Origin of the sequence: Pseudobutyrivibrio sp. AR14 (genome assembly GCF_900101325.1) — a bacterium.
GTDB lineage: Bacteria > Bacillota > Clostridia > Lachnospirales > Lachnospiraceae > Pseudobutyrivibrio.
This window is the reverse complement of the sequence record NZ_FMUY01000009.1, coordinates 1-57,671: the sequence shown is the minus strand read 5'-3', so window position 1 is coordinate 57,671 and position 57,671 is coordinate 1. Positions and strand designations below refer to the sequence as shown.

General features: G+C 37.0%; 54 protein-coding genes (1 of these 54 running past the window's edge). 52 read left to right on the top strand and 2 right to left on the bottom strand.

The genetic code is table 11. From position 1 onward, the window contains the following. The 43 genes from BLP50_RS09500 to BLP50_RS09290 all read left to right on the top strand — a co-directional run. Positions 1-1,147: the 3' portion of a CDP-glycerol glycerophosphotransferase family protein gene (locus BLP50_RS09500; protein ID WP_090154072.1), read on the top strand. Its footprint begins 107 nt before the window's first position; 1,147 of the gene's 1,254 nt are visible here — the last part of the coding sequence; its start codon lies beyond the left edge, outside the window; its stop codon occupies positions 1,145-1,147. A 71-nt stretch (positions 1,148-1,218) separates the two neighbouring features. Next, on the top strand, positions 1,219-1,479 hold the full coding sequence (locus BLP50_RS09495) for a type II toxin-antitoxin system Phd/YefM family antitoxin (protein WP_090154069.1): 261 nt from the start codon (positions 1,219-1,221) through the stop codon (positions 1,477-1,479). Then, a complete protein-coding gene (locus BLP50_RS09490; RefSeq protein WP_090154067.1) occupies positions 1,469-1,783 on the top strand; it encodes a type II toxin-antitoxin system RelE/ParE family toxin in 315 nt (104 codons plus the stop codon). Before BLP50_RS09495 ends, BLP50_RS09490 begins: the two co-directional genes overlap by 11 nt. A 264-nt stretch (positions 1,784-2,047) precedes the next feature. After that, positions 2,048-2,995 carry a glycosyltransferase gene (locus tag BLP50_RS09485; RefSeq protein WP_090154064.1) on the top strand — a complete coding sequence of 316 codons (948 nt, stop codon included), beginning with the start codon at positions 2,048-2,050 and terminating at the stop codon, positions 2,993-2,995. A 10-nt stretch (positions 2,996-3,005) separates the two neighbouring features. Continuing rightward, entirely contained in the window at positions 3,006-4,175 is a 1,170-nt protein-coding gene (locus BLP50_RS09480; RefSeq protein WP_090154062.1) for a radical SAM protein, read from the top strand. Positions 4,176-4,198: 23 nt separating this feature from the next. After that, the gene (locus BLP50_RS09475; RefSeq protein ID WP_090154060.1) at positions 4,199-5,368 is read left to right on the top strand and encodes a glycosyltransferase family 2 protein; all 1,170 of its coding nucleotides are present in this window, start codon (positions 4,199-4,201) and stop codon (positions 5,366-5,368) included. A 12-nt stretch (positions 5,369-5,380) separates the two neighbouring features. Continuing rightward, a complete protein-coding gene (locus tag BLP50_RS09470; RefSeq protein ID WP_090154059.1) occupies positions 5,381-6,334 on the top strand; it encodes a DUF1796 family putative cysteine peptidase in 954 nt (317 codons plus the stop codon). Positions 6,335-6,355: 21 nt separating this feature from the next. Continuing rightward, positions 6,356-7,594, top strand: coding sequence for a glycosyltransferase family 4 protein (locus BLP50_RS09465; RefSeq protein WP_090154057.1), 1,239 nt, complete (start codon positions 6,356-6,358; stop codon positions 7,592-7,594). A 16-nt stretch (positions 7,595-7,610) separates the two neighbouring features. Further along, on the top strand, positions 7,611-8,603 hold the full coding sequence (locus BLP50_RS09460; protein ID WP_090154055.1) for a glycosyltransferase: 993 nt from the start codon (positions 7,611-7,613) through the stop codon (positions 8,601-8,603). 37 nt (positions 8,604-8,640) lie between these two features. Continuing rightward, positions 8,641-11,148 carry a hypothetical protein gene (locus tag BLP50_RS14320; protein ID WP_176753743.1) on the top strand — a complete coding sequence of 836 codons (2,508 nt, stop codon included), beginning with the start codon at positions 8,641-8,643 and terminating at the stop codon, positions 11,146-11,148. A 153-nt stretch (positions 11,149-11,301) separates the two neighbouring features. Further along, a complete protein-coding gene (locus tag BLP50_RS09450; RefSeq protein ID WP_143001137.1) occupies positions 11,302-12,609 on the top strand; it encodes a hypothetical protein in 1,308 nt (435 codons plus the stop codon). Between the two features lie 15 nt (positions 12,610-12,624). Continuing rightward, a complete protein-coding gene (gene pseC / locus BLP50_RS09445) occupies positions 12,625-13,821 on the top strand; it encodes a UDP-4-amino-4,6-dideoxy-N-acetyl-beta-L-altrosamine transaminase (protein WP_090154051.1) in 1,197 nt (398 codons plus the stop codon). Then, positions 13,821-14,705 (top strand): aldo/keto reductase, encoded by an 885-nt coding sequence (locus BLP50_RS09440; RefSeq protein ID WP_090154049.1) that lies wholly within the window; start codon positions 13,821-13,823, stop codon positions 14,703-14,705. The genes pseC and BLP50_RS09440 overlap by 1 nt, the downstream gene beginning before the upstream one ends. Positions 14,706-14,709: 4 nt before the next feature. After that, the gene (locus tag BLP50_RS09435) at positions 14,710-15,483 is read left to right on the top strand and encodes a cytidylyltransferase domain-containing protein (RefSeq protein ID WP_176753742.1); all 774 of its coding nucleotides are present in this window, start codon (positions 14,710-14,712) and stop codon (positions 15,481-15,483) included. Between the two features lie 2 nt (positions 15,484-15,485). Then, positions 15,486-16,799, top strand: a complete 1,314-nt coding sequence (locus tag BLP50_RS09430) for an aminotransferase class III-fold pyridoxal phosphate-dependent enzyme (RefSeq protein ID WP_090154044.1) — start codon at positions 15,486-15,488, stop codon at positions 16,797-16,799. A gap of 14 nt (positions 16,800-16,813) precedes the next feature. Beyond that, positions 16,814-17,353, top strand: coding sequence for a GNAT family N-acetyltransferase (locus BLP50_RS09425; RefSeq protein ID WP_090154042.1), 540 nt, complete (start codon positions 16,814-16,816; stop codon positions 17,351-17,353). Positions 17,354-17,371: 18 nt separating this feature from the next. Then, on the top strand, positions 17,372-18,394 hold the full coding sequence (locus tag BLP50_RS09420; protein WP_176753741.1) for an adenine nucleotide alpha hydrolase family protein: 1,023 nt from the start codon (positions 17,372-17,374) through the stop codon (positions 18,392-18,394). Between the two features lie 23 nt (positions 18,395-18,417). Continuing rightward, complete coding sequence (pseI, locus tag BLP50_RS09415; RefSeq protein WP_090154040.1) at positions 18,418-19,446, top strand: pseudaminic acid synthase; 1,029 nt, start codon at positions 18,418-18,420, stop codon at positions 19,444-19,446. A gap of 2 nt (positions 19,447-19,448) precedes the next feature. Further along, a complete protein-coding gene (locus BLP50_RS09410) occupies positions 19,449-19,925 on the top strand; it encodes a GNAT family N-acetyltransferase (RefSeq protein ID WP_090154039.1) in 477 nt (158 codons plus the stop codon). Continuing rightward, complete coding sequence (locus BLP50_RS09405) at positions 19,873-20,553, top strand: formyl transferase (protein ID WP_090154037.1); 681 nt, start codon at positions 19,873-19,875, stop codon at positions 20,551-20,553. Before BLP50_RS09410 ends, BLP50_RS09405 begins: the two co-directional genes overlap by 53 nt. Positions 20,554-20,555: 2 nt before the next feature. Beyond that, complete coding sequence (locus BLP50_RS09400) at positions 20,556-21,236, top strand: PIG-L deacetylase family protein (RefSeq protein WP_090154034.1); 681 nt, start codon at positions 20,556-20,558, stop codon at positions 21,234-21,236. 321 nt (positions 21,237-21,557) lie between these two features. After that, on the top strand, positions 21,558-22,370 hold the full coding sequence (locus tag BLP50_RS09395) for an Rpn family recombination-promoting nuclease/putative transposase (RefSeq protein ID WP_090154032.1): 813 nt from the start codon (positions 21,558-21,560) through the stop codon (positions 22,368-22,370). 62 nt (positions 22,371-22,432) lie between these two features. Then, complete coding sequence (gene pseG / locus BLP50_RS09390) at positions 22,433-23,401, top strand: UDP-2,4-diacetamido-2,4,6-trideoxy-beta-L-altropyranose hydrolase (protein WP_176753740.1); 969 nt, start codon at positions 22,433-22,435, stop codon at positions 23,399-23,401. Positions 23,402-23,568: 167 nt separating this feature from the next. Next, positions 23,569-23,781, top strand: a complete 213-nt coding sequence (locus tag BLP50_RS09385) for a helix-turn-helix domain-containing protein (RefSeq protein ID WP_090154028.1) — start codon at positions 23,569-23,571, stop codon at positions 23,779-23,781. Between the two features lie 3 nt (positions 23,782-23,784). Beyond that, positions 23,785-25,062 carry a HipA domain-containing protein gene (locus BLP50_RS09380; protein ID WP_090154025.1) on the top strand — a complete coding sequence of 426 codons (1,278 nt, stop codon included), beginning with the start codon at positions 23,785-23,787 and terminating at the stop codon, positions 25,060-25,062. A 135-nt stretch (positions 25,063-25,197) separates the two neighbouring features. After that, positions 25,198-26,781: a glucose-6-phosphate isomerase gene (locus tag BLP50_RS09375; RefSeq protein ID WP_090154023.1), complete on the top strand. Its 1,584-nt coding sequence runs from the start codon at positions 25,198-25,200 to the stop codon at positions 26,779-26,781. 92 nt (positions 26,782-26,873) lie between these two features. Beyond that, positions 26,874-27,482: a hypothetical protein gene (locus tag BLP50_RS09370; RefSeq protein ID WP_090154021.1), complete on the top strand. Its 609-nt coding sequence runs from the start codon at positions 26,874-26,876 to the stop codon at positions 27,480-27,482. Positions 27,483-27,500: 18 nt separating this feature from the next. Beyond that, complete coding sequence (locus BLP50_RS09365; protein ID WP_163927196.1) at positions 27,501-28,139, top strand: YesL family protein; 639 nt, start codon at positions 27,501-27,503, stop codon at positions 28,137-28,139. A gap of 72 nt (positions 28,140-28,211) precedes the next feature. Next, a complete protein-coding gene (locus tag BLP50_RS09360; protein WP_090154017.1) occupies positions 28,212-28,598 on the top strand; it encodes a GntR family transcriptional regulator in 387 nt (128 codons plus the stop codon). After that, complete coding sequence (locus tag BLP50_RS09355) at positions 28,582-29,481, top strand: ABC transporter ATP-binding protein (RefSeq protein ID WP_090154015.1); 900 nt, start codon at positions 28,582-28,584, stop codon at positions 29,479-29,481. Before BLP50_RS09360 ends, BLP50_RS09355 begins: the two co-directional genes overlap by 17 nt. Next, positions 29,456-31,465, top strand: a complete 2,010-nt coding sequence (locus BLP50_RS09350; RefSeq protein WP_090154013.1) for a hypothetical protein — start codon at positions 29,456-29,458, stop codon at positions 31,463-31,465. The genes BLP50_RS09355 and BLP50_RS09350 overlap by 26 nt, the downstream gene beginning before the upstream one ends. Before the next feature lie 158 nt (positions 31,466-31,623). After that, positions 31,624-31,902 (top strand): flagellar biosynthesis anti-sigma factor FlgM, encoded by a 279-nt coding sequence (flgM, locus tag BLP50_RS09345; RefSeq protein WP_090154011.1) that lies wholly within the window; start codon positions 31,624-31,626, stop codon positions 31,900-31,902. 94 nt (positions 31,903-31,996) lie between these two features. Beyond that, a complete protein-coding gene (locus BLP50_RS09340) occupies positions 31,997-32,497 on the top strand; it encodes a flagellar protein FlgN (RefSeq protein WP_278335206.1) in 501 nt (166 codons plus the stop codon). A 69-nt stretch (positions 32,498-32,566) separates the two neighbouring features. After that, complete coding sequence (gene flgK / locus BLP50_RS09335; protein WP_090154006.1) at positions 32,567-34,384, top strand: flagellar hook-associated protein FlgK; 1,818 nt, start codon at positions 32,567-32,569, stop codon at positions 34,382-34,384. A gap of 24 nt (positions 34,385-34,408) precedes the next feature. Next, positions 34,409-36,322, top strand: coding sequence for a flagellar hook-associated protein FlgK (gene flgK, locus BLP50_RS09330; protein ID WP_090154003.1), 1,914 nt, complete (start codon positions 34,409-34,411; stop codon positions 36,320-36,322). A 61-nt stretch (positions 36,323-36,383) separates the two neighbouring features. Next, the gene (gene flgL, locus BLP50_RS09325; RefSeq protein WP_090154001.1) at positions 36,384-37,946 is read left to right on the top strand and encodes a flagellar hook-associated protein FlgL; all 1,563 of its coding nucleotides are present in this window, start codon (positions 36,384-36,386) and stop codon (positions 37,944-37,946) included. Between the two features lie 21 nt (positions 37,947-37,967). Beyond that, a complete protein-coding gene (fliW, locus tag BLP50_RS09320) occupies positions 37,968-38,420 on the top strand; it encodes a flagellar assembly protein FliW (protein ID WP_090153999.1) in 453 nt (150 codons plus the stop codon). A 2-nt stretch (positions 38,421-38,422) separates the two neighbouring features. Further along, a complete protein-coding gene (csrA, locus tag BLP50_RS09315; RefSeq protein ID WP_090153997.1) occupies positions 38,423-38,656 on the top strand; it encodes a carbon storage regulator CsrA in 234 nt (77 codons plus the stop codon). Positions 38,657-38,807: 151 nt separating this feature from the next. Next, positions 38,808-40,796, top strand: a complete 1,989-nt coding sequence (gene uvrB / locus BLP50_RS09310; RefSeq protein ID WP_090153994.1) for an excinuclease ABC subunit UvrB — start codon at positions 38,808-38,810, stop codon at positions 40,794-40,796. A 62-nt stretch (positions 40,797-40,858) separates the two neighbouring features. Continuing rightward, complete coding sequence (uvrA, locus tag BLP50_RS09305) at positions 40,859-43,684, top strand: excinuclease ABC subunit UvrA (RefSeq protein ID WP_090153992.1); 2,826 nt, start codon at positions 40,859-40,861, stop codon at positions 43,682-43,684. A 549-nt stretch (positions 43,685-44,233) separates the two neighbouring features. Continuing rightward, a complete protein-coding gene (locus tag BLP50_RS09300) occupies positions 44,234-44,749 on the top strand; it encodes a zinc ribbon domain-containing protein (RefSeq protein ID WP_090153990.1) in 516 nt (171 codons plus the stop codon). 39 nt (positions 44,750-44,788) lie between these two features. Next, a complete protein-coding gene (locus BLP50_RS09295; protein ID WP_090153987.1) occupies positions 44,789-45,367 on the top strand; it encodes a zinc ribbon domain-containing protein in 579 nt (192 codons plus the stop codon). A gap of 119 nt (positions 45,368-45,486) precedes the next feature. Then, positions 45,487-46,017 carry a zinc ribbon domain-containing protein gene (locus BLP50_RS09290; protein ID WP_090153985.1) on the top strand — a complete coding sequence of 177 codons (531 nt, stop codon included), beginning with the start codon at positions 45,487-45,489 and terminating at the stop codon, positions 46,015-46,017. A gap of 72 nt (positions 46,018-46,089) precedes the next feature. Here the strand turns inward: BLP50_RS09290 and BLP50_RS09285 are convergent, their stop codons facing one another. Next, the gene (locus tag BLP50_RS09285; RefSeq protein ID WP_090153983.1) at positions 46,090-47,754 is read right to left on the bottom strand and encodes an alpha-amylase family protein; all 1,665 of its coding nucleotides are present in this window, start codon (positions 47,752-47,754) and stop codon (positions 46,090-46,092) included. Positions 47,755-47,769: 15 nt separating this feature from the next. Beyond that, entirely contained in the window at positions 47,770-48,744 is a 975-nt protein-coding gene (locus BLP50_RS09280) for an adenylyl-sulfate kinase (RefSeq protein WP_242869251.1), read from the bottom strand. Between the two features lie 133 nt (positions 48,745-48,877). Here BLP50_RS09280 and BLP50_RS09275 point away from each other — a divergent pair, with 133 nt between their 5' ends. From BLP50_RS09275 to BLP50_RS09235, 9 genes are all read left to right on the top strand, one after another. Continuing rightward, positions 48,878-49,915: a LacI family DNA-binding transcriptional regulator gene (locus BLP50_RS09275; protein WP_090153981.1), complete on the top strand. Its 1,038-nt coding sequence runs from the start codon at positions 48,878-48,880 to the stop codon at positions 49,913-49,915. Between the two features lie 183 nt (positions 49,916-50,098). After that, positions 50,099-51,385, top strand: a complete 1,287-nt coding sequence (locus BLP50_RS09270) for an ABC transporter substrate-binding protein (RefSeq protein WP_090153979.1) — start codon at positions 50,099-50,101, stop codon at positions 51,383-51,385. A 114-nt stretch (positions 51,386-51,499) separates the two neighbouring features. After that, complete coding sequence (locus BLP50_RS09265) at positions 51,500-52,555, top strand: carbohydrate ABC transporter permease (protein ID WP_090153977.1); 1,056 nt, start codon at positions 51,500-51,502, stop codon at positions 52,553-52,555. Continuing rightward, the gene (locus tag BLP50_RS09260; RefSeq protein WP_090153975.1) at positions 52,555-53,424 is read left to right on the top strand and encodes a carbohydrate ABC transporter permease; all 870 of its coding nucleotides are present in this window, start codon (positions 52,555-52,557) and stop codon (positions 53,422-53,424) included. Before BLP50_RS09265 ends, BLP50_RS09260 begins: the two co-directional genes overlap by 1 nt. A 322-nt stretch (positions 53,425-53,746) precedes the next feature. Further along, entirely contained in the window at positions 53,747-54,730 is a 984-nt protein-coding gene (locus BLP50_RS09255) for a rod shape-determining protein (protein ID WP_090153973.1), read from the top strand. A 155-nt stretch (positions 54,731-54,885) separates the two neighbouring features. Next, positions 54,886-55,689: a flagellar hook-basal body protein gene (locus BLP50_RS09250; RefSeq protein WP_090153971.1), complete on the top strand. Its 804-nt coding sequence runs from the start codon at positions 54,886-54,888 to the stop codon at positions 55,687-55,689. 163 nt (positions 55,690-55,852) lie between these two features. Then, positions 55,853-56,668, top strand: a complete 816-nt coding sequence (locus BLP50_RS09245; RefSeq protein WP_090154191.1) for a flagellar hook-basal body protein — start codon at positions 55,853-55,855, stop codon at positions 56,666-56,668. A 71-nt stretch (positions 56,669-56,739) separates the two neighbouring features. Further along, positions 56,740-57,192: a hypothetical protein gene (locus BLP50_RS09240; protein WP_090153969.1), complete on the top strand. Its 453-nt coding sequence runs from the start codon at positions 56,740-56,742 to the stop codon at positions 57,190-57,192. A 204-nt stretch (positions 57,193-57,396) separates the two neighbouring features. Continuing rightward, the coding region (locus tag BLP50_RS09235) for a T7SS effector LXG polymorphic toxin (protein ID WP_143001136.1) at positions 57,397-57,671 on the top strand (275 nt) is incomplete at its 3' end.

Genomic DNA, 57,671 nt, shown 5'->3' with positions numbered 1-57,671 from the left:
CGTATGTACTTTTGAGGGAAAAGGCGGATTTGGATGCAATCCTAAGTATGTTGTTGAAAAACTTCACAAAATGGATGGATCTCTTAAATTTGTTTGGTTTGTAAATAAAAATGCTTGGGAAAAAGAATTCCCTGATTATATAAAAAAGGTTCCAAACACTCTGTGGTCTAGAGCATACTATCTGACTCGTTCAAAAGTGTGGATTGATAATTACAGAAAACCTTATGGAACAGTAAAGAGAAAAGGTCAGTACTACGTAAATACGAATCACTATACACTCGGTATCAAGACTGTTGGATTATGGCGCGGAGCAGGCTTTTCAAAAATGGCATATCTGGTTAGTAAAAATGATTCGGATATGATAGATGATTTGATAATTGATTCGAAATTCTGTGAGCTGGCTAGTCCAAAGGGGCTTATTTACGATGGCCATTATCTTAAGACAGGTGCACCTAGATGCGATGTGCTATATGGTGATAGAAGCGTCATTAAGCAGAAATATAGGATAAAAAATGGTCTGCCAGAAGATGCAAAGATTCTGTTGTTTGCTCCTACTTTTAGAGAGGGTGCCAAAGATGGAAAACGTTTTGTATATTCGCAGCTTTGGAGTGTAGATTTTAAACATTTGATTGACTGTCTTGAGGAGAAATTTGGAGGCAAATGGTACATCTGCTTTAGAGTACATCCGCAGCTTGCAGCAGGATTCTCTGATTATGAAAATGATGAAATCGCTGATAGAATCCTCAACGAAAGCCAGGCAGACGATTTGTATGAAATCATGGCAGCTATGGATGCCTACATGACAGATTACTCTAGTGCATGTTTTGAGGCAGCATTTGCAAAAATGCCAGTATTTATCTATGCAGACGATATAGAAAAATATGAAAGGGATAGAGGGTCACTATACTGGAACATGACCACTGACTCCCTTGACAAGGTCACAGCAAATCAGGAAATGTTCCCAGGAGAGGACTGGGTATTCCCATTCTCAATCGCCACCAATAATGATGACCTAGAGCACGATGTATTGCATTTTGACCAGCAGAAATATGAGGCTAGGCTGGACGAGTTCTTTGGAAAAATCGGATTGGTTTTTGACGGTAATGCAAGTGAGAAGGTGGCCCAGGAGATTTTGAGGAGGATATAATTGGAAGAACGAATCTTGAGAGAGTGGTATAATTATGGTATAATTAGACCATGAGAAAGGGGATGATTTCTATGCCACAAATTTTGCCAATTAAAGATTTGAAAAATACTTCAAATATATCTGAAATGTGCCATAAGGCAGATGAACCTATTTATATAACAAAAAATGGGTATGGCGATATGGTGCTTATGAGCATTGAGTTATTTGAAAAAACGCAGAAGAAATGGAATATGTATAGCGATATAGAACAATCGGAACAGCAGATTAAAGAAGGAAGAATAAAAGACGCTAGAAAATCGTTGTCTGCTGTGAAGGAGAAATATGGCTTATAATTTGATTGTTACCGATAGAGCGGAAGAGCTAATTGATTCTAGTGTATATTATATAATAAATAAATTGGAAAACCCTAAGGCAGCGAGACGGTTGTTAGATGAAATTCTTGCTATTTATGACAGACTTGAAGATAATCCATATCAATTTGCTGATTCAAAAGATGATTATCTTAGAGGAAAAGGCTATAAAGAGGCATTGTTTTTGAGTATGCAGTATAAATTAATATTTCGCATAGAAGGTGATGATGTCTTTATCGTTGGATTATTTCATAATCTTGAGGATTATCCGTCAAAAGTAATATAAGTTGAAAGCTAATTATTAATCAAAAAGTTCACGAAAAGTTCATAGTTTGTAGAAAGTTTCAAGGGAAATAGCCGATAAATATGTTAGAATATTGCTATGGGAAATATAAGCAATACCACATAGCGGAAGCCTTTGATGCAGTGTGATTATATGGTAGTGTTTTTGTCAGCTGGGTCGTTAGGCCCAGCTGTTTTTGTTATTAGCTATATTAAAGTTTTCATGGGGAGTTTTTGGTGTTGCAAGAGTAAGGGACAGCGTTGATATATGAAAAAGAAATTATCGGTAATTATACCAGTTTATAACCAACTGGAATATTTTAAAAAGTGCTTAGATAGTGTTGTTAATCAGACATATTCTAATCTTGAAATAATATGTGTCGATGATGGCTCAACAGATGGAGCACAGGATTATTTGGATGAAGTAGCATCAAAAGATAGTAGAGTGATTGCTATTCATCAAAAGAATAGTGGAGAAAGCCATGCTCGCAATGTAGGATTAATGCAAGCTAATGGAGACTATATCACTTTTGTAGATTGCGATGATTGGATTGAAGAGGATATGTACGACAGCATGATGAGGGTGGCGGAAGAAGAGGATTTAGATTTAGTTGCATGTTCATGGTACAAAGTGAAAGAAGAGAAACCAGTGAAGGTGGAAAATGAACTTAATGTATCCTCTAATTTAATAGACAATGAAGAATTACTAGATTATGTTTATAAACGCGATTTATATAGGAACTTTGCATATATTTGGAACAAAATATACAAACGAGAGATATTAGAAGATGAAGGTACATTGAGGAGATTTGATGAGGATATTTATTTAGGAGCGGATGTCACATATCTAGCTAGAGCTATTTTAAAAGCCAACAGAGCGAAGTATATGGACAGACCTTTTTATCATTATACATTTAGAGTAGGTTCTGGTAGCCACTCAAATGATATTTCGAAAGCAAGAGATTTGACAGAATCATATAAAGAAACTGTTGAATTGCTTAAAAATGCGAAAGTAAAAGAAGAGACAGTTAACTATGCAATTAGAATTCTTGTATATCACGCCATAGAAGGCATTGAGATAGCAATCGAAAAAGAGGATTCAACAGCGAAGAAGTATTTTAGAGAAATAATGCTGTCGTATGAAAGCGTTTATTTGGAGCTTAACAAGAATTATCCGGATAGAGTTGAGTTATATAAAAGACTTATAAATAATTAGGAGAACATACATGAAATGGATTAATAAGGGGCATGAGTATGATGCTGTGTATTCAAAAATAATAGAAAAAGAAAGTTTCTATTTATTTGGTGCAGGAGATTTTGGAAATCTCTTTTATGAAATTACAAATAATAAAGTGCCTTTTATCGCATATATAGACAATGATGTAAAGAAACAGGGAACTATTATAAACGGATTAAAATGTATCTCGCTTAATGAAGCTAAAGTCGATAGTAAGCACGCGATTATTTTAACTATGTCCCAGTTTGCAAGAGTAGCGACTATTGAACAGTTAAAAGCAAAAGGATTAAAAAGAAACGATGACTTTTTTATCATCGAAGAATTCCTTTCCGTATATTTTTCATACAAGTACCAGAAAGTATATATGACAGCAATATCATTCCTTCCAAGTACTATTTGTAATTTAAATTGTAAAAACTGCTTGAATTTCAATCCATTTGCAAAAGAGTTTTTTGTAAGAGAATTGGATGATTTGAAGCATGATGTAGATTTGTTTTTTGACTGCGTGGATAAGATTATGCTTTTTCATGTGAGTGGTGGAGAACCAATGCTCTATAAACACATAGCGGAATTAATCCAGTACATTGATGAAAATTATGGAGATAGAATTGGAGTCTTGAGAACGGTTACAAATGGCACCGTTGTTCCAAAGGATGAAATTCTTGAAGTATTAGCTAAATGTAATGTAGAAGTGACGGTAGATGATTATAGAGAAGCCGTGCCTAGATTTAATGATAGATTTGATAAGCTCATTTCAAAATTTGATGAGTACGGGATTAAGTACTATATAAATAAAGCTGAGTCGTGGATTGATTTGGCTCCAGATAGAACGGATTATTCGGATAAATCAGAAGAGTGGTTAATAAATCACAGGGATTCTTGTGGACAATCATGGGAAGAATTACGTGATGGAAAGCTTTATAGTTGTAATTACGCGGCGTATGCAACTGTGGCTGGAATAGCTGGAGAACAGGATACAGAAGAATCATATGATTTGAATTTGTTTACAACTGAGACTAGAAATGAATTGATTGAGTTTAGATTAGGCTATACAAACAAGGGGTATACGAATTTTTGCAAGAAATGTAGGGGATTTACTCCTGAAAATGATGTGGCTGAAAAGCCAGCAGTACAAACAGAAGTGACTATGGGGAAATAATTGTTAGGAGTATTAGAAAGCAGATGGCAGAGAATAACGAAATACTATTTTCTATTATAACAGCAGTATATAACAACGAAGTATTAGTGAAATCTGCAATTCAAAGTGTCCTAAATCAGAGTTATAAAAACTTTGAATACATAATTGTAGATGATGGATCAACGGACAGAACTCCAGAAATATTAGATGACATAGCTAAATCAGATGAAAGAATAAAGGTTATTCACCAAAAGAATCAATGGATTTTTGCAAGTTTTAATACAGGGATATTAAATTCCAAAGGTGAGTATGTTTTTATTGTAAATTCAGATGATACTATGACTCCAGGAACTTTGGAAAGAGTTGCCAAAGTGGCAAAAAAGTATAACCCGGACATTATTTTTTCTCAAATAACTCAGCATTTGTGTGATGAAGAACAAAATATCATAAAAGAGGATCTTAATGGTTATTCAAAAATGGTATTGAAAGAGGAATTTTTAAGTAACCAAGATGAGTTCCATAATAAATGGATTGACTTAATAAAGAAAAGATATGTATCAAATAATATTAATTTCTATAAGAGGTCATTAGCGGAGAGACATCTATATCGAAATGATAATTACATGGGGGATAGATTCTTCAATAATGAAATAGCTAGATATGCTAAGACTGCATATATATTAGGTGATTTTATTTGCTACAACCATTTCGTATATGAGAGTGAGCGCAATGCTTCTAGAAAATATTATGATTATTCACACATAATAGGAAACGAAATATACGAAGACTTCAAATCTATGCTTGAGGAGTGGAACATTGACTCTGAAGAGAATATTAGAAGTGTATGTGAAAAAAGAATAGAAGATTTAACATATGAATATAGGTTACTTAAAGCAGCAAATTGCCCATTAGGTGAAAATGAGAAAATTGCATATATGATTTCAGGGAGTCTGGATGATACAGTCATGGAATGTGTTGAGCGTACAGGTGATTTTGAAAACCTTCAAGCAAGAATTCTTAGCGGAATTAGAGAAATGCTTTTGATAGAAGAATTAAAAAAAGAAGATTCTATGTATTTTGTTCAAAAAATGCTTGAATCGTTACTTAGATATGAAAAGGACGAGGATGATTATTTGTATATAAAAAATGGTGTTTATAACGAAAAGAATCCTTATAAAATAGGTGAAGTATTTTATAAAAAACTTGTTAATTGAAAGAGACGAAGCATGGAAATATATGATGTATATATGTCTATAGGTTGGGCATGTAGACCTGCACATCAATTGAGAATAAATGGTTTAAGGGATGAGGCTTTTCCGTTGGATTGGCAAAAAGATTATTCACTTGACACGGTAATACATTTATTTGAAACGAATTTTGAAGATTTCTTTAAAAATATAAAAGAAGAAGGAGTAGGGGATGATAATAGCCGAAGAGTAATAGATGTAAACAATCATATTATTTCATTGCATCATTTTCCCAAAGAATTATCTTTGCTTGATGGACAAGATAGATTCCTTGAGAGTATGACTAAACGTTATCAAAATCAAAGGGATAGAATTATAAATGCTAATAAACTATTTCTTCTATCAAATAGGTTGGTTAGCCTAGATGAGATGGGAAAATTTCTAAAAGATTTTTCGACGATTTTCCCAAATAAAGAGATTAAGTTAGTTAATATAAGGAATGACAATAACTTAAATAGTGAAGAGATTATTGTTAATTCAAAAGAAATAAACGATTTATTATCAATTATTGATTATACGATAAATGATACTTATGACGATTCCGGTAATGAATATGATTGGAAAGGAAATAGCAAAGCCTGGAAGAATATACTAGACGAATATGGTAATCATCACACATATGAAATTGTACAGAAATATAAGAACGATAAAAATCCTTTGATAATATATGGTGCTGGACAGATGTGTAGAGCATTAATCAATATTTTTAATAAATACAAATGCAAGCCAGATGGAATAGCTGTGACTAATATAGAGGGGAATCCAAAAGAAGTAGAAGGGATAATAGTAGATAACATAGATAACTATCCAAAGAATAGTAACATAATTATATCAGTCAAGAATATTAATATGGCAGAAGAGATTAATAGATATTTAAAAAATAAGGGGTATAAGAATATATCTAACGTGGATAAATCAGTATTGATGGAATAAAGAGGTTAAGAACAATAATTTATGAGAGTATTATGGCTATGTAATATTATTCTTCCAGAACTAGCGACAACATTTGGATTAAATAAACCGAATGGTGGTGGTTGGATTTCAAGAGCGTGGGCTGAGATGCAGATGGAAAAAGGATTGGAGTTAGGATTGTGTGTACCTATTAAGAATCCTAAATATTTACGCGATGGCATTTTTAATAATTATAAGTATTATTCTTTTTTAATGATATCCAATGAATCAAACACAAATATAAACAGTCAAAAGACAAGGTTTAAAGAGATTGTAAATGATTTTAATCCTGATATTATCCATATCTGGGGAACAGAAAACGAGCATACATTTTCAATGGTCGATATGTGCAGAGAAAATGGACTAATTGAAAGAGTAGTTATAAACATTCAAGGATTAGCAGCTTATATAGGTGATATATATACTTATGGGCTTAATGAAGAAACAATAGCTAAAGAGATTGGTGGTAAACCCTCAATATATAAAGAGGCACTTGAATATAAACACAAGGGAGCTTTTGAATTACGTTCATTAGAAATCGCACAAAATGTAATAGGTAGAACTGAGTGGGATAGAGCATGTACTGGGATGATTAATCCCAAAAGAAACTATTACTTTTGCCGTCCGATGCTACGGAAAGTATTTTATGAATCAAATAAATGGAATATGGCTAATTGTAATAAATATCAAATTATGATAAGCCAAGCATTTTACCCTATAAAAGGACTTCATTTAATAATTCCAGAGATTGCAAAAATAAAAGGATTATATTCTTCTGTAAAAGTTAGAATATGTGGAGCAGATCCAACAAAAGCATCAAGTTCTTATGGGGAAGTAATCAAGAAAGAACTTATCAAGTATGGGGTATATGACATTGTGGAGTTTATTGGAAGAAAAAATGAACTGGAGATGGTTGAAGAATATTTAAACGCAAATGTATTTCTTTCTCCTTCGCTCATAGAAAATGAATCGAATTCTATCTGTGAGGCTATGTTACTTGGCGTTCCAGTAGTTAGTAGTTATGTTGGTGGTGTTTGTTCTGTAGTCGACCATTGTATCGATGGTTATTTGTATCCGCTAAATGAGTCATACATGATGAGTTATTTTATAAGAAAAGTGTTTGACGATAAAGATGCGACAAATGAAATATCAAAGAAGGCAATTGCTAAAGCAGAGGAGTTTGTTGATGTAGAAATTGCCAAACGAGAGTTATTAAATACTTATGAGCAAATAAATAGTTAATTGGAGCTAAAATAAAGTGGATGATATTAGATTTTCTATAATAACAGCGGTTTATAACAATAAGAAATACTTAGAAAATGCTGTTGTTAGTGTTATGCAGCAGAATTACGCCAATTTAGAATATATAGTTGTAGATGATGGTAGTACGGACGGAACTGGCGAGCTAGCAGATGAGTTGTCGAAGCAATATAAGAATTTAAGAGTAATTCATCAAGAAAATAAGTGGATATATGCTAGCTTTAACGAAGGCATTAAGAACGCAGTAGGTGAGTATATTTATATACTGAATTCTGATGACAAGCTAAAAGAAGATGCTTTAGAAATATTAGATAGAAGCATCGATATGTACAATCACCCAGATGTTATTTGGACTAAAGTATTACTCTGCGAATGTGATGATAACCAGAATGTAATAAATAGAATAGATATAGATGAAAATATAACGGAAGATTTGTTTTGGAAGGATGAAGCGGATTTAGATGTTTGGCATGATTTATTACGAAGTAATTTGATGGTGAATCAGGCGAATCTATATAAGAGAAGTACAATAAAAAAATATGAATTTAGAAATGATGTATATGGGGCAGATTATCTGTTTAATTTAGAAATTGCTAAGTATATTGACTCATATTTGATTATTAGTAAGCCTATATATTTGTTTCATAAATACAGAAATGGAAGTAACGCTTCTATTGGGAAATATTATGGTTATGAACATGAAATGTATAATGATTTTTATAAGGCGGGCTTAGAACTACTAAATAGGAGAAGTATTGATAGTATACAGAATAAAGAATTAATAAGAAAAATACGGAGAGCTAATTTTACAGCTGAATTGAATGCAATTATCCTATTCGATAAAAGTCCAATTAACGAAAAGATTAATTATTTAAAAGAAAATGTTAAAGATGAAGTAATTGATTCTGTATTTGATGATAAAAGCGAAATAGAACGTCGAATAGAAAAGGCTATAATTAGAATTGAAAGTGAAAATACGGAGAGTAAATAACTAGTTTTAATTGGCGTATTAATTGGAGGACTACATATTGAGAAAAAAACAGTTAGCAGTGATTCGAGAGATGTCAGAATTGTTGAAGAAGGCACATGAAAGTATACGCAAAGTAATAGCAGAAAAAAATATTAATGAAAATAATTTAAACGCTGTCTTTAATTTGTTGAGTCAGTGTCAAAGTGCTGCAATAAATATGGGAAATCGAATAGAAGAATCTGAAGGTGAGGGGTTCATTACAGTAAAATATCTAGAAGATTATTGTGAACTAGTATACTCAATCAATGAAGAATTACAAGAAAATGCTGGAACTGACAATCCAGATAAAGTTTGTAAGAAACTTACTAAGATGCTTCAAAAAATAGATAACAGCATTGCGCATGATATACCGCTTAAGAGAGAAGCGGTTTTTTTGCCATACAAAGCTAGTATGTGGGATTCACTTGAGAGCGTATGGGAGGCAGCTGATGCCGACCCAGATTGTGATGCATATGTAATTCCAATACCTTATTTCGACAAAAATCCAGATGGAAGTGTAAGAGAAGAACATTATGAAGGTGATTTATTTCCAGAGAATGTACCTGTAACACACTATTCGGAGTTTGATTTCGGAAAGCATCACCCAGATATGATTTTTATTCATAATCCATATGATTATGGCAATTTGGTTACTACAATTCATCCATTTTTCTATGCGGAAAATATGAAGAAAGTTACAGATTGCTTAGTTTATATACCTTATTTTGCGACAAGTGGCGCTATGGGAGCAGAAAAAGCTTGGTGTCCAGTATATGAATATGCAGATTATATTGTGATACAGTCAGAAAGCTATAGGCAGTACTATAGTAAGGATATTCCTGATGAGAAATTTCTTGCATTTGGTTCTCCTAAGTTTGATAAAGTTATAAGAAAATGCCAGAACCCGCCTATACCAGCCAAAGAATGGAACGATAGAGCTAAAGGGAAAAAAGTGCTTTTTTATAATACTAGTTTGAGTTGCATGCTTCAAAGCACACCTAGATATTTGAAAAAAATGAAGTATGTATTTGATACATTTAGAAATCATAAGGAATATTGTTTACTATGGAGGCCACATCCTCTGTTCGAATCAACATTAAAAGCAATGAGACCTGAATGCTTAGAAGTATATAGAGCTTTACGGGCAGAGTTTATGAAAGAGGATGGATGGATATTAGATGAAACACCGTGTGTAGAAGATACGATAGCGTTCTGCGATGGTTATGTAGGAGATATATCGTCTAGTATAGTTGCATTATTTGGAGTGTCAGGTAAACCAATATTTCTTTTAGCAGATGATATTGTATACAATGATAATAAAAAGGTGGGGAGTGCTTTAAAAAGAGGAAATAATCATTTAGATAAATATAGTACAAATAAATATATAATCACAGATGATAATCTTTTATATTGGTCGCCTAATGAAAATTATACGTATGAAAGATTTGTTGATTTTTCTAATAGTGCCGCGGGCGAATCATATATGGAAGTATATGATTATGACAATACGTTGATCCTTGCTCCGAAATTGGCTCAAAATGTCTGTTTCATAGACAAAAATAGTAGAAAAGTTGAATATATTCAACTTCAAGAAAATAAATTTGGGTGGCAATTTCAGAGTTCATATATTTTAGAAGACAAATTAATACTTATTCCGCATGATTATTTTTCTATTGTATTAATTAAGCTGGATACTCGCGAAGTGAGTTATATAAATGGAGTGTCTGATTTTATTAAATATAATGACAATGGAGTAGTAAAATACGGCGCATCATGGGCGGTTAATGATAGTATTTTTGTTATGTCACCTGATGCTAATCAGTATATAAGGATAAATGTTAATAGTTTAGAATATACTATTATTAACATAAATCTTGGGATAGAAGTTGGAGATATTTGTAGTTTTAAGGAAAATAATAGTATTTGGATACTCCATAAAAAGGGGCCTTATGTAACTTGGTTGAACATTGAAAGTAATGAACATAAAACATACGATTTATCAATAGATGGATTGATAGCAAAGGACTGGAATAATGGACAACAAATAGAAGGAGATTATTTTGAAAACTGTTATTTAGATAGTGGTTATTTAATTGTTGCACCGTTTCGTGCTAATAAAATAATTAAATTAGATTTATCTAATGGAGAAGTTGAAGAATATTATTTAGGTGTAGAGAAAACTAGTGATTATGTGGGGAGGATTGGATACTTTATTGGATCGACGAATGTGTTTTACAGTTATATCAATCAAGAATGTTACATAGTAAGTAGTGATGAGGCTAAAGAATGTAATTTAACTTTTAACAAAGAAGATATATTAGAAGATGCATTGAATTTTAAAAAATACTTCTCAATGTCAAAATATGCAAATATCGAAAGTTATAATAACAAATTAGATGATTATTTAAGGAATTTTGACAAATATAAATTTGACATAAAAGAACAGTTGGCTGCTTATCGAGAAGTTAATGCTGCAATGGAAGGAAATTGCGGGATTCAAGTGTATAACAAATTGGTAAATGAATAATTGGGGTGGATGGTGTATACATATAAATGGAAATATGAAGAGAAAGACTTATTTATAGATAAAAAACAAAGGATTTATCCGATACTAGATTTGATACTATATCGTGTATGCTCCACTGATTATAACGATTTATATAGTTATGATGGTATGGTTATGCCTAGAAGTAATTATAAGCGAAATATCAGGAAAAAGTATCGAGGCGTAATAAAATATTATTATAATTATTTGATTAATCATAAAAAGATATTAAAGAGAGATGAAAATAAAAATAATATTTTATTTTCAGACTCAATTATTTTATCAAAAAGATTGACCTGTCTTTTAGAGGAACTTTCTCTCAAGTGTAATATCATAAGTTGGTATAGATTTGAAGACGAAAGAAGTTTGCATGGCGATGAAGAAATATTTAAGTTAAGGCAGAAAAAAAAGGACCAAGGAAAACTTTATGTTGGAAGTTCAGTACAAGGGGACAAAATAAAAACTATTGTAAAGGATATTTATAATGCTTACACAGAAATAATTGTAAATAATTCTAAAATAGAAAAGAACAAATTGGAAGTATTATATAAAAAACTAAATATAGCCGTAGATAAACGTATTAAATTTTTGAAAAAATGCCTGCTAAAAGAAGGGGTAGAGATGTTTGTTACATATAATCAATGTCGTATAGCAGATTTGTTAATAATTATGGCTTGTAACGAATTGAATATATGGACTAAAGAAATAATACATTTTCTGTATTTTTCGAGAGCATATGAGCATGGTTATGGAACCTGGAATGTAAGAGAGTATTCATATAGAAATTTAGCTATGTATGTAGATGAGTCATGTCAATGGTGCGAAGCTGCAGCTAAAGCCATTATTCCAGTAAATAAGTTGGGAAATAATTGTGTGGTATCGATTTGCGGGTGTCCAGAGATAACAAAAAAGAAATTATTGTGTGATTATAATAGCGTGATAAAGAAAAATGAAATTTTATTTTTGGTTCCAGAGGATTATGAATTAGAATACGAAATGTCATTAGAAAATATTAATATGTCATTTGATGAATACAGACAATACATTTATGGTGAAATCAAAAAATGTGCTAAAAATAATAATGTTGGAATAGTAGTACGATGTCATCCGGGAACAGATGAAAAAAGAATAAAAGAGTTAGAGGATAATAATTTTATAATTAGCGATTGTAATAGTAATATAAATAATATTATTGCTGAATATAAATACTGTATAGGGGGATATACATCTGCTTTATATTTAGCAAAAATATATGGAGCTTCATGTTATAAGTTTATTCATAATATGGATGAGGAAGGTTATGCTGAGCTTGGGGTGAAATCCATAAGAATTGATGAAATAGAAAACTTGAAACTACAGTACGAAGAAGCAAGAATTAATGATTTGTGGTGCAGTGAAAAATGTATAGATGTTAATAAAGTTATAGAAATTCCGAATAAGTAAAGAAGGATGGGAAAAATGGGGGAATTAGCTATTAATGGCGGTGAGCCAGTACGAAAAGAAAAAATATACTATGGATGTCAGTGGATTGATGCCCAGGATGTCGAGGCAGTAGTTCATACATTGGTAGGGGATTTAATTACATGTGGACCAAAGGTTAAGGAATTAGATAGGTTGCTTGAAAAAATGTGTGAAACAAAACATGCCGTGGCGGTATCCAATGGTACAGCTGCTCTTCACTGTGCATGTATTGCTGCAGGGATAGGTCCAGGAGATGAGGTGATTACTACACCACTTACTTTTGCAGCTTCGGCGAACTGTGCATTATATTGCGGGGCCAAACCAGTTTTTGCTGATGTTGAACCAGATACATATAATATTGATCCTAAAAGTATAGAGAGATTAATAACGGATAGAACAAAGGCTATTGTGGCAGTGGACTATACTGGTCAGGCAGTTAGAATTAGAGAAATAAGAGAAATATGTGATAAATATAATCTTATTCTCATTGAGGATGCCGCTCATTCAATTGGTACGAAATATGATGGTAAACCAATTGGAGGATTGGCAGATATTACGACATTTTCTTTTCATCCAGTAAAAACAGTAACAGCAGGTGAAGGTGGTGCAATTCTTACAAATGACGATGAGTTATATCACAAGATAATGCTTGCCTGCAATCATGGAATAGAGCGTGACGAGGAATTTATGGAAGAAGCTCCACATGAGGGTATGTGGTATTACGAGCAGGTTAGTCTCGGATATAATTATCGCATTACCGATTTCCAAGCTGCGCTTTTAATTAGCCAATTAGGAAAGCTTGAGAAGTTTAAGAAACGAAGAGCAGAAATAGTTGAAGCATATAATGAGGCGTTTGCAAACATTCCAGAGATAATTGTTCAAAAGGAAATTCCAGAGTCGGATACATGTAGACATTTATATATTATTCAGTTGGATTTGGATAAGCTAAATTGTACTAGACGAGAGTTCTTTGATGCAATGTCAGCTGAGGGGATACAACCACAGATTCATTATGTTCCAGTATATTGGTTCCCATATTATAAGAGACTGGGCTACACGAAGGGATTATGTCCGAACGCTGAACAAATATATGCAGGAATGATGAGTATTCCACTATATCCAAAGATGACGGATGAGGATGTACAAGATACCATTGCAGCAGTGACTAAGATAGTGGAGGCCTATAGGAAATAATGGAATTATGTCTTGGAACAGTCCAATTTGGAATGGACTATGGGGTTTTTGAGCAAAAAAGAAAAGAAAAAGAATATTGTATTTCGTGCATGGATTATGCAACTCAAAATGGAATAGCAGCTATTGATACAGCCACTGCTTATGGTGAGGCAGAGGAAATAGTTGGCGATTTTTTGCAAAGAAAAACTATTCAAAGAGAAAAGTTATTTTTGAGTACAAAGCTATTACCTAATTGTTTGGATGAAGTAAATGTAGGCGATTATAAAAAGGTAATAACAGATAAAATAAAGGAGTCACTACGAGTATTAGGGACTGATTATGTAGATGCTTATTTTTTACATAGCTCTCGTTATGCCATGCGTGAAGATATATTAGAGGCACTACAATCTGTAAGAAAACAAGGACTTGCAAAAGATGTGGGTGTCTCTATTTATTATGAAGAAGAAGCAAGAGCATGTATGGACAATCCCTTTGTTCAATATGTTCAAGCACCATATAGTGTATTTGATCATAGAATGAAGGAAGTAGGATTGTTTGATAATAGAAGCTGTAAGGTTGATACGAGAACAACTTTTATAAAAGGTTTGATTAGATTAAAACGAGAAGAGGTACCGAAGTATTTAGAAAAGGCGATTCCTATTTTAAATAAACTCGATGATATATGTTCTGAAACGGGGTATACAAGAATAGAATTAGCAATCGGTTATGTTAAAAGAGAACAAGGGATTAACCATTTAGTATTTGGCATACGGGATATGGAACAGCTAAAGGAGGATATTATGGCATTTAGAAAAGAAATCCCTGATGAAATATTTGTTAAAATGGATGATATTTTTAGTGATATTGAGACAGATATAGTTGTTCCTAGCTTATGGAAGAGGTAGTAAATTGAAATATTTAGTATTGATACAGGCTAGGGTTGGCTCAAGTAGACTGCCTAATAAGGTTTTAAAAGATATTTGTGGGAAACCAGATCTACAATGGGTTGTTGAAAGGGTTAAACGTAGTAAAAAGATAGATGAAGTAATGGTAATTACTTCAATTGAAAAAGAGAATTTACCGCTCATACAGTTATGTACTCAGCTTGGTATAAGAGTGTTTGTAGGTTCGGAAGATGATGTGTTAGATAGGTATTATCAAGCAGCAAAACTTATTAAACCAGAGTATGTTATCAGGGTTACAGCAGATTGTCCTTTGTTTGATTGGAACTATTTAGATATGGCAATAGAACAATTAGACGAAGATACCGATTACATGGGACAATTCGAAGATACTTTTCCGGATGGATTAGATATAGAAATATTTAAATATGAATCATTAGTTAAATCTTGGAAAGAAGCGGAGCTTGCTTCTGAACGAGAGCATGTCACACAATATATAAGGAAACATCCGGAGATATTTAAATTGAAAAATTTAGAATGTCCTATAAAAAATATTGGTAATAAACGATGGACATTGGATGAAGACGAGGATTATCAATTTATAAATAACGTATATACGTATTTTATAAAAGAGAAACATACTGAAGAATTTAGCACAAAGGATATTTTGGAATATTTATTAGATAATCCGGAAATAGAAAAGATAAATAGTAAATTTGCAAGGAATGAAGGTTTAACAAAATCTTTAGATAAAGATTATAAAGTAGAATTGGGAGATTAAAGATGGGAAGGGGACAGGAATTATATAATAGGGCAAAAGAAATAATCCCAGGGGGAACACAGCTACTTAGTAAAAGACCAGAAATGTGGCTTCCAGAAAAATGGCCTGCATATTATAGCAAAGCAAAAGGCTGTGAGGTATGGGATTTAGATGGGAATCATTATTATGATTTCAGCATAATGGGGGTAGGCGCAAATGTATTAGGATATGCATTTGACGAAGTGGATAATGCGGCAAAAGACGCAATTAATTGTGGGGGAATGTGTACTTTAAATGCTCCCGAAGAGGTAGAATTAGCGGAGAAGCTACTGAAATTACACCCGTGGGCAGGAATGGTAAGATATGCTAAAGCTGGTGGTGAAGCTATGTCTATGGCTGCAAGAATTGCTAGAGCCCAAACTGGAAAGGATATAGTTTTGGTATGTGGATATCATGGATGGCATGATTGGTACTTAGCAGCGAATTTAGTTAAAGGTGATCCACTTGCAGATGTACATTTAAAAGGGCTTGAACCAGCTGGTGTTCCTAGGGGGCTAGCGGGTTCAAATCTTATTTTTCATTATGACAATTTAGATGAATTTGAATCTCTTATTAATGCTAATAAGGGTGAAATTGCAGCAGTTATAATGGAGCCTATTAGAAATGAATATCCATCGAAGGGATATTTGGAGCGAATAAGAGAAATAACAAAAAGAGAAGGTATTGTTCTAGTTTTTGACGAAATAACAGCGGGATTTAGATTGTGTCCTGGAGGAAGTCATTTGATATTAGGCGTTGAGCCCGATATAGCAGTTTTTGCAAAAGCAATGACTAATGGATATCCAGTAGCGGCAGTGGTCGGAAGAAAAAATGTTATGCAAGCTGCGCAAGATACTTTTATTAGTTCGACATTCTGGACAGAGAGAATTGCCTTAGCTGCTGCCGTAAAATCAATTGAATGTTATCAGAAATATGAAGTACACAAATATCAAAAACATGTTGGCGAAATGATTTCAGAAGGATGGAAGCAGGTGGCAGAAAAAGCCAGTGTAGATATTACGGTGAGTGGAATTTTACCGCTGATTCATTTCTCGTTCAACTATGATAATCAGCTAGCATATAAGACATATTTTACACAGGAGATGCTGAAGGAAGGCTACCTAGCTGGTCCAAGTGTTTATGCTTCGTATGCCCATAAAGATTCAATGATTGTAGACTACATTGCAGCATGTGAACGGGTATTTGAGAAAGTAGGAAAGATAATTTTAAAAGGCGAAGAAATTACAAATTACCTAGACGGTCCTATATGTCATGCAGGATTTGAGCGATTGAATTAGGGGTGAGAGTTGAAATGATAATACAAAATAAATTAATTACAAAAAAGGGGTTTATCATTCGTTCTATTTCACTCGATGATTGCAATGAAAAATATGTCAATTGGTTGAATGATAAAGAGGTTAATCAATATCTTGAAACCCGCTGGTGTGAACAAAATATTGAAAGCATAAAAGACTTTGTGAGAAAACAAATTGCGAGTGAAGATAGTTATCTATTTGCTATTTGTAAACAAGATGGAACGCATATTGGGAACATTAAAATAGGACCGATTAATAATCGATATAAACATGCTGATATTTCATATTTTATTGGTGATAAGAATATGTGGAATAAAGGTGTGGCCACGGATGTAATAGAACGAATATGTAAGTTCGGGTTTGAAGAGTTAGATTTACATAAAATTGCAGCTGGAGCATATAAAGAAGCGGTAGGATCAATAAAAGCCCTTGAAAATAATAGATTTCTCAGAGAAGCTATTTTTAAAGACGAAGTGAGGATAGATGACAAATTTACAGATGTTTATAGATTTGCATTATTAAACGGAAATTATTAAATAAATGGGGGTATAGAAATGGAGATAAAGAAATGTAGTAAATGCGGAATGATACTTGGTACAAGACCAAATACGATTGATGATGGGAGTGGAGTTTGCTTTGCATGTCAAAACGCAGAAAAGAAAAAGACAATAAACTTTAAAGAAAGACAAAAATGGCTTACAGAATACATAAAAGAGAATAAGACGCATCCAGTGTATGACTGTTTGGTCGGAGTATCTGGAGGAAAAGACAGTCATATGATTGTAAAAAGGCTTGTAGAAGAGCATGGATGCAAGAATATACTTCTTGTAAATATGACAGATGAATTTACAAAAACTCAAGCTGGGTTACATAATATTAATAATTTAGCTGACCGATACAACTGCGACTTAATTACCTATAGATTTAATCCAAAAACTTTTAAAGAAAAGGCAAGAGAGGGACTAGAACAAGATTTATTTCCGCTAAAGTGGTTTGAAGATAGATTATATAAAACACCTTTTGAAATAGCAAAAAAATTTGGTATAAAGCTTGTTTTTTATGGTGAAAATTCTGAATTTGAATACGGGTCTGCCAAGACACTTGAAATTTTTCATCCTCTTTCTGATGATGATACAAAATTAATATATTTAGGAGCAATTTGGCCTTATTCAATAAGTGATTCATTAGAGTGTGCCAGAGAAGCAGGATTTGTGGATTTGGATTATTATAATGAATGGCAGAGACAGGGACAATTGGAGAATTTTTCACAGATAGATAGCATAGGATATATAGTTGCTGTATGGTGCAAATTCCCGAAGTTTGGTTTTCAGAGAGTAACGGACATTGCTTGTAGATTTGTTAGAGATGGAATATTGACCAAGGAGCAAGCTGAGTTATATATAGCAGAACAAGATTGGATATTAGATCCGGCTGCTAAACGAGATTTATGTAGGACGATAGATATAACAGAAGAATTTTTTGACCAGTGTGTCGATAAGCATGCTAATAGAGACTTATTAGAGAAAGATATTAATGGAAATTGGCGCCGTAAAGATTATTTCCCAAAAACATTTTAGGGAGAAATAATAAATAAGGAAAAATGTTTAAGTTGAAAAAAAGTATAGTAAATAATGGTGTTTATATTATCGCAGAAATGAGTGCCAATCACGGAGGCTCTTTAGAAAATGCACTTGAGATAGTCAGGCAAGTAGCTAAGACGGGAGCGGACTGTCTTAAAATTCAAACATATACAGCAGATTCTATGACAATCGATTGTGATAATGATTACTTCAGAATAAAAGGTGGATTGTGGGATGGATATAAGTTATATGACTTATATACAGAAGCAAGTACACCCTATGAATGGCAGGCAAAGATAAAAGAAGAGTGTGAAAAGAATGGATTAGATTTTTTGTCTACACCATTTGATAAGGATGCGGTAGATTTTCTAGAATCAATTGGGATAGAAGCTTATAAGATAGCTAGTTTTGAATTGGTTGACATTCCATTAATAGAATATGTTGCATCTAAGGGGAAACCTATGATTATTTCAACAGGCATGGGTTCATTGGAGGAGATTCAAGATGCAATAGACGCATGCCACCGGATGGGAAACGAACAAATCGTATTATTGAAATGCTGTAGCGAGTATCCAGCACCATGGGCGGATATGCATTTAGGAAATATTCCAGATATGGCAAAGCGATTTGGTGTTCCGATTGGATTATCAGATCATAGTGAAGGTAGCTTGGGGGCTGTGGTAGGAGTAACTCTGGGTGCATGTGTAATTGAAAAGCACGTAATGCTTGAAGGAGTTGAAAGCGCTGATAGTAGATTTAGTATGACTATGGATGAGTTCGCTAAGATGGTTAGAGATGTTAAAAATGCTAAACTTATAGCTAGTGGTCCTGATTACAATTTAACGGAGGGGGAAAAGAATTCTACAGTATTTAGACGGAGCGTTTTTGCAATAAAAGATATCAAGTGTGGAGAGGAATTTTCCATTTCTAATACAGCGGTGATTAGACCTAGCGATGGTATAAAACCTAAGTATTATGAGCAATTAATTGGTAAGAAAGCTAATAGAAATATAGAAGCTGGGACACCTATTCTTATGGAGGATTTATAAGATTGCAAAAAGGAAAGAGTGATTTCTACTTACGGCGTGCGAATATTGATGATATGATGCTGTTTTTTGATTGGGTAAATGAGAAGACGGTTAGACAGAATTCTTTTTCTACTAATATAATAAACATAGACAATCATAAAGCATGGTTTGAAAAATCGCTTAAAAACAAGGATAGATATATTTATGTACTAATGAAAGATGATTTGCCTCTGGGTCAGATAAGATTTGATGTGAGTAATGAAGAGGCGGAAATTGATTATAGTATTGATAGGTCCTATAGAAATAAAGGGCTAGGTAATTTAATCATTTCATTAGGAATAGAGCAAATTTCAAAAGATTGTAATCGTGTAAAAAAAATAGTAGCAAGAGTAAAAGAAACAAATGTATATTCGCAAAAATGTTTTTTAAAAAATGGATTTGAGGAATATGGAAAGATATCTGATAGCGACTACGAAATCGTGGAATATAGAAAAAGCTAAAAAGTTAAAAGAACAAAGTGAGGATAGAATATTCATAATCAATGATAAGGAACAATTGAATTTAGAATATTTAAATAAAATACAACCCAAATACATTTTTTTTCCGCACTGGTCCTGGATAATTCCTAAAGATGTTTACGAAAACTATGAGTGCATAGTTTTTCATATGACAGATTTACCATTTGGTAGAGGTGGAAGTCCTCTTCAAAACTTATTAGTTCGAGGTATTTACAAGACTAAAGTTTCTGCGTTGAGAGTTTGCAAAGGGATTGATGAAGGAGATATATATTTAAAAAAGCCAATTGATATTTCAGAAGGAAGTGCAGAGGAAATATTTACTCGAATATCTAGCGTTATTTTTGATGAAATGATTCCTGAAATTGTTTCCAAAGAAATAAAACCCGTTCCACAGGAAGGCGACGTAGTTACTTTTTCTAGACGCAAACCAGAACAAAGCTTGATACCTGATGGATTAAATCAAAGACAATTATACGATTATATTAGGATGTTGGACGGAGAAGGATATCCCAAAGCATTTACTATGGTTGGTAATGGTCGAATGGAATATAGTAATGCAAGAATAATAAATGATAAATTAGTTGCTTATGTTGAGTATATAGAGGATTAATTATGAAAAAGATTTTGGTTTTTGCTGCCCATCCTGATGATGAATTATTGGGATTAGGTGGTACTATTAGACGGCTCGTTAACGAAGGTGTTGAGGCTAGAGCAGTAATTATGGCCGAGGGTATTACTTCTAGAGCTTCAACTAGAGAAGAAGCAGATAAGGACGAATTAGAAAAACTGAAGGAAGATGCTAAACAAGCTTCTGAGATAATAGGGTACAGTGGTATAGATTTCTGCGGATTACCAGATAATAGAATGGACGGATTGGATTTGTTATCTGTAATAAAATTAGTCTTTAATTATGTTGAAAAATATAAACCGGACACAATATTCACTCATCACCATGGAGATTTGAATATTGATCATCGAATAACATGTGAGGCTGTCTTAACGGCGTGTAGGCCAGTTGGAAACTATGGCGTTAAAAGGATATATGCATTTGAGACTCCTAGCAGTACAGAATGGAATTACAATTATACGGAATCTTTTAATCCGAATGTATATTTTGATATTTCTGATACTTTAGAAGCCAAAATAAAAGGTATGGGTTGTTATAAAAGTGAAAGTGCAAAATATCCTCATCCTAGAAGTCCAGAATCTTTAAGCGCATTGGCCCAACATAGAGGAAGTAATGTAGGCATGAAGTATGCCGAAGCTTTTATGTTATTGAGAGAGGTATTATAAATATTAAGATTCTTTACACATGACCCAACTGATGCTATACTCATCCATGCAATTCAAATAAGCATTAAGGCATCGCGACCAATTCGGTCAAAATACCCACCAGTTTTGATGACAGAGTGCAATTTAGGGATGAGTTATGAGCTATATTATACAGTCAGCAGTAGTTCTTTAGACTTTTTTTATTAGAGTATCTATATTTATCTTTCCTTTTTGTTTATTTGAAAAGCAAGAAGGAGGGATGAGTTTGAGAAAAGCGGATAGTACATAGGTTTTCTCCTTGATGAATAAGATTTCAGATTTTATAATTAAGGAGAGAAGACATTGTATCAAAAGAAATATGAAGAATTAAAATTTACAGATGATTTTATGTTCTGCAAGATACTAATGGGGAACAAAGATATCTGTAAAGAGATTATTGAATTGCTCCTGGGAGTTAAAGTTAAGAATATAGTATACCTAGAGGAGCAAAAGCCAATTGAAATAACATCTGATGGTAAAGGAATTAGGCTAGATGTATACCTGGAGGATGGAAATACAGTATATGATTTGGAAATGCAGACCACGATAAGTAAGGACATTGCTAAGCGTTCTAGATATTACCAAGGAATGATTGATTTGAATTTAATCAGCAGAGGTGCTGCTTATTCTGAACTGAAAGAATCATACATTGTATTTATATGCTTAGAAGATTTATTCAAAAAGAATAGGAGCCTTTACATTTTTAGAAATATATGTGTGGAGGATAGAGAGCTAATTCTGGGGGATGGAGCAACAAGAGTTTTTGTTAATGCTAGTGGTAGTAGAGATGGACTTACAGCTGCTCAGACGGCTTTCTTAGATTATGTAGCAGGCAAAGAACCAACTGATGATTTAACTACTAAGCTCAGTGAGGAGGTTCAACGAGCTCGCGACAAAGAAGAATGGAGGAATGAATATATGACATTACTTCAAAGAGATAGAGAAAAATATGAGGAAGGCAAGGTAGAAGGAAGGGCTGAGGGAAAAGCTGAAGGAAAGGCTGAAGCTTTAATAGCGCTAGTAACCGATGGACTTCTTGATATTGATATAGCAGCTAAGAGACTTAATAAATCTCCAGAGGAATTATTAGAAATAATTAACAATAATAGAAAGTAAAAGAATTATAGCTTCTCATGTATGCAAGCATGCATGAGGGGCATTTTCTATATGAGGAAGTTATGATTATTTTTAGAGCAGATGGAAATAATAAAATAGGCGCAGGGCATGTGATGCGGTGCTTGAATATGGCAGAGCAATATATCGATGAAGGAATTGAGGTATTGTTTTTGACGGCAGATGATAGTTTTAGCCAACGTATAGTCGAAGCAGGCTGCAATCATATAATACTTAATTCTGACTACAATAATATGATAGAAGAAATAGAGCAAATTGAAAGTATAGTGGATGAATATAATCCTACCATGTTTATTTTAGATTCATATCATGCGACAGAGGAATATATGCGCCGAGTAAAACGCGCATGCAACAATAAAGGGTGTAAGCTCACATATATAGATGATGTTTTGGCTTTTGCTTATCCTTGCGACATATTGATAAACTACAATATATATGGGCCAGATTGTAAATCAGAATACAAAAAAATATATTCAGGTGCTAATGTAGTACTTCCAGAATTAAAACTTGGATTAGAGTATTTGCCATTAAGAAAAGAATATAGAAATATACCGCCAAGAAAGGAAAAAGGAGAAATCAAAGATGTCTTTATTTCTACTGGAGGAGCTGATACAGAGCATATAGGTCTTGCTTTATTGAAATATATAAAAAGAAATTCCGTCTTAGATAAATATAATTTTCATTTTGTTATTGGTGCAGTAAATACAGATAAAGAAAAGATAGAAAAAATTGCAAAAGATCAAAGCAATATTATCACATATTTTGATTTAATAAGCCTTAAGGATTTAATGCTTAAATGTGATGTCGCAATCAGTGCGGCTGGAAGTACTCTTTATGAATTATATGCCACACATACACCGACAGTTACGTATATCGTAGCGGACAATCAAATTCGAGGAGCTAGAGGATTTGAAAAAGCTGGATTAATGAAGTGTTGCGGCGACATACGAGAATTAGGGGCAACAGTATTGGCTGAGCGATTATTGACAGAAGTGTTATGTCAAAAACGATGATTTTGGGGCAAAATAGGTTATAGGATTGTAGGCTGATACACTGTATAATAAATACATAATTGACTTAGCCGTACGGCTCATTATATAATCAAAACAGAATTATAAAGCCGTACGGCTAATTTTATGCAAAAATGTCAATGATAACGCCGTACGGCGAAGAGGTGTTTATGAGGGTAACAGATTCAAGTTCATTTGGAGCACAGGTTAAAAATAAAAGAAAAAAGTTGGGATACACACAGAAGTACATTTCAGAATTCACAGGCATAAGTGTAAGTTTTTTATCAGATTTAGAAAATGGAAAGAAAACTATCGAGCTAGATAAGGCTTTAAGAGTTGCAAATCTATTAGGACTTGATGTTGAACTTAATGAAAGGGGCTAATAGATGCGAGAGTTAAGTGTGTATATAGAACTAAATGGAATACAGACTTTGGTAGGTACGATTTCTGGCGAGCAATATAATGATGCTAGATTTAGATATGTAAGGGAATATATTGAAGCTAGGGAAGCAGCTCCTATTTCTGTTTCATTACCATTTCAAGACGATTATTTCTCTACTGAGCAGACAAGAAATTTTTTTGAGAGTTTGCTACCGGAAGGTTTTTCTAGAAAAGCTGTGGCGGATTGGATGAAGGCTGATGAAAATGACTACATTGCTATCTTGGCTCAGTTGGGAAGAGAATGCCTTGGAGCGATAAAAATAGTTGAAGGAAATGATGATAGAGAATCAGGGTATGAGTTGTTGTCCGCAGAAAGGGTTAAAGCTCTCGCTGCAGAAGGGGCTACTAAATCTACAGAAATATTATTAGAGACCCATCTTTCTTTAACAGGAGCTTCAGGAAAAGTAGGATTATATTACAATAGTGATAATAATACATGGTATTTACCAAAAGGTGATGCTCCTAGTACGCATATAGTGAAGCAGAGTCATGTAAGGCATAAGCAAATTGTATTGAATGAGCAGTTGTGTATACAAACTGCTAAACGTATAGGAATTGCAGTGCCAGAGAGTTTTATTGTTTCTAATGGTTCACAATCAGATCAGGATGTTTTGTACGCTACCCCTAGATATGATAGACCTCTTTCTGAGAATAAAATAATAGATGGGTTGAAATGTCCATATAGATTACATCAGGAGGATTTTGCTCAAGCGTTAGGCATTTTTGCATCGGACAAATACGAGAAGGTTCCGTCGGGATATATGTCGAGGATGTTTGACCTGTTAAGACATAATTCGGTAAATCCTATCGAAGACCAGATTGCCTTATTAAGGATTATTATTTTTAATTACTTGATAGGAAATACTGATTGTCATGTGAAGAATTTTTCTTTGTTGTATAGTGAAGATTTAAAATCGAAAAGATTAGCACCGGCTTATGATTTGGTTGCAACTAGAGTATATAGAACTACATCAAATATGTCATTTTATATAGGTGGAGAACTAGATATTTCGAAAATTAATAGAAATAACTTCGCCATTTCTGCTTTTGAAATCGGATTATCACAAAAGATGGTATTAGACAATTTTGATTATGTTGCAAATAAACTTGAGGGAGCAATGACAGAAGCAGCAGAGGAATTGGCGAATAAAGGATTTGATAATTCAATATCGTTAAAAAACGAAATATTGAAAAATGGAGGTTATGCCTTTTTGCACATGTAAATTATAAATAGAAATATTTTGTGAAAAACCAGTGCCTCTCCTTGAAAAGGAGAGGTTTTTATTATAAAATTTTCTCCGAAAGACGAAATCGTTAAAGTGTTCACAAAATCAATGTTTTTATAAAGGAGTAACAAAATGATAGAATGGAAAAATTTCGACAAGCTTAACTCATTCAAGAAGCTTCAGGGCCTCAAGAATCAGGTAGAGCTTAAGACAGCTATGGCAGGAGAAAATGGTGCTAAGCGTGTTGCTGAGTACTCAGTTCCTATGTCAAATGGTATGGTTTACAATTTCGCTTCAAAGCAGGTAGATGACACAGTTCTTGATGCACTTGCAGAGCTTGCAGAAGAGACACAGCTTACAGAGAAGTTTGCAGCACTTTTCAATGGTGAGGTTATCAATACAGGTGAGAAGAGACTAGTTCTTCACCAGCTTACACGTGGTCAGCTTGGTTCAGATGTTGTTGCTGATGGGGTTAACAAGAGAGAGTTTTACGTAGAGCAGCAGAACAGAATCGCTGAGTTTGCTAAGAAAGTTCACGCTGGTGAGATTGCAAACGAAAAGGGCGAGAAGTTCACAACAGTAGTTCAGATTGGTATCGGTGGCTCTGACCTTGGTCCTCGTGCTATGTATCTTGCACTTGAGAACTGGGCAAAGGTTACAGGCACATTCAAGATGGAAGCTCGTTTCATCTCTAATGTTGACCCTGATGATGCTGCTTCAGTACTTGCTGGTGTTGATGTTGCACATTCTATCTTTATTCTCGTTTCTAAGTCAGGTACAACACTTGAGACTCTTACAAACGAGTCATTTGTTAAGGACGCTCTTAAGAATGCAGGTCTTGATGCTTCAAAGCACATGATCGCTGTTACTTCAGATGCATCTCCACTTGCTAAGTCTTCAGATTACCTTGATGCATTCTTCATGGATGATTACATCGGTGGCCGTTACTCATCTACATCTTCAGTAGGTGGTGCAGTGCTTTCACTTGCATTTGGTCCAGATGTATTTGCTAGATTCTTAAATGGTGCAGCAGCTGAGGATGCTCTTGCTAAGAATGCAGATATCCGCAAGAACCCAGCTATGCTTGATGCACTTATTGGTGTTTATGAGAGAAATATCCTTGGCTACGAGTCAACAGCAGTTCTCCCATATTCACAGGCACTTAGCCGTTTCCCAGCTCATTTACAGCAGCTTGACATGGAGTCAAACGGCAAGAGCGTTAACAGATTTGGCGAGGCAGTTGATTATGTTACTGGCCCAGTTATCTTTGGTGAGCCAGGTACAAATGGTCAGCACAGCTTCTATCAGTTATTACACCAGGGAACAAACATCATCCCTCTTCAGTTCGTAGGCTTCAAGAAGAGCCAGATGGCTACAGACGTAGTTATCGAGGACAGCACATCACAGCAGAAGCTCAAGGCTAACGTAGCAGCTCAGATTATGGCATTTGCTTGTGGTAAGGATGATGACAATAGAAATAAATATTTCGATGGTAATCGCCCATCATCAATCATCGTTGGCGAGCAGCTTACACCAGAGACACTTGGTGCACTTCTTGCTCACTTCGAGAACAAGGTTATGTTCCAGGGATTTGTATGGAATCTTAACTCATTCGATCAGGAAGGTGTTCAGCTTGGTAAGGTACTTGCTAAGAAGGTTCTTTCAGGCGATACATCAGATGCTCTTGCAGCATACGCTAAGCTTCTTGATATCTAATAAAATAGTTTACAAAAATGGCCTCTGCTTATTGCGGAGGCCCATTTTTTCGTTTACGATAAAGGAAGTTATAATTATAAGGAAGTATTACTATGGGAAACAAATACAACGATAGTGAGATGGAGTCCGTTAAAAAATCCTGGGCAGGAGAACGGGCCAAGCTAGCCCAGATGACGGGAAAGGAAAAAGCGGATTACATTTTTACCTATTATAAGATTCACATTTTATTAATCTTAGGCATTCTGATTGCTGTAGGTTGGTTCATCCATCACGCTATGACTTACGTGGACTATGAGTTCTTCGGCATGGTTATAAATGGTGAGTCGGTAAATCAAGACCGAGAGCAGGAGATTACGGAGTATCTTGGCATGACAGGCCATGAGGCAGCTGATTTGTCTGCAGGTCTGACTACAGATGAAGACGTGGCGGGAGGCTATGGTACTAGACTTAGCGTTCTTGTTATGGCGGGGCAGCTTGACTTTGCATTTACTGATGAGGAAGGTGTGAAGTACCTGACTAACTATGGAATCATCACTGATGACAATCAGCCAATCGATATTTCTGATAGCCCTATACATGAGTATTTTGGTCTAGATGACAATATTAAATATTTGGTTTGGGCCGGTCTTTCAGGCAATAGGCAGTATCTAGACTCAATGATGCAGATGATGGACGATATTGAAAGCGGTAAGATTAAATAAATTTAAGGAGAAATAATTTTGGGAAGATTTTTTAACAGCAGATTCTTTGAGGGAATCACAAAAGCCACAGATGTTTTACTCATTGGCTTCTATTTTATTATTTGTTCATTGCCAGTATTTACAATTGGCGCTAGCACTACAGCACTATACTATGCTATTCACAAGTGCACTTTTAAAGGAAAGGGCTACACAACAGACTTTTTCCGTTCATTCAAATCTAATTTCAAGCAGTCAACATTATCATGGCTGATATTCATCGTATTATTTATAGTTTTAGGCGGTGATATTTACATCACAAGAAATATGCTCCAGCCTGACAATCCACTTGCAGCATCATCCATGTTTTTTACTGTTTTACTTGCATTTATGGTGGTATGGTCAATCTACCACTTCGCTTATATTGCCCGCTTTGAAAATGGATTCAAGGCATCTTTTAAGGTGTCTGCAATAATTATGATTGCTAATCTTGGATGGACATTATTAATTATGGCAATTGTTATTGCGGCAATTGTACTTGTCTATCTTTTCTTATTCTTATATGTATTTATGCCAGGAATAATGGCATGTATACTTCATCCAATTCTTGAAAAAGTATTCCGCAAGTATATGACGCCAGAGGACTTGGCAGCCGAGGAAGAAGACCTCAGCGAAATTTAAAAGCTTGACATAAAAACGTGTTTGTGATACAAGTGTATTAGGACACGTAATACAGCACAGGGGAGGTATTAGATGATCCAATTAAATTATAGAGATTCTAAGCCTATATATGAGCAAATTAAAGATGGTTTACGACGTCTGGTGGTGTCCGGTGCAGTTCGCACCGATGAAAAGCTGCCTAGTGTGAGGGAACTGGCTACCAGTCTGTCTATCAATCCCAATACCATCCAAAAAGCTTATAGGGAACTAGAGCAGGAAGGTTACATTTACACAATTGCCGGCAAGGGAAGTTATGCTGCACAGCGAGCTGATGTTGCCACAGGGAGGAATGAAGAACTTATGAAAGAATTCGATGAAATTGTGAAAGAACTTCTGTATCTATGCGAGGATAAGAACATCCTCATCCAAAGAATTGAAGAACTTGCGAAGGGAGGTGGCCAGAGTGATTCAAGTAAATAATGTCACCAAGAAGTTTGGCGATTTTACAGCACTTGATGGATTGGACATGCATGTAGAGCGTGGAGCAATCTATGGTCTTGTTGGACCTAATGGTGCAGGCAAGTCGACAATCATCCGCCACCTTTGCGGAGTTTATAAACAGGACGCTGGCGATATTTTAATCGAGGGCCAGCCAGTATTTGAGAATGAATTGCTCAAGCAGAAAATGGCAATTATTCCAGACGACATTTTCTTCTTTTTACAGGCAAACACAAAGGATATGATGAAATTCTATAAGAATATGTATCCAAAGTTTGATGAGAAACTTTTCTTCAAAATTGCGGAGTGTTTTCCTGAAATTAATATGAAGAAAATGGTACGTAGTCTTTCAAAGGGAATGCAGAAACAGGTGGCTTTTATGTTGGCAATTGCCAGCCGCCCAGAGGTTATGATTTTGGATGAGCCAGTTGATGGTCTTGATCCAGTTATGCGTCGTCAGGTGTGGAGCCTCATCATGTCTGATGTGGCAGAGACAGGAGTTACAGTTCTTGTCAGCTCCCACAACCTACGTGAGCTTGAGGATGTCTGTGACCATGTAGGTATTATGAACCATGGTAAGCTTCTCATTGAGCGTTCACTTGACGAGCTGCAGACATCTATTACTAAGATTCAGATAGCTTTTGAAGGTGAGATGCCTGAAATGCCTGAAGAGATTCAGGTACTTAAAAAGATTTCAAATGGTAGAGTTCATACTCTTATTGTCAAGGGAGAGCCTAGAGCTGCAGAGCAGAGAATTGCAGCCCTCAATCCACTTTTGATGGATGTGCTCCCACTTACACTCGAAGAGATCTTTATTTATGAGTTGGGAGGTGAGGATTATGCAGTCAAAGACATCATTTTTTAACAAGGGACTGTATAAGAAAAATATTAGCAGAACCTGGATTGCAGGTTTGCTGTATTTTATTATACTTCTGTTACTCATGTCTGTTTCTTATATCATCAGCATTGCAGATTGGGACAACACCTATTTTTCAGATGTAGGCATTACAAAGGGAATGTGCCTGTTCATGCATATGTCTGATATGCCAACAGCGGGATTGGCAGTATGTATAGCGATAGTTCTTTCGGCTATCACTTTCTGGTATTTATTTTACAAGCGCGACACTTATATGATGCATGCTTTTCCAATTAGCAGGAAGAGTGCATATTTTACTGGAATAGCATCTATTCTTACAGTTGCCATTGTTCCAGTTATAGCTGTGTCTATAATAATGTCAATAATCGCACTTACAGTAGACACTATAGCAATGGGTGGCATTTGGTATTGGGCACTTATTGTGATTGTTTCCACAGTATTGTTCTTATCAATAGCAATGTTTGCGCTTATGGTTTCAGGCCAGCTTATCACAGGTATAGCATTCTATATTATTTTTGTATGGCTTTATTTTTTAATGGAGCTAGCATTTAGAATTACTTCAGCTATGCTTTTATTTGGTATGGGTGCTAGTTTGCAGAGTCAAAAGGTGAGAATTTTTAGTCCGCTTCAGTATATTCCTGGAAATTGCAAGGTGGATTATATAGCGTGTTACACTAATAATGGATACTTAAAATCATTGATAATGAAGTTGGAAGGTGCAGAGTACCTTGCTATTTATTTCGTGGCAGCATTAATTTTGCTTACCGTTTCATTTCTCCTTTATAAATATAAAAAGCTTGAAACTGTTCACGATTTTATTGCGGTACCTTTTATGAAGCCTGTATTTACCATTGGAATGGCATTTTTCATTTCAATGGTTGCAGGTGCCTTCGTTAGCGGTATGTACGATGCTACAGGCAACCATACATATGCCAGCAAATTTGCAGTTGCAATTGTATCTTCGCTAATTATTGGAGTACTTATTTTCTTTGCAACACAGATGATGATCGAAAAGACAATCAGAGTATTCAATGCGAAAAAGGCAATATATTGCGCAGGATATTCAGTTGTAGCACTTGCAGTATTATTATGCTTGAGATTTGATGCATTTAAGGTAGAGAACAAGGTTCCAAATGCATCAGACGTAGCATGGGTTGGTATTGAGGCCAACTATACAATGGTATTTACTAGTGAGGATGAGATTAATACAGCTATTTCTCTTCACAAGAACTTCTTGACGGACAAGAAGGAACTTAGAGATGTAAATGTCAAATACGAACATGTTAACGGCAGCTACTTTACTATAAAGTACAAGCTTAAAAATGGAGATTCAATTATACGTCAGTACCAAGTCGTGGACACTGAGTCTCCAGACGTAAGCCCAGAATACGTGGCAGCTACACAGCCTATTTTAGATTTCCTTAACAATCCTACTATTATTAAGGAACATGTAATAGGAAATATCTGGGATGATTGTAGTGTCACCGATATGTATTTTAGTACAGTGACTTATGATGAAAAGCATAATGAGTTCAACTACTATACAGAGTACTTCATGAATCTCAGTGAATATGAGAAGATGAAGAAATTTGAAAAGGTTTATCAGGCACTTCTCAAGGATATTGATGAAGGAAAAGTATTTCAAACAACATTTGCAGGATACTCTTCTGAAAGAGAAGACCAGTCGCTTTACAACGACTTTGGCTTTAATGTAGTTAATAAAGAAGTACCATATTTCTCCGATGTAGATACATATTATGATGAACAATACGATCCTAGAACCACATATGAAGGTGATGGAGATATGCATGAGCAGTCTATTTATTGTTCATTGAATACGGAATGTAAACATACACTTAAGGCATTAAAAGATGCAGAATTCTATTATTCCAATGATCAGGTGATTACCTGGGAGAAATATAACAAGGTGATGGGTTATGAGTATGAAGAAGACCCAGAGACTTATGAGTAGAAGTGCACAAAAATAATTTAATAATTTTGTAAAAAAGTTTTCCAAAAGCTATAAAGTTTTTCCAGCCGCGTTCCGATAAATGAAATGTAAAGAAAAATGTAACTAGAAAATACGGACATAACTGACTGAACATAAAGGGAGGAAAGGAGTGTTGAGATATGCGTATTGAGGCTTACAATCAGGTAGCGCAGCTCTATCAGACATCAAACAACAAAAATGTCACACAGTCTGCTAAGACTAATAGTATGGGCCGCGATGAAGTTCAGATTTCATCAGCAGGTAAAGATTACCATACAGCAAAGGCAGCTGTTGCTGAGGCAGCAGACATCAGAGAAGACCTTGTTGCGGACATTAAGGCTCGTATCAAGGCTGGTACTTATGACGTAAGTCCTGATGATTTTGCAGAGAAATTATTGTCTCAGGTAGGCTCTATTTAGGAATTGACCATACACAATCGCGGTAAGTCTGCGGTTTTGTGAATGGTGCCAATAGAGCATTATTTTAAGCGAGGTATGATGCGTGGCTAGTTTAATGGAAGAATTGCTCTTAACTATGGATGGTGAAACGGAGCAGTATGAAAAGTTAATCAGTCTTAATGATGAGAAGAAGGATTCAATCATCTATAAGAAACTTGACGTACTGGAGGCTATTACCGTTCAGGAGCAGGCCATTGCAGACGCCTTATTGGAACTGGAAAAAAAGCGCCAGGGATTGATGCAGAGTATTGCAGCAGTCATGGGGCATGAAAACGACCAAATTACAGTTTCATGGATGATCGATAATTTGGCTGGACAACCTGTAGAACAGAAAAAGCTTATTACAGCTAGAGGAAAACTTAGGGAAGCGGCAGACAATGCCCAGATATTGAACTTCCAGACACAGAACTTGCTTAGGCAGGCTATTGAAATGGTGGAATTTGATATTACCCTCCTGAAGAGTGTCAAGCAGGCACCTCAGACTTCTAACTATGGTAAGAATGCAGAGACTACAGGAGATTTGTTAGGTAATAGAGGATTTGATGCTAAGCAGTAGGAAACGGATGTCCTTGAAGTATTAGCAGAGTTTCTTTGCGGAGACTCATTTACTTTGGAGGATTGACGTATGGCTAATAGTTTTGGAAGCTTATATGTTGGGGCATCAGGCCTACAGTCTGCATCACATGGATTAAATACAACAGCAAACAACCTTACAAACGTTAATACCGAAGGGTATGTACGTCAGCAGGTTGTTTACGAAGATAGAGATTATAGAAAAATAGGTAACGCTTCGGTCAGCACACAGTATGCTGGCCTAGGTGTGCAAGTAGGAACAATCGTCCATACTCGCGATATCTTTTTAGATAAGGCATATCGTACAGAGAGTGGGCGATATTCTTTTTATCAAGCTAGCTCAGAGGCAGTGCAGGAGGTTTACACTCATCTGCAGGAGTCTGACGGCGTACAATTCGAGAAAGCCATCGAGGATTTCGAGGGCGCTTTTGAAGAGTTTGCCAAGGACCCATCAGATACTGTAAATCAGAACCTGGTATTGCAGAAGGCTAGCCTTTTTTTGGCCCGCGCACAGGCGGTTCAGGACGGATTTGAAGATTACCAGACTATTATCAATTCCAAAATCACAGAAAAGCTAGAGCGAATCAATGAGATTGGAAAAGAATTAGTTGATTACAATAAAAGAATTCAAGCCATCGAGGCAGCACATGTGGAAAAAGCCATGGATTTAAGAGATAAGAGAGACCTTCTCTTAGATGAGCTGGCAGGACTTGTTCGCATGAGTTACAGTGAGGACCCTTCAGGTGTTGTAAAGGTTGAAATCGAAGGCGTTGAATTTGTAGATGAAATCAATTGCCACTATGTAGGTATATATGCAAATAAGAGAACAGGATATGTGACTCCATACTGGCCACAGCTTTCTGATCTCAAACATGAAAATGAAGAGGATAATTATTACTATCCAATTTTTGATACAACAAATGTAAGTGCTGAGAAGAACTCAGATATTGGAGAAATCAAAGCGCTTATCATGGCAAGAGGAACTGGCTGGAGTAACTACCTTGATTACTTTGATGAAAATGGTCAGTACCTTACACCGGAAGCATACGAATCAGGAATAGCAAACTCAATCATGATGAACTCAGAGGCAGAGCTTGATACACTTATTCATCAGCTGGTTACTACAATCAATGATTTGTATAGCCCAATTACAACAACTTCAGCAGCCATTGAAAATGCTAAGACTATTTCATACAAGATTCAGGATGTAAATGGAAATGAAATAACAATTACTGAAGACGCAGACAAATTTAGAATTTTAGACGAGGCGAACTGCTCAGTAGGTACTGACGGCAAGCTTCCACCAAGAGAGTTGTTTGTAAGAAACGGAACTGAGAGATATACAGCAAGAGAGATTACAATATACGATGAAAATGGTGTAGAAATTGGCAACCAGCTTGTATACGCATACAACGAGGAAGACCCAACAGATACATCAAAATGCTATACATTAAAGTCTCTTAAAATAAATGAAGAGCTTGTTAAGCAGGAATCGTATCTTCCACATCGTGTTTTCTCAGACCAAAGCCAGATAGATCAGAAGCTTGGTACAAATTTAAGTTTAATCTGGACAAAACAGCCATTCAACTTGAATCCTAGTGATACAACTCCATGTGGATTCTCAGGATTTTATGTTAAGTGGATTGGAGAAATTGGTAATACAGGTAATGTATATAAAACTACAGCCAAATCTCTTGAGGGCACCAAAGAAGAAATCGAATTTTCTCGTCAGGGTGTTATCGGAGTATCTTCAGACGAAGAACTTACAACAATGATTAAATATCAGTCAGCTTACAATGCAGCTAGCCGATATATAAATGTAGTTAATGAAATGATTGAACACCTAGTGACATCACTTGGACACGTATAAGACTAAAGGCAGGAGGAATAGCCTATGTCATCAACATTTTTTGGATTAACAATAGCAGCATCTGGACTGAATACATCTCAGGCACAGATTAATACAACTGCTAATAATATCTCAAACGTAAACACCACAGGCTATAGCCGTCAGGTTGTAAACACTGTGGCATCATCTGCTTTACGTTGCTATCAGAGCTGGGGTACTACAGGTACTGGTGTAGAGGCAACAGGTGTTACTCAGCGCAGAGATTTATACTACGATGAGAAATACTGGAACAATCAGTCGGCTCTTGGTTTCTATGACAAGAAGCAGTACTACATGGCACAGATTGAAGATTATTTCAATGAAAACAACAATAACGCTGGTTTCACAACTATTTACACTAAGATGTTTAACGCTATGAGTACTCTTCAGGGAAGCCCTGGAGATGATACAGTTAGAAAGCAGTTTATTTCTAATGCTAAGCAGCTTACAGAGTATTTCAATCAGTTGGCAACTAAGCTTGATGATTTACAGAGTTCCATCAATGATGAAATTAAGACAGCAGTTGATGATATCAACGCGATATCGGAAAAAGTAGCTATTTTAACAAAACAGATAAACACAATCGAGCAGGGTGGCGGACGTGCCAATGAGCTCCGTGACCAGCGAGCACTTTTGATAGATAACCTTTCGAAGATGGTCGATGTAAAGGTTCAGGAGACAGAAGTATTAAATAGTAATGACCCTGATATGTACACTGGCGCAACATATTACACCGTATATATCAATGGCCAGATTCTTGTAGATACATATGAGCACAACACACTTGCTGTTAAATCTCGAGAGCTAGACCAGAACCACAACCAGACAGATATCGACGGTCTATATGAAATCGTTTGGTCAAAGGATGGAGATAGATTTAATGCTACACCAAGCTCAAGCGGCGGATCATTAAAGGCCATGTTTGAAGTTCGTGATGGTAACAACAACGAGAATATGCATGCAACAGTTACTGGTGCAACAGCTAATTCCATTACAATCACAAACTTGAGCATTGATGATATCAATGAACTTAACATGCCTACAAGAGGCTCTCTTGATACAAACAATACTGAGTATACATACGACAGCTTCTCATTTGACACAGATGATAAGGGCAAGGTTAAATCGGTGACATTCTACATCAATCAGACACTTACTGTTGCTGAGCAGAACAATTTATATGGCCAGGCTCTTCAGGTAGGTGACGATGTGGATTACATGGGTATTCCATATTATCAGAATCAGATGAACCTGTTCCTTAGAAACTTCTGTGAGAGATTTAACCATATTGAAATTGGACCAGAGGATGATTACACAGTGGACCCACCAATTCTTAGCCCAGACAGAGGTTATGATTTAAATGGTGATCCAATGAACGCTTTCTTCATTTCAAGAGACAAAATTGACCTTGCAGTAGAGCATCAGATGAGAGAAGGCACAATAAACGCCACAATGTACAGTGGCAAGGATTCAAGCGATGATACAAAAAAATATGAGTCATATTATCTTATGACTGCTAAGAATGTAGGAATCGCTACGGCGACAGACAAGGATTCTTCAAAGTTTGCTACAACAACACGTGAAAACTACAACTCAGGTGTTGATGCAGCTGATTTAGTAGTAAAGCTTCAGGCTCTTCAGAGCAAGACAAAGTTATTTAGAGGCGGCGGAGGAAATGCATTCCTTCAGTGTATTTATTCAGACGTAACTGTTGATACTCAGGAGTGCAAGATTTTCCAGACCAACTTTACAAATATTGAAAAGACAATAGGTAACCAGAGAACATCAATTTCTGGAGTTGATGAAGATGAAGAGGCTTTAGACTTAATGAAATTCCAGAATGCCTACAATTTGGCGTCTAAATGTATTTCTACATTTGCCGAAATATATGATAGGTTGATACTTAATACGGGTGTTTAAAAGGTGATTTTGGATGTGTGTGTCTTCCAACTAACCTGAGAAAGATTAAAGAGGTACTATTATGAGAGTTACAAACAAAATGATAATGAACAACGCAGCTTCAAATATCAACTCTACAAAAGAGATTGTAAATCAGCGTAACACACAGATGACTACTCAGAAAAAGATAGATAAGCCATCTGATGACCCTGTAATTGCAGTTCGTTCACTTAGATTATCTACAACTCTCTCGCAGGTTACACAGTATTATCAGAAGAACATTCCTGATGCAACTAGCTGGATTGAGGTAACTGAGACTTCACTTCTAAACATCAGAGACCTGATTACAGATTGCAAGACTCTTGCTGATAAGGGCGCAAATGATTCTTTGAACCAGGAAGATAGAAATACAATCATTACTCAGCTTGAATCACTTCAGAAGGCTGTTTTTAAAGAGGGAAATGCTGACTATGCCAACCGTACAGTTTTCACTGGCTATAGAACAAACAGTGACTTAGTATTCACAAAAAATGAGACAGATACTGAGTATCAGATTACACAGACTCTTTCTATCGAAAAGAACATGGAAGAGCATAGATATTACAACGGAATCACTAAGGTTCCTACAACAAAGACAGAAGTTGCAGCAACTACTAATATCAATGATATAGCTCAGACTGACTATTACAGAATTCGTCTTAATTATGACAATGTAGAGTCTCGAGATAATATCGTTGTAACAGACGCTGCTGGTAACGAAATAACTGTAGATATTACAGATTTTGCAAATGAGACTGATTGGGCTGACTACGAGGTGGCTGATGGAGCAAATCCAGGTGAATTCCTTAAGAAAAAAGGCGAGAAGACAGTGCCAGATGATTCAATCTACTTTATCAGAGAGACTGGAGATATTATCTTAGGAAATAATATTGCGGCACAGCTGAAGGCAGCAGATGCAAAGATTGACATCACTTATACAAAAAAAGGATTTGCTGAAGGAGAACTTCGTCCAGAGTATTACTACAATTGTACAAAGACAGCAGACCCTCTAGATGTAAACGTTCCAGTTGAATACAAGAAATTTACACCAGATGGAAAGACTATTCACTACGATATTCAGTACACAGTAGCTACAGGACAGACTCTAAATATTAATACAGAAGCATCAGATGTATTTAATAGTGATGTTTTACGTGATATCACTGAGATGCTTGATGCAGTTAAGAATGCATCAAATGCCCATGAAAAACTTGGCGAAATCGAGAAAATGCAGAAGGAATCTCAGTATGCAAATGATGATGACCAGGCATACTTACAGCAGTGGTACGATGCTGTTAAGAAAGAGGCAGATTACTTTGATGACAACTTACAAAAACTTTTCTCAACAGAAATAGGCAAAACTGATAAGTATTGTGCTAAAATAAGTTTATGTATAACTGATTTGGGTTGTAAGAAAGATTCTTTGGATTTAACTAAGATTCGTGTTGGCGATCAGAGACAGACAGTTCAGGGTCTTCAGTCTACCAATGATGACGTTGATCTTTCTCAGATTATTATTGATTACACAGCAGCTTACACTGCATATCAGGCATCGCTTACAGCAGCTGGAAAGCTGGGCGATTCTACACTACTAAATTATCTTTAATTCGCAGGAGGAGAAGGGACGATGCGCGTAAAAACTAGATTGTTTGGCGAAATTGAAATTGTTGAAGACAAAATTATCAATCTCGTTCATGGACTAATAGGTTTTCCAGACATGAAGAGATACACCCTTATTTTTGATGAGGAGAAGAAAAACAAGGGCAACATCATGTGGCTTCAATCCCTTGATGAGACAGATTTTGCAATGCCAGTAATGCTTCCACATCTTGTGAAGCCAGACTATGCACCACAGCTTAATGAGGATTCACTTGAGCAGTTAGGAGATCTTACACCAGAGAATACTTATGTATTAGTTACTGTTAGAGTTCCTAAGAACCCTAAGGAAGCCTCTATTAATCTTAAGGCTCCAATTATTATCAATGCCGACACTAATGTAGGTGACCAGATAATAATCGAGGGCTCAGAACCAGTCCGTTATTTGATTCATGATGCAATACACGGAAAGGATGGTGAGTAGCGATGTTGGCATTAACACGAAAAACAGGCGATGCGATTATGATCAACAACAACATCGAGATTACAGTCCTTGAGGTTCGCGGTGATCAGGTCAAAATTGGTATTTCAGCACCAAAAGAAGTATCTATCTACAGAAAAGAAGTTTACTTAGAGATTCAGAAGGAAAACGAGGCAGCAACAGAAGCTGCTCAGGCAATCAGCTTGGACGATATCGAAGCTCTCAAGAATCTCTTATAAAATCAATATTTTTAAAAGATAATGGCGGTCAGTTAACTGGCCGCCTTTTATGCTATAATTTTGCACAAGTGAGAACAAATGTTTGACATATTTGTAGGCTGTGATATAATTTCATCATACGATTGTGTGCAATTAATTTTTGGTGAACAATATGGATTTTAAATTACATTCAGAATATAAACCTACTGGTGATCAGCCTCAGGCTATCGAGGATTTAGTCCGGGGATTTAAGGAAGGCAATCAGATGCAGACACTGCTTGGCGTTACAGGTTCTGGTAAGACATTTACCATGGCCAATGTAATAGAGCAGCTTAACAAGCCTACTCTTATTATCGCTCACAATAAGACCCTTGCAGGTCAGCTTTATAGCGAGTTTAAGGAGTTTTTCCCGGAAAATGCAGTAGAGTATTTTGTTTCCTACTATGATTATTATCAGCCGGAGGCGTATGTGCCTAGCACTGATACATATATTGCCAAGGATTCATCCATCAATGATGAGATAGATAAGCTGCGCTTGTCGGCGACTGCGTCACTTTCTGAGCGACGAGATGTTATTATCGTTTCATCTGTTTCTTGCATCTATGGTATCGGTGAGCCAGATGATTTCCAGAACATGATGGTGAGTCTTCGTCCGGGAGATTTAAAGGATAGAGATGATGTTATTCACGAGCTGATTAATATCCAGTACATGCGCAATGATATGGATTTTGACCGAGGTACTTTTAGAGTTCGTGGTGATGTGCTTGAGGTTATCCCTGCAATTACCAAGGACTATGCCATCCGTATTGAGTTTTTCGGAGACGAAATCGATAGGATTTGCGAGACAGATATTATGACAGGTCAGGTCAGAAGAGAGCTTGAGCATGTAGCTATTTTCCCTGCCAGTCACTATGTCATTCCACAGGACAAAATCAATGCAGCCTGCGCCAGCATAGAGGCGGAGCTGGAGGAGAGAGTCAAGTTCTTCAAATCAGAGGACAAATTAATTGAGGCTCAGCGAATTGCAGAGCGCACTAATTTCGATATAGAGATGCTTAGAGAGACAGGATTTTGCTCGGGCATCGAGAATTATAGTAGGCATATGACTAGCCAGCAGCCTGGTGAGCCACCGAAATGTCTTATTGATTATTTTGGTGATGATTTCTTGATTATTGTGGATGAGAGTCATATCACATTACCACAGGTGCGAGGCATGTTTGCAGGTGACCAGGCTAGAAAGCGCACATTGGTGGAGTATGGCTTTAGATTGCCATCGGCACTGGATAACAGACCGCTTAATTTCGGTGAATTTGAGTCCAAGTTAGACCAGATTATGTTTGTATCTGCTACACCTGGCGACTATGAAGAGGAGCATGAGATGCTTCGTACAGAGCAGGTTATCAGACCTACTGGACTTCTTGATCCTGAGGTTGAGGTGCGTCCGGTAGAGGGACAGATTGATGACCTTTACAAGGAGATTCAAAAAGAAACAGCCGGCGGTCACAAGGTAATGATTACCACACTGACCAAGCGTATGGCAGAGGATTTGACGGATTATCTTGCTGAGCTTGGTGTCCGTGTTAAATACATGCATTCAGATATTGATACTATGGAGCGAGCAGAGATTATCAGGGATTTACGACTTGATGTGTTTGATGTTCTCGTAGGTATCAACTTGCTTCGAGAGGGTCTTGATATTCCAGAGATTACACTTGTTGCTATCTTGGATGCTGACAAAGAGGGATTCTTGCGTAGTGAGAGGTCATTGATTCAGACTATTGGTCGTGCCGCTCGTAACAGCGAGGGTCACGTAATCATGTATGCCGACACCATGACAGAGTCCATGGAGAAGGCCATCAGTGAGACTGAGCGTCGTCGCCAGATTCAGATGGCATACAACGAGGCTCACGGCATCACGCCTACCACCATTCAGAAGTCAGTCAGAGAGCTTATTTCCATTGGCAAGGCCATCGCTAAGAAGGAACTTCAGTTTAAGAAGGACCCTGAGGAGATGGATAGCAAGGAGCTTGAGAAGCTTATAGCTGACATCCAAAAGAAGATGAAAAAGGCTGCTGCCGAGCTGAACTTCGAGGCTGCTGCTGAGTATAGAGACAAGATGGTAGAGCTTAAACAGATGATGCAGCAGATGTCAGAAGAGTAATTTATTTACAAATTTCAAATGATTGTTTGACTTGTGAAACAAGTTTTTTTGAGGATATAGAAATGAAAGAAAAGAAATATATTAAAATCAAGGGGGCCAACGAGCACAACCTTAAAAATATTAGCCTAGACATTCCCCGTGATGAGTTTGTAGTACTGACCGGATTGTCTGGTTCAGGCAAATCATCACTTGCATTCGATACTATTTTTGCAGAGGGCCAGAGACGATATATGGAGTCTCTATCTTCATATGCCCGTCAGTTTTTGGGTCAGATGGAAAAGCCAAACGTAGAGCATATGGAGGGTATGCCTCCGGCTATTTCAATCGACCAGAAGAGCACCAATCACAATCCACGTTCTACTGTTGGCACAGTTACAGAGATCTACGATTATATGAGACTTCTCTATGCTAGATGCGGTGTTCCTCATTGCCCTAATTGTGGCAAGCCTATCAGCAAGCAGACAGTAGACCAGATGGTAGATGCTATAATGGCTCTCCCTGAGCGCACCAAAATTCAGCTTCTTGCTCCAGTAGTTAGAGGCCGCAAGGGTACTCATGAAAAGCTTTTTGAAAAAGCTAAAAAGTCTGGTTATGTCCGTGTAAATGTTGATGGCAATGTATATGACCTTTCTGAGGAGATTAAGCTAGACAAAAATATCAAACACAACATCGAGATTGTGGCAGATAGACTTGTGATAAAAGAAGGAATTGAAAAGCGTCTTACAGATTCAATCGAGTCAGTTCTAAAGCTTGCTGAGGGACTTATGATTGTTGATGTTATCGATGGAGAGCCTATCAGATTTTCTGAGGGATTCTCATGTCCTGATTGCGGCATTAGTATTGATGAGGTGGAGCCACGTAGCTTTTCATTTAACAATCCATTTGGTGCCTGCCCAGAGTGTTTTGGTTTGGGATACAAGATGGAATTTGATGAGGATCTTATGATTCCAGATAAGAGCCTTTCCTTTAATCAGGGATGCGTGCAGGTTATGGGCTGGCAGTCTGCCAACAAGTCTACAAGCTTTGCCCATGCTCTTTTAGAGGCATTGGCAAAGGAATACAAGTTTTCACTTGATACACCATACAAGGACCTTCCTGAGAATATCAGACACATGTTCATTCATGGTTTTGACCGTTCAGTGGATGTTGAATATGAGGGTCAGCGAGGTAGAGGTGTATATCCTACAGTGTTTGAGGGCCTTATTGAAAATGTTAATCGTCGCTATAAGGAGACGTTTTCAGAGAACCAAAAGCGTGAGTACGAGGAGTTCATGTTCTACAGTGAGTGTCCTTGCTGCCACGGTCAGCGACTAAAAAAGGAATCACTAGCTGTTACTATAGCCGATAAGAATATTTTCGAGATGACTCAGTATCCAGTCCATGAGCTCTATGATTTGCTTGATAAGCTAGAGCTTACAGAGCAGCAGAAGAAAATCGGTGCTGTGGTACTAAAAGAGATTAGAAATAGACTTAAATTCATGGTGGATGTAGGACTTGATTACCTTACACTGGCTCGTGCTACAGCCACTCTTTCAGGTGGTGAGGCGCAGCGTATTAGATTGGCTACCCAGATTGGTTCAGGTCTTGTAGGTGTTGCCTATATTTTAGATGAGCCATCAATTGGTCTTCATCAAAAGGACAATGATAAATTGCTGGCATCCCTTAAGGGGCTCCGTGATTTGGGTAATACACTTATTGTTGTAGAACATGATGCAGATACAATGCGTGCTGCTGACTATCTTGTGGATATCGGACCTCGTGCCGGCAAGGATGGTGGAGAAGTCATAGCGGCAGGTACTCCTGAGGAGATTATGGCTTGCCCAGATTCTATTACAGGCCAGTACTTAAGTGGCAAACTTTGCATACCAGTTCCTTCAGAGCGCAGAGAGCCAAAAGGATGGCTCACTATCAAGGGCGCTCGGGAGCACAACCTCAAGAATATCGATGTAGATATTCCACTTGGAATCATGACAGTAGTCACTGGCGTGTCAGGTTCCGGCAAGAGTTCACTTGTCAATGAAATATTGTACAAGGATTTGGCTAAGAGACTTAACAGAGCTAGAAAAATATCCGGAAAGCACGATGATATTTTAGGAACAGAGGCACTTGATAAGGTCATCGACATAGACCAGTCCCCAATTGGACGTACACCTCGTTCTAACCCAGCTACATACACTGGAGTATTTGATTTAATAAGAGATTTATTTGCCGGTACAACGGAGGCCAAGGAGCGAGGCTACAATAAGGGACGCTTCTCATTCAATGTAAAGGGCGGCCGATGTGAGGCTTGCTCTGGTGACGGTATCATTAAAATAGAGATGCATTTCCTTCCAGATGTGTATGTTCCATGCGAAGTCTGTGGAGGCAAGAGATATAATCGAGAGACTCTAGAAGTTCATTACAAGGGTAAGACAATCTACGATGTTCTGGATATGACTGTTGAGGAGGCTGTTGAGTTCTTTAAAAATGTACCAAGCATTGCCAACAAGATTCAGGCACTATATGATGTAGGCTTAGGCTATATCAAGCTAGGTCAGCCAAGCACCACTCTTTCAGGTGGTGAGGCACAGCGTATTAAGCTTGCAACAGAGCTTTCTCGCCGCGCTACTGGCAAGACAATTTACATCCTTGATGAGCCTACAACAGGACTTCATTTCGACGATGTAAACAAGCTTGTTGAAATCATGCGCAAGCTCTCAGACTCTGGCAACACAGTAGTGGTTATCGAGCACAACTTGGACGTAATCAAGTGCGCAGATTACATCATAGACATGGGCCCAGACGGCGGAGACCGAGGCGGCACAGTGATTGCCAAGGGCACACCAGAGGAAATCGTAAAGGTGAAGAACAGCTACACTGGCCAGTATTTGAAGGAATATTTAAAATAGAAGGTTTAAGCCTGCTCAGTTGAGCAGGCTTTTTTCTTCGTACGGGGAGCGCTACTGCCTGAGAGGAAAAAAGAGAAATAGGCAGTAGGGAAAATAGGAAAAGCTACTGCCTGGAAGTCGAAATGGATTATAAGCAGTAGCAAAATTGAAAAAGGCTACTGCCTGGAAGTCGAAATGGAATCTAGGCAGTAGGGGAAATGGGAAAAGCTACTGCCTGAGAGGAAAAAAGGAAAATAGGCAGTAGAGAAAAGGAAAAGTGCTACTGCCTGAGAAGAGAAATGGAATCTAGGCAGTAGAAATATAGAAAAGTGATACTGTCTAAAAGGATTAATTAAAAATAGGCAGTAACTAGGATATGCTAGCTGTAATGTGGAATATAGAAAAGATGTTAAGGTACGAAAGTATATATTAAGAAGGAATAAAGACTATCTTGTATCTTATGAAATACATCAAATAATTATTAAAAAACTACTTGCATATAGATGGTATATAGGGTAGTATATAACTACCGTGAAATCGAGAGATAATAGTTATGAAAAGGAGATATATATGTTTTGCAATTCATGTGGAACAGAGGTTAGTGAGTTCGCTAGGGTATGCCCTAACTGTGGTAACCCAACTGTAAAGGTTGAGACAAGAGAAGTGCTTGGCACTAAATGGGCTGATTTTTTGGGATATTTTTATTTTTGGATTGGCTGCCTTTTTAATCTTTTTGGAATTTTAAAGCTAGTGGAGCTGAGTGGACAAAGTGCAGAATTTTTCTCTGGCGAGAACAAGCTCTCAGGATATATTAACTTAGGGATAGTTCTTGGAATTGTGTTTATAGTGCTTTTAGCTGTTGCGGCAGTGGCTATTATTAATAGAAAGAGTAATGCAGGAAAGCTAGTTTGTATAGTTTTTGGATACGAATTTGTGATGACTCTTGTTTTGCTAATTTATGGTTCATCTGTAGTTGGTGTTAGTACTGGTCAGGCTAGCGATGGATTTCGTATGATATTAGATATAGTACTAATATTTGTTAATGCTTCTTACTTTGATAACCGCAGTGATGTTTTTGTTAATTAATAATTAAAATAAATTTTCAAATTAAAGGGAGTGAATATTATGTTTTGTAGTAGTTGTGGAACACAGTTATCAGATGATGCACAATTCTGTTCAAATTGTGGGGCAAGAGTGGGTGTGGCTAACACAAATCCTACTGTAAACCCAGTAACCTACACAAATCCTGCTGTTGTTGGAAATGGAGGCTTGGATATAAAATGGGCTCATTTCCTTAGCTATGGATACTTGTGGGTGGCTGCATTTATGAACTTGGTTTGGGGAATTGTATATCTAACAGGGAAGTTTGACTTCAATGATATACCTCGCGAGGTTATGTATTATGAATATAATGCACTTGCTTATGCTGATAAGCTATATGCTGTTGCTATTTTCATAGTGCTTACTATGCAGCTTATCTCAGCTATATACATCTTAAATTTAAAAAGAGACGCAGGAACAATATTATTTGCAGCATATGTATTTAAGGGAATAGCAGCATTATTAATGATTGCAGGAGTGATTATTATTACTGGAGATTTAGAAATGATAATTCTTAACATTTTTACTCTATTCGGTGCAGTAATAATGGCTGTTGTTAATAAGATCTATTTTGATAATAGAAAAGAAATCTATGTGAGATAAATGGAATTAATTGCAAGGAAAATATCTAAAAAATTTTAACAAATTACTTGCATTAATCAATATAATAATTCACTATATAAAGGTGAGTATAAATTTTATAAGAGAAAAGGAGAAAAAATATGTTTTGTAACAATTGTGGTACTCAGTTAGAAGAGGGGGCAGCATTTTGTCCTAATTGCGGAGGTTCAGTAGGTGTGGCACCTGCTCCACAGCTTGGTTTAAAGTGGGCTCATTTCCTTGCTTATTTTGCATTATGGGCTGGTGCATTACTTAATCTATTTAACGGTATTACTGCAATAACAGGAACACAGTATGATGCAGTAGGAGTAGATGCAGATTATATTTATGCTATTTACCCAGGACTCAAGCCTCTTAACATTATATATGGTGTTGTTTGTCTAGCATTGGTTGTGCTTGGCGTAATCACAGCAGTATCTATTATCAAGTATAAGAAGAATTCAGGAACTCTTGTATGCTCTATGAATCTTATATCTGCAATCATAATGGTTATCTATACTGTAGGAGCTATAAGTATATTAGGCCAGTTTGCAAATACTTCAAGTCTTATTCCTCAAATTATTGCTGGTATAGTTATGTTCTTTGTGAATCGCGTATACTTTGGAAACCGCAAGGACATCTTCGTAAACTAATAAAAATATAAGCAATTCAAAAGGCACACCTAATAGTGGGTGTGCCTTTTTTATGCAGTAACAAATATAAAATTAATCAGTGATAATCTCGTAAGAATAGTCTCTTAGATTTGCACGAAGCTCGGCGCGGTGACCTTCTTTTTCCCAAGCAAGTTTTAGCATAAATCCATTTGCTTCTGCTGAAAGAGTACTGTCAAAACCAAAAGCTGGGTGTGTGTTTCTCAAACGAAGTAATTCTAGTTGCTTTTTAACTACGTCATTTTTAAGAGCGACTTCAATCATCTCAGAAGAGAGATTAGTACGATTGATTTCCTTGTGGCCGCCTACACCGGCGTGGGCAACAGCCTCGTGGTCATTTCTACCTGCGAATAAATCCAGATACCATACTTGAGGCTTACCTGGCATAAACATCTGAATAGCACGAGCTAAAAGCATTTTGCTGTCATTCTCGCCCAAGGCACTGTAGTATGTTGCATTGACCTGATAGTACATATTTTTCTGTCCGTGGAGATCCTTCACATAGCCGCCACGGCCAACAATTGTATCAATAAGCTCCTGGATTTCTTTCTCATCAAGCATTCCCTTTAAATCAAGAAGAGGAATACCGTCATGACAACCGAGCATATTCACTACTCGAATATTTTTCTCGGTAAGTTCCTTAGCCCAATCAACTAAAAGCTTTCCTGATTGCTTCTCGAGAGTATAGATGAGAAGACCAGGAAGGAAGAAATCGTAGGTCATATAGCCCTTAGAAGCGATGGTTTCATAAGTGCCTTCGCCGTAAGTGGCGTGAATTTCTGGTAAAAGAGAAAGTCCATATTCGTTGGCAATATCCTTTACGCGCTCTAATACATCCCATGTGTCAGGCTCGTTTAAGAAATTCTTTTTGCCTGGCTCCTTAGGAGCGTATGCAAATGCATCCAATCTTACGATTTTTGCACCATAATCGGCAAGAGTCTTAAGTGTGTTTCTATAGTGCTCCCATACAAGGCCAGATTTGATGTTTAAATCCATCTGTCCAAGGTAGCGTCTGCTTGCTTCTAGATAATTAACAACGTCTTCTTTGTATTCTTCATAACCAGCGAAATCAATTTCAGAAGGGGTCTTGCCTTCATCAAGTGAAGCGCAAATGCGCTCTGCAAGATTAGTAGCTGCAAGATATTGCATTCCTGCGGCCTCTATTAAGTCGGCTGCATCAGGTCTCTTGTAGCGGACCTCCTGATAGAAAGTGTTCCAATATGGTACGTCCTTGCCATCCGGCATGCGAACCATAAGAATTGGAAGGCCAGGCTTTCTGAAAAACATATCTTTGATATATTTTTCATCAGGCTTAATATATCCTTCTTCAGTCATTTCCCCGCAACCTTCCCAAAACTTGTTCCAGTTGATGAAGAAGTCAGCGTATTTGGAATTCTCACCATTTTTTATTAAATCCTGAAATTGTGGTGAGAGAACAGAGGCGTGATTTAAGATAAAATCAAGTTTCAAGTCAATTCCCAAATCAGAAAGGGCCTCAATGGCCTCTTGAGAGCCAAGCTCCTTATTGATGCCATAATCTATTACAGAAAATCCTCTGTCCAGGTCTGTATTGTAAATGCTAGGTAAAATATAAAAAGACTGGAATACATCTTTAAACTCAGGTTTCTTAAGAACCTTGATGATATCCTCAAGTCTGTGGCCCATGCTGTCAGGATAAGCATTTAGCATAGGTCCGTTATCATTGCGTGTAGTACTCATAAAAACTCCTTTGGCCTAAGCCATTAATTTGCTAAAAGTTTCAAAATCGATTAATTCCCCACTCTTAGTGATAATGATTTTAGCTTTTGATGCTTGTGATTTAATCTTTTCCTGTTCAATGTTTAAAATAAGCATTGTAAACGGGCTATCTAATTTGCCGTCTCTATTTCTAGAGCGTCTATGCTCGAGTGTTTCCTCTGGAGTAGAGTTTAAAAGGATAGGAATATCCACGTTGGAAAGGTAATCGCTATTGCCGTGGGTCCACTCTAGGATGAGAACCTTGGTGTTGCTCATGTCTACTTCGTCATACCAGAGGCTGGCTTCGTCGCGGCCCATTCTCTTAAGCCACAGCTTGTCAGCTCCATTTAAGAAAGCTGAAAGGATAGAATCTACTTCCTCAAAATCGATTTCCTTAGGTGTTCCAAGATAATTTTCTAAAGCTGAACGTCCACCATCTAAATATGTCATAAACCAATCGTATTCTGAAATATGAGCCTCATTGGCATCATCATCTGCTTTCTGAAGCTCCTGAAGCTTTGCGATTACAGAAGGATTGCTGAGTTTTGATGCTGCAAGAGCTCGTACGCCACCCTCGCGGAATGTATGTAGACGCTCAGCATCGTTGTACATTGGAATACGATGTGGATAATTGTCACCAGACATTGTGTAGCTTTTGATTCCAGCGGATGTAAGCATATAGGAAAGAATAGAAGCTATCTCGCTTTTTCCTACACCAGAACCACCGTGAACACAAACAACTGCACGACCAAAGCTATTAGAAGCGGCAGCCTTCTTAAGCTGTTCAACTAAAGCAGGAAAAATAGTACGTGCCTTAGCAATGTGTGAATCACCAATTTCAATCTTATCTCCTGGCATATCACCATGTGGAATGTCAGAAGGAATATTAACGCCATCTACAAAAGTAAGAGTTGCGTTAAGCTTCTCTAAAACTGATGTATCTGTTGCAATCTTGTTGAATTTACTGTTCATTTTAACTCCCTCACTACCAAAAAATATGAAAAAACTGCAAAAACCCGCGTAAACTTGACACCTTATGCGCGTAAGTGCTATTATGTTTTCACAATACAATACAATCGATTTTTTGTAAAGGGGTTTTTGTTAAATGATAACTATCAAGGAGATTGCTCAGAGACTCAATATGTCCACAACCACAGTATCTAACGTCATTCACGGCAAGGCTGGAGAAGTTTCTGAGGAGACAAGACGTCGCGTAGAAGAATTTCTTAAAGAAGTAGACTATGTGCCTAATATCAATGCCAGGAATTTAGCTCAGAATGAGTCTAAAATCATTGGTCTTGCCCTAAAAGCTCGTGTTGATAAGTACGAGAATCTTATCATGGATCCATTCGTAGCAGAGCTTATCGGCGGTATAGAGGAGACAATTAGAAACGCTGGATACTTCATGATGCTCTATATTTCAAGGGATACGGAGAAAATAATGCGCCATGTTTCAACCTGGAATGTGGATGGTCTTATTTTGTTTGGTATGCTTGATGATGATGGTATACGTGTTAGTACAAAGTATAAAAAGCCTATAGTCTGCCTTGATACATATAGTATGGAGGGGTTAAAGCATTTCACCAACGTAGGCCTTGACGATGAGCAAGGTGCCTACGAAATGGTTAAATACATCATTTCTTGCGGACATCAACGCATTGCATTCCTATCAGATAATACTAAGGGTGTAGACTTAGCCCGTTTAAATGGCTACAAGAGAGCCCTTAAAGAAGCAGGAATTGAATATAGTGAAAAGGACTTCTTAAAAATACGTCCAGCCAGCGCCGAAATAGAGGAAAGTTTGGATGAAATATGCCATAGAGCCCTTGATTATACTGCGATTATGTGCGTTTCTGACTTGTATGCAGTAACACTTATGTCAGCCCTTACAGACCGTGGAATCAGAGTTCCAGAGGGTATTTCTATAGCTGGATTCGATGATAATATGCTGGGAAGTCTCTATAGACCTGCCCTTACTACAGTGCATCAGGATGTAAAACAAAAGGGAGTAGTTGCTGCAGAGACGCTTTTGAAGAAAATTCGAGGGGAAGAAACTGAGGCACAAATAACTTTACCAACCCGACTTGTTATCCGTGATACTGTGACAAAGCCTAGAAAATCAAGCTTTATGGGCCGTTTTTAATATAATTTAGATTTTAGAAATGGGGGTTGACCGGTCAGAAAAGTTGTGTTATGTTTTACTTATAACAAACTTATGCGCAAAAGTTGACTAAAGAAAACAAGGGAAATTGTGCGCTATGCACAATTGTAGAAAGGATTTTTCTACACAATTAACATTTTACATGTTATGGGAGGGATTATCGAAATGAGAAAGAGATTACTTTCAGTACTCATGATAGGCGCTATGGCCAGCAGCCTCGTAGCTTGTGGTCAGCCTAACACAGCAAACAATGGAGGTTCTAACGCACAGGGTGGTGGAGCATCAGCAGATAGCTCAGCAGTTAGACTTCTAAATGGTAAGCCAGAGATTGATGCTCAGCTTCAGGATTTAGCTAAGCTCTACAAGGAGGAGACAGGAAACGAACTCATCGTTGAAACAATCGGTGGTGACACAAGCGCTTCTGACGAGCTTAAGAAGATGTATCAGGCAGGCAATATGCCAGATATCTTTGTAATCGAAGCAAACCAGGCAGCTTCTTGGGATGGCAAGTTGGCAGATCTCAAGGGAGAGACTTGGACAAACAATACTGAGTTTGAACTTGTAGATGACTCAATGGGAACAATTGGATTCCCTTACACTGTAGAGGCTACAGCACTTGGCTACAATGCAGATGTGCTTAAGGCAGCAGGTGTTGATCCTTCAACACTTACAAGCCCAGATGCTTATGCAGAGGCATTTAAGACACTTGATAGCAAGAAGGACGAGCTTGGAATCAAGGCAGTTCTCGGCTGGTGTGCAGAGCCATCAAATCTTGGATGGTCTTCAGGTACACACGTATTTGGACAGTATCTTGATGCAGGTCTTGCAGCTGATGATACTACATATATTGATTTACTTAACGACGGTGGTCAGGTTGATCATGACAGAATGCTTGCTTTCGCAGAGTTTGTTGGCATGATGAATCAGTACTCAGACCCAGATCTTCTTGTAGATGGTACTTATGATGAGCAGGTAGCTGGCTTCAAGGCAGGTGAATATGCATTCATCACACAGGGTAACTGGTGTGTAACATCTCCTGATGATGTTGATTTTGAGTGTGGATTTGCTCCATACGCATTTGAGGATGGCATTGATACAATCATCGCTGGTCCACCAAGCTATTGGGTAGCTTATGCAGATGGTGACGTTGAAGGCGCTAAGGCATTCTTTAACTGGTGTGCAGGTGACTCTGCTCAGAACATTCTTGTAAATGATGCAGGTCTTGTTTCTCCATTTAGTGATTGCCAGTATGAAGCTGTTAACCCATTCTACGCTAGCATGAAGTCATACATCGACGCTGGTAAGTTCAGTGGATGGCATACAATGCTCAAGAAGGATGGTCTTCAGAATCAGACATGTCAGGTATTTGCTGATTATGCTCAGGGCAAGCTTGACGCAGAGAGCTTTACATCAACAATCGAGCAGGTAATCAAGGATTACTATGCAAACTAATTAAGTGATAGCTTTGGGGCAGGGCTAAATGCACTGCCCCTTTTTCTTTAAAAGAGCAATGAGATTCGAATCTAATTGTTATAAGAGTTGGGTAGGAGAGAAAGGAGATTAGTTATGGGCGAGTTCTCCGCGAGACGAAAAATCTTTTCCTTTGGATGCATGATTGTGGGAGTTGCCATGATGATTGCGGGATTATATATGGCAATTACACTTACAGACTTCTGGGGTGTTAGAGGTACATTGATAATTGCAGGTTGCGTTGCTTTCTTTGTGGGATTATATTTCTTCCCTACATTCAAGCACCACAGAGGAATCATTAATTTTATGTTTTTATTCCCGCTGTTATTTGCTTTTGCAGTAACAGTTATCATTCCACTTGTACTTGGTATTGGATATTCATTTACAGACTGGGATGGTATTACATTAAATAAATTTGTTAAATTCGATAATTATGCAAGAATGTTCCATGAGCCACAGTTCTTATGGTCAGTATTAATCACATTCTTGTTTGTAATATTAAATATTGTTCTTGTAAATCTTGTGGCATTTTTACTTGCTTTGTTGTGTACTTCAAAGCTAAAGGGCCTGGGATTCTTTAGAGCAGCTTATTTCTTACCAAACCTTATTGGTGGTATCGTACTTGGTTATATTTGGCAGTTTATTTTCTCAAAAGTAGTAACCGAGATTCTTAATTCACAAGCATCTATGCTTACAGAGACAAAGACAGCTCTTATCGGAATTGTCTTGGTTTATGTATGGCAGTATGCTGGATATATTATGTTGATTTACATTACAGGACTTAATACAGTGCCTGGAGATGTTATTGAGGCTTCATCAATTGACGGCGCAAATTCATTGCAGACTCTTTTCCAAATAAAGATTCCAATGATTGCTCCAACAATTACTATTTGTACATTCCTTACACTTACCAGTGCATTCAAGCAGTTTGATGTTAACTTATCATTAACAAATGGTACTGGTTCGGTTAACTTCATGGGTAAGTTCTTATCAAAAGGTACACAGATGTTGGCGCTTAATATTTACGACACAGCATTTGTAAATAATGAATATGCATACGGCGAGGCAAAGGCAGTATTCTTCTTTATTATTCTTGCCATTGTTTCAATTTGCCAGGTTCGTATTTCTAATAAGAGGGAGGTGGAATTATAATGAAAGTAAAAGAGAAAACCTCCAAAATCGTTATAAAAATGATTATCGCAATAGTAATTGCCATATACGTTTTGTTCCCATTCTTCCTTGTTGTGATTAATTCATGCAAGCAGACAGCGGACATTACAGCAAATCCTATAGGATTTAACGGCGTATCACTTGCTAACTTATACCAGAATTTATCAGATGTAATTAACAATACCCATTTCCTTTTCTGGTCAGCATTTACATCATCAGCTGTTATTACAATTCTTTCATTAATATTGTTAGCTCTTCTTGGAGCAATGGCTGCATGGGTAATCTGCAGAAATAAAACAAAATGGTCAGTGGTTATTTACTTTACATTTATTGCATCAATGATTATTCCATTCCAGGTAGTAATGCTTCCACTTATCTCTACATTTAGAGATGTTGGAAATTTTGTTGGCATTCCTATGATTCAGTCAATCCCAGGTATCGTATTTGCGTATCTCGGATTTGGCGGTGCAATGACAGTGTTTATTCTAAATGGATTTATTAAGGGAATTCCTATGGAACTTGAAGAGGCAGCGTCTATTGACGGATGTTCTCCAGAGCAGACATTTTTTATTGTAATTCTTCCATTATTAAAGCCGGTAATCACTACAGTCACAATCCTTAATGGTATGTGGATCTGGAATGATTATTTGCTTCCATCAATTCTTCTTCAGCAAAATGGACCAGTTAAGACTCTTCCAGTTGCTGTTCAGGCGTTTGTTGGTTCATATGTAAAACAGTGGAATTTGATTTTAGGTGCTGCGTTGCTTGCAATTATTCCAATTCTCATTCTCTTCTTTATTGCTCAGAAGCAAATTATGGAAGGAATGATTGAAGGTGCGGTAAAAGGTTAAAATATTTTTGAGGATTTTTTCAAATCTTCACATAGCCATCACATTGGGATGTTATAAGAGAAGTGTACTAGCGAAAGCTAATACCAAATTTTTCATAACTCAGCGACCAAGGCGACTTGGTCGCACTCCCCGACTCTTACGCGTCAGTGCACATGCGCTGACGCTTTTTTACTTAATAGGAGACTGTTTTGCAACACAAAAGCACCTCTTATATATAAGAGCCTTGAATAATGTAGGATTTTGTATATAATAAGAAAGTAAAAATGCGTATTTCTGTCCAAAAGGACAGTAGACTATACTAAAACACAGAAAGGATAAGAAAATGGCAGCATCAGATATCGGTATTGATTTAGGTACAGCGAGTGTTCTTGTTTATGCAAAAGGCAAGGGCGTTGTTTTGAAAGAGCCTTCAGTAGTGGCTTTTGATAGAGATACAAACAAAATTAAAGAAATCGGTGAGGAGGCACGTCTTATGATTGGCCGTACTCCTGGTAATATCGTGGCAGTTCGTCCACTTCGTCAGGGTGTTATCTCTGACTACACAGTTACAGAGAAGATGATTAAGTACTTCGTTCAGAAGGCAATGGGCAAGAAGAGCTATCGTAAGCCTCGTATTGCTGTATGTGTTCCTTCTGGAGCCACAGAGGTAGAGAAGCGTGCAGTTGAGGATGCAGCATTTGCAGCAGGCGCACGTGAGGTTTCTATTATTGAGGAGCCTATCGCAGCAGCTATCGGTGCTGGAATCGATATTTCTCTTCCTATGGGTAACATGATTGTAGATATCGGTGGTGGTACAGCAGATATCGCCGTTATCTCACTTGGTAGCTCAGTTGTCAGCACATCTATCAAGGTGGCTGGTGATGATTTTGACGAGGCTATCGTTCGTTACATGAGAAAGAAGCACAACCTTCTTATTGGTGAGCGTACAGCTGAGGACATTAAGATTAAAATTGGTCGTTGTTTCCCACTTGGCGATTCAGAGACTATGGATGTTAGAGGACGTAACCTTGTATCTGGTCTTCCAAAGACTATTACAGTTACATCTGAGGAGACTGAGGAGGCTCTCAAGGAGTCTACAATGCAGATTGTTGAGGCTATCCACTCAGTACTTGAGAAGACTCCACCAGAACTTGCAGCCGACGTAGCAGATAGAGGTATCGTACTTACAGGTGGCGGTGCACTTCTTCGCGGACTTGAGGAGCTTATCGAGGACCGCACAGGTATCAACACTATGACAGCTGATGAGGCTATGACATGTGTTGCTATTGGTACAGGTCGCTATGTAGAGCTTCTTGCAGGAGATTAATTAGAATTATTTCGTTGAATAACGATACGGACCCCGATTTTTGAAAAAATTATATTAAATAATTATTTTTTCAAAATAGGGGTTATTTTTATATTCAAAAATCCGATATAGAAATTGGAGATTAATAATCAGGTGCCTAAAATAGGGGGATATTCATGGTTAAAGGTCTATATACAGCCTATACAGGAATGGTTAACGAACAGAGAAGAATGGACATTATGACCAATAACTTGGCCAACTCAGCTACCACAGGCTACAAGAAAGAAGCCATGGTTGCTCAAGCATTCGACGAGAGATTAGCCATCAAAATCAAAGACACATCATCACTTGGAAATAGACCAGAGGGAATAGGATATATGTCCCTTGGAGCTAAAATCGGTGAGACATACACAAATTGGGACCAGGGCGGTTTTCAGATTACTGATAAGCCTTCGGATGTGGCCATCGGTGGCAGAGGATTCTTTGCTATAGCTTTTACAAACAAAGCAGGCGAGACTTCTATTAGGTACACAAGAGATGGTGCATTTACAGTTGATACTGATGGATACTTAAGAACATCAGATGGAGATTATGTACTTAATCAGGAGGGAGCTCTTAATTCTCTCTACGGCGAGGACTATTACGTACAGATTGATCCTAATTTAGAGTACGCAATTGCCGCTGACGGTACTATTTCTCAGAATAATGAAGAGGTAGATACAATCGGAGTCATTGACATTGCAGACTACGATTATATCAATAAATACGGTGAGAACTTATACACATTGATCCCTGGAGGACAGATTGTTGAAAGCGATGCTATCCTAGAACAGGGAACACTTGAATCTTCCAATGTCAATGTTGTAGAGGAAATGGTTAGTATGATTCAGATAGCTCGTGCATACGAGGCTGGTCAGAAGATGATTCAGACTGAGGATGCTACACTTGAAAAAACTGTCAATCAAGTAGGACAGGTATAAAACCGCTGAAAGTAACGTAAAAATTACTAGATAATTAGAAGTTGTATAAATAGCTTGTAGTTATCAAGCTATTAGCTCTCTGGAGAATGACGTGTAGTCATCGGAAGAGAGACTAATGCTTGAGAACGTAACAAGCGAGAGAAAAATTGGAGGTACTTGGCATATGATGAGAAGTTTGTGGTCTGCTGCTTCAGGTATGAAGGGCCAGCAGGTATCAGTTGACACAATTGCAAACAACTTGGCAAATGTTAATACAACTGCATATAAATCTCAGAGTACACAGTTCAAGACATTGTTATACCAAACAATGCAATCTACAAGTACAAATGGTCAGGGCGAAACAAAACCTACCAGTGCGCAGGTTGGACTTGGTACAAGAGTTGCTTCTATTAATGCTAATTTTACTCAAGGTAGCCAGCTTGCAAAGGATAGCCCAACAGCAATGTGCATCATTGGTAACGGATTCTTTGCAGTAGAGGATGGAGACGAAACTCACTATACAAGAAATGGTGATTTTACATGGGCTCTTGATGATGGAGGCAACAAGGTGCTTACCACATCAGAAGGCTACAAGGTTCTTGATCAAGCAGGAAGACCTATCACTGTTCCAAATACAGTAGAAAAGGGATTCACAGTCAATCCAGACGATGCTTCGATCTCATATCAGAATCCAGATGGTACATACACCAACACAGGTCAGTCAATTGCACTGTACCAATTTACAAATAGAGTCGGCTTGGACAAAATCGGAGAGAATCTCTACGATGAGACAGCTGCCTCAGGGGAGCCAATGGGTGAGTGGAACACTCAGGGAGTAAACAGGAGTTCAATAGCTCAAAACTATTTGGAAGGATCTAATGTAAATGTTGCTGACGAGATGGTTAGTCTTATCATTGCACAGCGTGCATACGAGATGAACTCAAAGGCAATAACTACTTCAGATACAATGTTAGAGCAAGCTAACAACCTTAAGAGATAGTTTAGTAACATGTAAATGAATTCTCTAATATGCGGTATCGAGAATTCGCGGATTTACGGGAGGAATGAAAAATGGATACTATGGTAATGAACACTTACATGCAGACGCAGTACAACAAAGCGGCCACAGAGGCTGCAGAGAAGACAGCAAAATCACTTGGTGGTATTTCAGCTACTTCTAGCAAGGAAGAAGTTACAGAAGCTGTAAAGGGCTTTGAGACTTACTTGATGGAACAGGTGCTCAAAGAGGTTAAGGAATCCTTTGTTCCAAAGGATGACGAGGACTCTTCAATGTCTATGTACAAGGACTACTTCATGGATAGTGCTTATACAAAGGTGGCAGAGCAGCTTGTAGATGAAGTTGGTGGAAATATTACAGAAGATTTCGTAGAGCAGATAATGCGTAACTATGGCATCACAGGTACATCTAATATTCCTACAGAGGAAGGTGGACTTGATGCCGATGCGGTATCAGAGGAAATTGCTCAGGCAAATTCTTCAACAGTTCAGCAAGTATTGGCATAATTTGGTAAATATAGTTATTTAAAGCCGGTTTCAGGAGTTTCTTGGAATCGGTTTTTGTTATATAAAAATAAGTGAATAGTGAACTGCAAATCAAATTGAAAAGAATAGTGTCCTGATAATCAGTGCGTATTAGTAGACAACTCATATGTAAAATGCTATTATAGGGATTGTATTCTGATAGTCTGATAACATAAGGGAGATTATATGAAAAATTTGATTTATGACGCCGAAAAGATTGAAAATCTGATTGATGACATGACTAAAAAGACTCAAAAATACATTGATGAGGCTAGTGAATATTACAATCAGATTATGAAATTTATAAATAATGATAAGTTTCGCGGGGAGAGTGCCGAAGCTTCCAAATCCTATATGTCCGATAAGGAGGTAGAGCTACTTGATTTAATGGTAGAGGCTCATAAGAATCGACTATCTCTATATACTCACATGCAGGATAGTTTTCATGCAAATGTAGATCC

Excerpts from the sequence above, each read along its gene's own strand:
- BLP50_RS09495 (WP_090154069.1), top strand. The coding sequence starts at position 1,219 with ATGCCACAAATTTTGCCAATTAAAGATTTGAAAAATACTTCAAATATA.
- BLP50_RS09490 (WP_090154067.1), top strand. The coding sequence starts at position 1,469 with ATGGCTTATAATTTGATTGTTACCGATAGAGCGGAAGAGCTAATTGAT.
- BLP50_RS09485 (WP_090154064.1), top strand. The coding sequence starts at position 2,048 with ATGAAAAAGAAATTATCGGTAATTATACCAGTTTATAACCAACTGGAA.
- BLP50_RS09480 (WP_090154062.1), top strand. The coding sequence starts at position 3,006 with ATGAAATGGATTAATAAGGGGCATGAGTATGATGCTGTGTATTCAAAA.
- BLP50_RS09475 (WP_090154060.1), top strand. The coding sequence starts at position 4,199 with ATGGCAGAGAATAACGAAATACTATTTTCTATTATAACAGCAGTATAT.
- BLP50_RS09470 (WP_090154059.1), top strand. The coding sequence starts at position 5,381 with ATGGAAATATATGATGTATATATGTCTATAGGTTGGGCATGTAGACCT.
- BLP50_RS09465 (WP_090154057.1), top strand. The coding sequence starts at position 6,356 with ATGAGAGTATTATGGCTATGTAATATTATTCTTCCAGAACTAGCGACA.
- BLP50_RS09450 (WP_143001137.1), top strand. The coding sequence starts at position 11,302 with ATGCCTAGAAGTAATTATAAGCGAAATATCAGGAAAAAGTATCGAGGC.
- pseC (WP_090154051.1), top strand. The coding sequence starts at position 12,625 with ATGGGGGAATTAGCTATTAATGGCGGTGAGCCAGTACGAAAAGAAAAA.
- BLP50_RS09440 (WP_090154049.1), top strand. The coding sequence starts at position 13,821 with ATGGAATTATGTCTTGGAACAGTCCAATTTGGAATGGACTATGGGGTT.
- BLP50_RS09430 (WP_090154044.1), top strand. The coding sequence starts at position 15,486 with ATGGGAAGGGGACAGGAATTATATAATAGGGCAAAAGAAATAATCCCA.
- BLP50_RS09425 (WP_090154042.1), top strand. The coding sequence starts at position 16,814 with ATGATAATACAAAATAAATTAATTACAAAAAAGGGGTTTATCATTCGT.
- BLP50_RS09420 (WP_176753741.1), top strand. The coding sequence starts at position 17,372 with ATGGAGATAAAGAAATGTAGTAAATGCGGAATGATACTTGGTACAAGA.
- pseI (WP_090154040.1), top strand. The coding sequence starts at position 18,418 with ATGTTTAAGTTGAAAAAAAGTATAGTAAATAATGGTGTTTATATTATC.
- BLP50_RS09405 (WP_090154037.1), top strand. The coding sequence starts at position 19,873 with ATGGAAAGATATCTGATAGCGACTACGAAATCGTGGAATATAGAAAAA.
- BLP50_RS09400 (WP_090154034.1), top strand. The coding sequence starts at position 20,556 with ATGAAAAAGATTTTGGTTTTTGCTGCCCATCCTGATGATGAATTATTG.
- pseG (WP_176753740.1), top strand. The coding sequence starts at position 22,433 with ATGATTATTTTTAGAGCAGATGGAAATAATAAAATAGGCGCAGGGCAT.
- BLP50_RS09385 (WP_090154028.1), top strand. The coding sequence starts at position 23,569 with ATGAGGGTAACAGATTCAAGTTCATTTGGAGCACAGGTTAAAAATAAA.
- BLP50_RS09380 (WP_090154025.1), top strand. The coding sequence starts at position 23,785 with ATGCGAGAGTTAAGTGTGTATATAGAACTAAATGGAATACAGACTTTG.
- BLP50_RS09375 (WP_090154023.1), top strand. The coding sequence starts at position 25,198 with ATGATAGAATGGAAAAATTTCGACAAGCTTAACTCATTCAAGAAGCTT.
- BLP50_RS09370 (WP_090154021.1), top strand. The coding sequence starts at position 26,874 with ATGGGAAACAAATACAACGATAGTGAGATGGAGTCCGTTAAAAAATCC.
- BLP50_RS09360 (WP_090154017.1), top strand. The coding sequence starts at position 28,212 with ATGATCCAATTAAATTATAGAGATTCTAAGCCTATATATGAGCAAATT.
- BLP50_RS09350 (WP_090154013.1), top strand. The coding sequence starts at position 29,456 with ATGCAGTCAAAGACATCATTTTTTAACAAGGGACTGTATAAGAAAAAT.
- flgM (WP_090154011.1), top strand. The coding sequence starts at position 31,624 with ATGCGTATTGAGGCTTACAATCAGGTAGCGCAGCTCTATCAGACATCA.
- BLP50_RS09340 (WP_278335206.1), top strand. The coding sequence starts at position 31,997 with ATGGAAGAATTGCTCTTAACTATGGATGGTGAAACGGAGCAGTATGAA.
- flgK (WP_090154006.1), top strand. The coding sequence starts at position 32,567 with ATGGCTAATAGTTTTGGAAGCTTATATGTTGGGGCATCAGGCCTACAG.
- flgK (WP_090154003.1), top strand. The coding sequence starts at position 34,409 with ATGTCATCAACATTTTTTGGATTAACAATAGCAGCATCTGGACTGAAT.
- flgL (WP_090154001.1), top strand. The coding sequence starts at position 36,384 with ATGAGAGTTACAAACAAAATGATAATGAACAACGCAGCTTCAAATATC.
- fliW (WP_090153999.1), top strand. The coding sequence starts at position 37,968 with ATGCGCGTAAAAACTAGATTGTTTGGCGAAATTGAAATTGTTGAAGAC.
- csrA (WP_090153997.1), top strand. The coding sequence starts at position 38,423 with ATGTTGGCATTAACACGAAAAACAGGCGATGCGATTATGATCAACAAC.
- uvrB (WP_090153994.1), top strand. The coding sequence starts at position 38,808 with ATGGATTTTAAATTACATTCAGAATATAAACCTACTGGTGATCAGCCT.
- uvrA (WP_090153992.1), top strand. The coding sequence starts at position 40,859 with ATGAAAGAAAAGAAATATATTAAAATCAAGGGGGCCAACGAGCACAAC.
- BLP50_RS09300 (WP_090153990.1), top strand. The coding sequence starts at position 44,234 with ATGTTTTGCAATTCATGTGGAACAGAGGTTAGTGAGTTCGCTAGGGTA.
- BLP50_RS09295 (WP_090153987.1), top strand. The coding sequence starts at position 44,789 with ATGTTTTGTAGTAGTTGTGGAACACAGTTATCAGATGATGCACAATTC.
- BLP50_RS09290 (WP_090153985.1), top strand. The coding sequence starts at position 45,487 with ATGTTTTGTAACAATTGTGGTACTCAGTTAGAAGAGGGGGCAGCATTT.
- BLP50_RS09285 (WP_090153983.1), bottom strand. The coding sequence starts at position 47,754 with ATGAGTACTACACGCAATGATAACGGACCTATGCTAAATGCTTATCCT.
- BLP50_RS09280 (WP_242869251.1), bottom strand. The coding sequence starts at position 48,744 with ATGAACAGTAAATTCAACAAGATTGCAACAGATACATCAGTTTTAGAG.
- BLP50_RS09275 (WP_090153981.1), top strand. The coding sequence starts at position 48,878 with ATGATAACTATCAAGGAGATTGCTCAGAGACTCAATATGTCCACAACC.
- BLP50_RS09270 (WP_090153979.1), top strand. The coding sequence starts at position 50,099 with ATGAGAAAGAGATTACTTTCAGTACTCATGATAGGCGCTATGGCCAGC.
- BLP50_RS09265 (WP_090153977.1), top strand. The coding sequence starts at position 51,500 with ATGGGCGAGTTCTCCGCGAGACGAAAAATCTTTTCCTTTGGATGCATG.
- BLP50_RS09260 (WP_090153975.1), top strand. The coding sequence starts at position 52,555 with ATGAAAGTAAAAGAGAAAACCTCCAAAATCGTTATAAAAATGATTATC.
- BLP50_RS09255 (WP_090153973.1), top strand. The coding sequence starts at position 53,747 with ATGGCAGCATCAGATATCGGTATTGATTTAGGTACAGCGAGTGTTCTT.
- BLP50_RS09250 (WP_090153971.1), top strand. The coding sequence starts at position 54,886 with ATGGTTAAAGGTCTATATACAGCCTATACAGGAATGGTTAACGAACAG.
- BLP50_RS09245 (WP_090154191.1), top strand. The coding sequence starts at position 55,853 with ATGATGAGAAGTTTGTGGTCTGCTGCTTCAGGTATGAAGGGCCAGCAG.
- BLP50_RS09240 (WP_090153969.1), top strand. The coding sequence starts at position 56,740 with ATGGATACTATGGTAATGAACACTTACATGCAGACGCAGTACAACAAA.